Annotated in this window: 53 protein-coding genes, 2 tRNA genes and 2 riboswitches (1 of these 57 running past the window's edge); of the genes, 29 read left to right on the top strand and 26 right to left on the bottom strand. The window is 75.1% G+C overall.

What is annotated here, in order from left to right; all coding sequences use genetic code 11:
• Positions 1 to 157: 157 nt before the first annotated feature.
• Positions 158 to 1,771 (bottom strand): carboxyl transferase domain-containing protein, encoded by a 1,614-nt coding sequence (locus tag DQ239_RS16680; RefSeq protein WP_113835529.1) that lies wholly within the window; start codon positions 1,769 to 1,771, stop codon positions 158 to 160.
• An 88-nt stretch (positions 1,772 to 1,859) separates the two neighbouring features.
• Between DQ239_RS16680 and DQ239_RS16675 the strand changes: the two genes are divergently transcribed.
• Positions 1,860 to 2,471 carry a TetR/AcrR family transcriptional regulator gene (locus DQ239_RS16675; RefSeq protein WP_113835528.1) on the top strand — a complete coding sequence of 204 codons (612 nt, stop codon included), beginning with the start codon at positions 1,860 to 1,862 and terminating at the stop codon, positions 2,469 to 2,471.
• Here DQ239_RS16675 and DQ239_RS16670 read toward each other — a convergent pair.
• Positions 2,468 to 4,420, bottom strand: a complete 1,953-nt coding sequence (locus DQ239_RS16670) for a hypothetical protein (protein ID WP_113835527.1) — start codon at positions 4,418 to 4,420, stop codon at positions 2,468 to 2,470. The genes DQ239_RS16675 and DQ239_RS16670 overlap by 4 nt on opposite strands.
• A 208-nt stretch (positions 4,421 to 4,628) precedes the next feature.
• On the opposite strand from DQ239_RS16670, the gene orn reads away from it, so the two are divergent.
• Together orn and DQ239_RS16660 are read left to right on the top strand one after the other, a co-directional pair.
• Entirely contained in the window at positions 4,629 to 5,285 is a 657-nt protein-coding gene (orn, locus tag DQ239_RS16665; protein ID WP_113835526.1) for an oligoribonuclease, read from the top strand.
• A 92-nt stretch (positions 5,286 to 5,377) separates the two neighbouring features.
• Positions 5,378 to 5,450 (top strand) — tRNA-His (locus tag DQ239_RS16660).
• Positions 5,451 to 5,661: 211 nt separating this feature from the next.
• Here the strand turns inward: DQ239_RS16660 and DQ239_RS16655 are convergent.
• Positions 5,662 to 6,123: a MarR family transcriptional regulator gene (locus DQ239_RS16655; protein ID WP_113835525.1), complete on the bottom strand. Its 462-nt coding sequence runs from the start codon at positions 6,121 to 6,123 to the stop codon at positions 5,662 to 5,664.
• A 236-nt stretch (positions 6,124 to 6,359) separates the two neighbouring features.
• Here DQ239_RS16655 and DQ239_RS16650 point away from each other — a divergent pair, with 236 nt between their 5' ends.
• The 3 genes from DQ239_RS16650 (at position 6,360) to DQ239_RS20155 (ending at position 7,722) form a co-directional block, all read left to right on the top strand.
• Entirely contained in the window at positions 6,360 to 6,896 is a 537-nt protein-coding gene (locus DQ239_RS16650; protein WP_113835551.1) for a hypothetical protein, read from the top strand.
• Between the two features lie 28 nt (positions 6,897 to 6,924).
• Complete coding sequence (locus DQ239_RS16645; protein ID WP_113835524.1) at positions 6,925 to 7,395, top strand: hypothetical protein; 471 nt, start codon at positions 6,925 to 6,927, stop codon at positions 7,393 to 7,395.
• Positions 7,396 to 7,533: 138 nt separating this feature from the next.
• Positions 7,534 to 7,722, top strand: coding sequence for a hypothetical protein (locus tag DQ239_RS20155; protein WP_147252150.1), 189 nt, complete (start codon positions 7,534 to 7,536; stop codon positions 7,720 to 7,722).
• Between the two features lie 74 nt (positions 7,723 to 7,796).
• Here DQ239_RS20155 and DQ239_RS16635 read toward each other — a convergent pair whose 3' ends face one another.
• From DQ239_RS16635 to DQ239_RS16625, 3 genes are read right to left on the bottom strand one after another with little or no spacing between them, the layout of a single operon-like run.
• Positions 7,797 to 9,071, bottom strand: coding sequence for a cytochrome P450 (locus DQ239_RS16635; protein WP_113835522.1), 1,275 nt, complete (start codon positions 9,069 to 9,071; stop codon positions 7,797 to 7,799).
• Entirely contained in the window at positions 9,068 to 9,283 is a 216-nt protein-coding gene (locus DQ239_RS16630; RefSeq protein WP_113835521.1) for a ferredoxin, read from the bottom strand. The genes DQ239_RS16635 and DQ239_RS16630 overlap by 4 nt, the downstream gene beginning before the upstream one ends.
• Complete coding sequence (locus tag DQ239_RS16625; protein ID WP_113835520.1) at positions 9,280 to 9,897, bottom strand: TetR/AcrR family transcriptional regulator; 618 nt, start codon at positions 9,895 to 9,897, stop codon at positions 9,280 to 9,282. The genes DQ239_RS16630 and DQ239_RS16625 overlap by 4 nt, the downstream gene beginning before the upstream one ends.
• 90 nt (positions 9,898 to 9,987) lie before the next feature.
• On the opposite strand from DQ239_RS16625, the gene DQ239_RS16620 reads away from it, so the two are divergent.
• Positions 9,988 to 11,046 (top strand): alanine racemase, encoded by a 1,059-nt coding sequence (locus DQ239_RS16620; RefSeq protein ID WP_199583079.1) that lies wholly within the window; start codon positions 9,988 to 9,990, stop codon positions 11,044 to 11,046.
• 19 nt (positions 11,047 to 11,065) lie between these two features.
• Here the strand turns inward: DQ239_RS16620 and DQ239_RS16615 are convergent, their stop codons facing one another.
• Positions 11,066 to 12,340, bottom strand: a complete 1,275-nt coding sequence (locus tag DQ239_RS16615) for a cytochrome P450 (RefSeq protein ID WP_113835518.1) — start codon at positions 12,338 to 12,340, stop codon at positions 11,066 to 11,068.
• 195 nt (positions 12,341 to 12,535) lie between these two features.
• Here DQ239_RS16615 and DQ239_RS16610 point away from each other — a divergent pair, with 195 nt between their 5' ends.
• Positions 12,536 to 13,702, top strand: a complete 1,167-nt coding sequence (locus tag DQ239_RS16610) for a lactate 2-monooxygenase (protein ID WP_233489397.1) — start codon at positions 12,536 to 12,538, stop codon at positions 13,700 to 13,702.
• Positions 13,703 to 13,712: 10 nt separating this feature from the next.
• Here the strand turns inward: DQ239_RS16610 and cobN are convergent, their stop codons facing one another.
• Entirely contained in the window at positions 13,713 to 17,330 is a 3,618-nt protein-coding gene (gene cobN / locus DQ239_RS16605; RefSeq protein WP_113835517.1) for a cobaltochelatase subunit CobN, read from the bottom strand.
• Between the two features lie 52 nt (positions 17,331 to 17,382).
• Positions 17,383 to 17,452, bottom strand: a riboswitch (cobalamin riboswitch).
• Between the two features lie 84 nt (positions 17,453 to 17,536).
• Here cobN and DQ239_RS16600 point away from each other — a divergent pair.
• A complete protein-coding gene (locus DQ239_RS16600) occupies positions 17,537 to 18,682 on the top strand; it encodes a nitrite/sulfite reductase (RefSeq protein WP_113835516.1) in 1,146 nt (381 codons plus the stop codon).
• A 4-nt stretch (positions 18,683 to 18,686) separates the two neighbouring features.
• Here the strand turns inward: DQ239_RS16600 and DQ239_RS16595 are convergent, their stop codons facing one another.
• Positions 18,687 to 19,331, bottom strand: a complete 645-nt coding sequence (locus tag DQ239_RS16595; RefSeq protein ID WP_113835515.1) for a dihydrofolate reductase family protein — start codon at positions 19,329 to 19,331, stop codon at positions 18,687 to 18,689.
• A 239-nt stretch (positions 19,332 to 19,570) separates the two neighbouring features.
• On the opposite strand from DQ239_RS16595, the gene DQ239_RS16590 reads away from it, so the two are divergent.
• Positions 19,571 to 20,086: a hypothetical protein gene (locus DQ239_RS16590; RefSeq protein WP_147252149.1), complete on the top strand. Its 516-nt coding sequence runs from the start codon at positions 19,571 to 19,573 to the stop codon at positions 20,084 to 20,086.
• 108 nt (positions 20,087 to 20,194) lie between these two features.
• The gene (locus tag DQ239_RS16585) at positions 20,195 to 21,436 is read left to right on the top strand and encodes an HNH endonuclease signature motif containing protein (protein ID WP_113835513.1); all 1,242 of its coding nucleotides are present in this window, start codon (positions 20,195 to 20,197) and stop codon (positions 21,434 to 21,436) included.
• Between the two features lie 327 nt (positions 21,437 to 21,763).
• Here the strand turns inward: DQ239_RS16585 and DQ239_RS21025 are convergent, their stop codons facing one another.
• Entirely contained in the window at positions 21,764 to 22,126 is a 363-nt protein-coding gene (locus DQ239_RS21025; protein ID WP_113835512.1) for a hypothetical protein, read from the bottom strand.
• Between the two features lie 167 nt (positions 22,127 to 22,293).
• Between DQ239_RS21025 and DQ239_RS16575 the strand changes: the two genes are divergently transcribed.
• Positions 22,294 to 22,914, top strand: coding sequence for a precorrin-8X methylmutase (locus DQ239_RS16575; protein WP_113835549.1), 621 nt, complete (start codon positions 22,294 to 22,296; stop codon positions 22,912 to 22,914).
• Positions 22,911 to 24,410, top strand: coding sequence for a precorrin-2 C(20)-methyltransferase (locus tag DQ239_RS16570; RefSeq protein ID WP_113835511.1), 1,500 nt, complete (start codon positions 22,911 to 22,913; stop codon positions 24,408 to 24,410). The genes DQ239_RS16575 and DQ239_RS16570 overlap by 4 nt, the downstream gene beginning before the upstream one ends.
• On the opposite strand, the gene DQ239_RS16565 is transcribed toward DQ239_RS16570, so the two are convergent.
• Positions 24,398 to 25,144 carry a cobalt-precorrin-6A reductase gene (locus DQ239_RS16565; RefSeq protein WP_233489392.1) on the bottom strand — a complete coding sequence of 249 codons (747 nt, stop codon included), beginning with the start codon at positions 25,142 to 25,144 and terminating at the stop codon, positions 24,398 to 24,400. The genes DQ239_RS16570 and DQ239_RS16565 overlap by 13 nt on opposite strands.
• Before the next feature lie 17 nt (positions 25,145 to 25,161).
• Here DQ239_RS16565 and DQ239_RS16560 point away from each other — a divergent pair, with 17 nt between their 5' ends.
• Positions 25,162 to 26,253, top strand: coding sequence for a cobalt-precorrin-5B (C(1))-methyltransferase (locus tag DQ239_RS16560; RefSeq protein WP_113835510.1), 1,092 nt, complete (start codon positions 25,162 to 25,164; stop codon positions 26,251 to 26,253).
• Here DQ239_RS16560 and cobM read toward each other — a convergent pair.
• Together cobM and cbiE are read right to left on the bottom strand one after the other, a co-directional pair.
• Complete coding sequence (gene cobM / locus DQ239_RS16555; RefSeq protein WP_113835509.1) at positions 26,250 to 26,993, bottom strand: precorrin-4 C(11)-methyltransferase; 744 nt, start codon at positions 26,991 to 26,993, stop codon at positions 26,250 to 26,252. The two genes, DQ239_RS16560 and cobM, sit on opposite strands and share 4 nt — an antisense overlap.
• Positions 26,990 to 28,222, bottom strand: coding sequence for a precorrin-6y C5,15-methyltransferase (decarboxylating) subunit CbiE (gene cbiE, locus DQ239_RS16550; protein WP_233489389.1), 1,233 nt, complete (start codon positions 28,220 to 28,222; stop codon positions 26,990 to 26,992). The genes cobM and cbiE overlap by 4 nt, the downstream gene beginning before the upstream one ends.
• Before the next feature lie 40 nt (positions 28,223 to 28,262).
• Here cbiE and DQ239_RS16545 point away from each other — a divergent pair, with 40 nt between their 5' ends.
• The 10 genes from DQ239_RS16545 to cobA all read left to right on the top strand — a co-directional run bounded on the left by DQ239_RS16545 (position 28,263) and on the right by cobA (position 38,356).
• Positions 28,263 to 29,033 (top strand): SDR family oxidoreductase, encoded by a 771-nt coding sequence (locus tag DQ239_RS16545; RefSeq protein ID WP_113835546.1) that lies wholly within the window; start codon positions 28,263 to 28,265, stop codon positions 29,031 to 29,033.
• A 100-nt stretch (positions 29,034 to 29,133) separates the two neighbouring features.
• A riboswitch (cobalamin riboswitch) is annotated at positions 29,134 to 29,206 on the top strand.
• A gap of 52 nt (positions 29,207 to 29,258) precedes the next feature.
• On the top strand, positions 29,259 to 31,322 hold the full coding sequence (locus tag DQ239_RS16540; RefSeq protein WP_233489386.1) for a putative cobaltochelatase: 2,064 nt from the start codon (positions 29,259 to 29,261) through the stop codon (positions 31,320 to 31,322).
• A gap of 1 nt (position 31,323) precedes the next feature.
• Positions 31,324 to 31,938 (top strand): cob(I)yrinic acid a,c-diamide adenosyltransferase, encoded by a 615-nt coding sequence (gene cobO, locus DQ239_RS16535; protein WP_113835507.1) that lies wholly within the window; start codon positions 31,324 to 31,326, stop codon positions 31,936 to 31,938.
• Positions 31,935 to 33,323: a cobyrinate a,c-diamide synthase gene (locus DQ239_RS16530; protein WP_233489383.1), complete on the top strand. Its 1,389-nt coding sequence runs from the start codon at positions 31,935 to 31,937 to the stop codon at positions 33,321 to 33,323. The genes cobO and DQ239_RS16530 overlap by 4 nt, the downstream gene beginning before the upstream one ends.
• Positions 33,310 to 33,999 carry an energy-coupling factor ABC transporter permease gene (locus tag DQ239_RS16525; RefSeq protein WP_113835505.1) on the top strand — a complete coding sequence of 230 codons (690 nt, stop codon included), beginning with the start codon at positions 33,310 to 33,312 and terminating at the stop codon, positions 33,997 to 33,999. Before DQ239_RS16530 ends, DQ239_RS16525 begins: the two co-directional genes overlap by 14 nt.
• A complete protein-coding gene (locus DQ239_RS16520) occupies positions 33,996 to 34,292 on the top strand; it encodes an energy-coupling factor ABC transporter substrate-binding protein (RefSeq protein ID WP_113835504.1) in 297 nt (98 codons plus the stop codon). Before DQ239_RS16525 ends, DQ239_RS16520 begins: the two co-directional genes overlap by 4 nt.
• Complete coding sequence (cbiQ, locus tag DQ239_RS16515; protein ID WP_113835503.1) at positions 34,289 to 35,026, top strand: cobalt ECF transporter T component CbiQ; 738 nt, start codon at positions 34,289 to 34,291, stop codon at positions 35,024 to 35,026. Before DQ239_RS16520 ends, cbiQ begins: the two co-directional genes overlap by 4 nt.
• Positions 35,023 to 35,862 carry an ATP-binding cassette domain-containing protein gene (locus DQ239_RS16510; RefSeq protein ID WP_113835502.1) on the top strand — a complete coding sequence of 280 codons (840 nt, stop codon included), beginning with the start codon at positions 35,023 to 35,025 and terminating at the stop codon, positions 35,860 to 35,862. The genes cbiQ and DQ239_RS16510 overlap by 4 nt, the downstream gene beginning before the upstream one ends.
• Positions 35,859 to 37,244 (top strand): Rv2231c family pyridoxal phosphate-dependent protein CobC, encoded by a 1,386-nt coding sequence (cobC, locus tag DQ239_RS20700; RefSeq protein WP_233489381.1) that lies wholly within the window; start codon positions 35,859 to 35,861, stop codon positions 37,242 to 37,244. The genes DQ239_RS16510 and cobC overlap by 4 nt, the downstream gene beginning before the upstream one ends.
• Positions 37,241 to 38,356, top strand: a complete 1,116-nt coding sequence (gene cobA, locus DQ239_RS20695; protein WP_199583077.1) for a uroporphyrinogen-III C-methyltransferase — start codon at positions 37,241 to 37,243, stop codon at positions 38,354 to 38,356. The genes cobC and cobA overlap by 4 nt, the downstream gene beginning before the upstream one ends.
• A 5-nt stretch (positions 38,357 to 38,361) precedes the next feature.
• Here the strand turns inward: cobA and DQ239_RS16500 are convergent, their stop codons facing one another.
• Complete coding sequence (locus DQ239_RS16500; protein ID WP_113835501.1) at positions 38,362 to 38,880, bottom strand: FKBP-type peptidyl-prolyl cis-trans isomerase; 519 nt, start codon at positions 38,878 to 38,880, stop codon at positions 38,362 to 38,364.
• An 87-nt stretch (positions 38,881 to 38,967) separates the two neighbouring features.
• Positions 38,968 to 40,083: a pectin acetylesterase-family hydrolase gene (locus DQ239_RS16495; RefSeq protein WP_158544864.1), complete on the bottom strand. Its 1,116-nt coding sequence runs from the start codon at positions 40,081 to 40,083 to the stop codon at positions 38,968 to 38,970.
• Positions 40,084 to 40,147: 64 nt separating this feature from the next.
• Between DQ239_RS16495 and DQ239_RS20435 the strand changes: the two genes are divergently transcribed.
• Positions 40,148 to 40,369 carry a hypothetical protein gene (locus DQ239_RS20435; protein WP_158544863.1) on the top strand — a complete coding sequence of 74 codons (222 nt, stop codon included), beginning with the start codon at positions 40,148 to 40,150 and terminating at the stop codon, positions 40,367 to 40,369.
• 4 nt (positions 40,370 to 40,373) lie between these two features.
• Here the strand turns inward: DQ239_RS20435 and DQ239_RS16490 are convergent, their stop codons facing one another.
• The 4 genes from DQ239_RS16490 to DQ239_RS16475 all read right to left on the bottom strand — a co-directional run bounded on the left by DQ239_RS16490 (position 40,374) and on the right by DQ239_RS16475 (position 45,667).
• The gene (locus tag DQ239_RS16490; protein ID WP_113835499.1) at positions 40,374 to 41,960 is read right to left on the bottom strand and encodes a GTPase; all 1,587 of its coding nucleotides are present in this window, start codon (positions 41,958 to 41,960) and stop codon (positions 40,374 to 40,376) included.
• On the bottom strand, positions 41,957 to 43,660 hold the full coding sequence (locus tag DQ239_RS16485) for an ABC transporter (RefSeq protein ID WP_113835498.1): 1,704 nt from the start codon (positions 43,658 to 43,660) through the stop codon (positions 41,957 to 41,959). Before DQ239_RS16485 ends, DQ239_RS16490 begins: the two co-directional genes overlap by 4 nt.
• A 61-nt stretch (positions 43,661 to 43,721) precedes the next feature.
• Positions 43,722 to 44,519, bottom strand: coding sequence for a crotonase/enoyl-CoA hydratase family protein (locus tag DQ239_RS16480; protein ID WP_113835497.1), 798 nt, complete (start codon positions 44,517 to 44,519; stop codon positions 43,722 to 43,724).
• 5 nt (positions 44,520 to 44,524) lie between these two features.
• A complete protein-coding gene (locus tag DQ239_RS16475; protein ID WP_113835544.1) occupies positions 44,525 to 45,667 on the bottom strand; it encodes an acyl-CoA dehydrogenase family protein in 1,143 nt (380 codons plus the stop codon).
• Between the two features lie 76 nt (positions 45,668 to 45,743).
• Here DQ239_RS16475 and dapA point away from each other — a divergent pair, with 76 nt between their 5' ends.
• Both dapA and DQ239_RS16465 read left to right on the top strand, forming a co-directional pair.
• Positions 45,744 to 46,646 (top strand): 4-hydroxy-tetrahydrodipicolinate synthase, encoded by a 903-nt coding sequence (gene dapA, locus DQ239_RS16470; protein WP_113835496.1) that lies wholly within the window; start codon positions 45,744 to 45,746, stop codon positions 46,644 to 46,646.
• Positions 46,647 to 46,770: 124 nt separating this feature from the next.
• Positions 46,771 to 47,013: a hypothetical protein gene (locus tag DQ239_RS16465; RefSeq protein WP_113835543.1), complete on the top strand. Its 243-nt coding sequence runs from the start codon at positions 46,771 to 46,773 to the stop codon at positions 47,011 to 47,013.
• Positions 47,014 to 47,016: 3 nt separating this feature from the next.
• On the opposite strand, the gene DQ239_RS16460 is transcribed toward DQ239_RS16465, so the two are convergent.
• The 7 genes from DQ239_RS16460 to DQ239_RS16430 form a co-directional block, all read right to left on the bottom strand.
• Positions 47,017 to 47,427, bottom strand: coding sequence for a hypothetical protein (locus DQ239_RS16460; protein ID WP_113835495.1), 411 nt, complete (start codon positions 47,425 to 47,427; stop codon positions 47,017 to 47,019).
• Positions 47,424 to 48,176, bottom strand: a complete 753-nt coding sequence (locus tag DQ239_RS16455; protein ID WP_113835494.1) for an SDR family oxidoreductase — start codon at positions 48,174 to 48,176, stop codon at positions 47,424 to 47,426. The genes DQ239_RS16460 and DQ239_RS16455 overlap by 4 nt, the downstream gene beginning before the upstream one ends.
• Positions 48,177 to 48,193: 17 nt before the next feature.
• Positions 48,194 to 49,111 carry an RNA polymerase sigma-70 factor gene (locus tag DQ239_RS16450; RefSeq protein ID WP_113835493.1) on the bottom strand — a complete coding sequence of 306 codons (918 nt, stop codon included), beginning with the start codon at positions 49,109 to 49,111 and terminating at the stop codon, positions 48,194 to 48,196.
• A gap of 54 nt (positions 49,112 to 49,165) precedes the next feature.
• The gene (locus DQ239_RS16445; RefSeq protein WP_113835492.1) at positions 49,166 to 49,447 is read right to left on the bottom strand and encodes a ubiquitin-like small modifier protein 1; all 282 of its coding nucleotides are present in this window, start codon (positions 49,445 to 49,447) and stop codon (positions 49,166 to 49,168) included.
• A 10-nt stretch (positions 49,448 to 49,457) separates the two neighbouring features.
• Complete coding sequence (locus tag DQ239_RS16440; protein WP_113835491.1) at positions 49,458 to 50,537, bottom strand: sialidase family protein; 1,080 nt, start codon at positions 50,535 to 50,537, stop codon at positions 49,458 to 49,460.
• Between the two features lie 54 nt (positions 50,538 to 50,591).
• Positions 50,592 to 51,062: a hypothetical protein gene (locus DQ239_RS16435; RefSeq protein WP_199583075.1), complete on the bottom strand. Its 471-nt coding sequence runs from the start codon at positions 51,060 to 51,062 to the stop codon at positions 50,592 to 50,594.
• An 80-nt stretch (positions 51,063 to 51,142) separates the two neighbouring features.
• Positions 51,143 to 52,312 carry an Ig-like domain-containing protein gene (locus tag DQ239_RS16430; RefSeq protein WP_113835490.1) on the bottom strand — a complete coding sequence of 390 codons (1,170 nt, stop codon included), beginning with the start codon at positions 52,310 to 52,312 and terminating at the stop codon, positions 51,143 to 51,145.
• A 208-nt stretch (positions 52,313 to 52,520) separates the two neighbouring features.
• Between DQ239_RS16430 and DQ239_RS16425 the strand changes: the two genes are divergently transcribed.
• Positions 52,521 to 52,596: transfer RNA gene (locus DQ239_RS16425), tRNA-Lys, on the top strand.
• Positions 52,597 to 53,033: 437 nt separating this feature from the next.
• On the top strand, positions 53,034 to 53,221 hold the 5' end (the start) of the coding sequence (locus DQ239_RS16420) for a DUF433 domain-containing protein (protein WP_158544862.1). It continues 499 nt past the right edge of the window; only the first 188 of its 687 coding nucleotides appear in the window; it begins with the start codon at positions 53,034 to 53,036; the stop codon falls past the right edge of the window.

The raw sequence follows: 53,221 nt of genomic DNA, 5'->3' as shown, positions 1-53,221 counted from the left end.
GCTCGGTCGACCAACCCTGGGCGATCAACCGCCAGAACCTGCGCTCGATCTCCCTCGGCATCCGCGGACGCCCCATCGACACCACCCCGATCTGCTGGGGTGTTGCATCGACCCCTTGAACCCGAGGTCTGCTTTTCCGCGGAAAAGCGGGAGAGGGTCACATGCGGAAGACGCCATAGCCGACCTCCTCGAGGGGCGCGTTGGCGCAGGCGGACAGGGCCAGGCCGAGCACGGTGCGGGTCTGCGTCGGGTCGATCACGCCGTCGTCCCAGAGGCGGGCGGTCGCGTAGTACGGGTGCCCCTGCTGCTCGTACTGCTCGCGGATCGGCGCCTTGAACGCCTCCTCGTCCTCGGCCGGCCACTCCTCGCCGCGGGCCTCCAGCCCGTCGCGGCGCACCTGCGCGAGCACCGAGGCCGCCTGCTCGCCGCCCATCACCGAGATGCGCGAGTTGGGCCACGTGAAGAGGAAGCGGGGCGAGTACGCCCGGCCGCACATCGAGTAGTTGCCGGCGCCGAACGAGCCGCCGATGACCACGGTCAGCTTCGGTACCCGGGCGCACGCCACCGCGGTCACCATCTTGGCGCCGTGCTTGGTGATGCCCCCGGCCTCGTAGTCCCGGCCGACCATGAACCCGGAGATGTTCTGCAGGAAGAGCAGCGGGATCTTCCGCCGGTCGCACAGCTCGATGAAGTGCGCGCCCTTGAGCGCCGACTCGCTGAAAAGGACGCCGTTGTTCGCGACGATGCCGACCGGGTGGCCGTGCAGGCGGGCGAAGCCGGTGACCAGCGTGGACCCGTACAGCGGCTTGAACTCGGCGAACCGGCTGCCGTCGACGAGCCGGGCGATCACGTCGCGGACGTCGTAGGGCGTGCGCGGGTCCGGCGGCACGACCTCGACCACCGACTCGGGCGGGTGCACCGGCTCCTCCACCGGCGCGACGTCCCAGGGGCGGGGCTCGCGCGGGCCGAGGGTGCCCACGATCTGGCGGACGATCTGCAACGCGTGCGCGTCGTCGTCGGCCAGGTGGTCGGTGACCCCGCTGACCCGGCTGTGCAGGTCTCCCCCGCCCAGGTCCTCGGCGGTGACCACCTCGCCGGTCGCGGCCTTCACCAGCGGCGGGCCGCCCAGGAAGATCGTGCCCTGGCCGCGGACGATGACCGCCTCGTCGCTCATGGCCGGCACGTAGGCGCCACCGGCGGTGCACGACCCGAGGACGGCGGCGATCTGCGGGATGCCCGCCTTGGACATCGTGGCCTGGTTGTAGAAGATCCGGCCGAAGTGCTCGCGGTCGGGGAAGACGTCGTCCTGCATCGGCAGGAACGCGCCACCCGAGTCGACCAGGTAGATGCAGGGCAGCCGGTTGTGCAGCGCCACCTCCTGGGCGCGCAGGTGCTTCTTCACCGTCATCGGGTAGTAGGTGCCACCCTTGACGGTGGCGTCGTTGGCCACCACCACGCACTCGCGGCCGGCGATCCGGCCGATGCCGGTGATGATCCCGGCGGCCGGGGCGTCCCCGCCGTACAACCCGTGCGCGGCCAGCGGCGAGAGCTCCAGGAACGGACTGCCCGGGTCGAGCAGCGCGTCGACCCGCTCCCGGGGCAGCAGCTTGCCGCGCTCGACGTGCCGCTGCCGCGCCCGCTCACCGCCGCCCTGGGCCACCCGGCCCAGCTGGTCGGCGAGGTCGGCGGCCAGCGCGGCGTGCGCCGCGGCGTTGCGGGCGGCGGTGCCGGCATCGGCCGGCGTCGTTCGGGCGAGCACCGGGGCGTCCACGGGTGCAGGTTAACCAGCGTTCACTCGGGAGGGCCAGAGCTGCGCGCGAGTCGGTGAACCCGAGTTCACCGCCGGTACGATCCCCGGCGTGACGACGACCGGCTCGGAGCGGGACACCGCACTGCACGCCGACGCCGACCGGCCCTCGCGGCGCGAGCAGATCCTGCAGGCCGCGGCCCAGCTGTTCGCCGAGCGCGGTTCGCGCGCCGTGGGCGTGGACGACGTCGGGGCGGCCGTCGGCGTGACCGGCCCGGCGATCTACCGACACTTCGTCGGCAAGGACGCGATGCTCGCCGAGATGCTGCTGCGGATCAGCGAGCGGCTACTGGTCGGCGGCACGGAGCGGGTCGCCGCGGCCGGCGCGGACCCGTTCGCGCAGCTGCGAGCGCTGGTCGAGTTCCAGGTCGACTTCGCCCTGGACAACCCCGCCCTGATCACCGTCCACGACCGGGACCTCGGCTCGCTGGCCGACGACGACGCCGCGCAGGTGCGCCGGTTGCAGCGCCGCTACGTGGAGGTGTGGGTCGCGGTGCTGGCCCGGGTGCACCCCACGGCCGAAGCCGCCGCCTGCCGGGCGCGGGCGCACGCCGTCTTCGGTCTGATCAACTCCACCCCGCACAGCGCCGGCCGGCTGGACCGCCCGGCGATGGCCGAGCTGCTCACGACGATGGCCGTGGCCGCGGCCGGCGCCGTCCGCTAGTCGAAGGCGGGAGTGGTCAGCGAGAGCCCGTCGGTGGCCACCTGGTCCACCTCGGCGTCGGTGCCGCCGGCCGACGGGTCGGCCCAGTCGCTCTCCACGATGGTGACCGTGGGACCCGAGACCGCGCTGGCGTACTCGGCGTCGGTCAGCTCCTCCGGGCCGCCGGGGTAGGTGATCCCCTCCCTCAGCAGGTCGTTGACGTTGCCACTGCCGCTGGTGTCGGCCAGGCTCCGCAGCTCGCGGGCGGCCACGGTGTCGGGCATCCGCACCCTCGAGACCGAGACGACCACCTCGCGGCCGCCGACCTGCCCCGAGTAGAGCGCCCGGGACAGCCCCGTGCAGTCCGCGGTCTCGAAGAAGGCCGCCGTGTCGCCGTAGGCGTTGCCCACGCAGGTGTCGTCCACCTCGGCGGCGCGGACGGTGTACGTCACGCCGGCGACCTGCTGCACGCTGCCCACCGCGGGGCCGCTGGGCTCGGTCTCCGACGGCGGCGCCGGGGCGGCCGTCCCGCCGTCGGCACCCCGGTCGGCCAGCACCACGGCCAGGCCCACGCCGACCAGCGCGAGGACCAGGACGGCGGCGAGCGCCAGCAGGACACGTCGGGTGCGCCCCGGGCGCTCCGGGCCCGGGTCGTCGTCCTCGGCGGTGCGGTCCCAGAAGTGCTGCTGGGCCGGGTCGGCGGCCGCCGGCACGGCGGGGGCGGGCTGCTGAGCGGGCAGGGTCGCGGTGCGCGGCGGCTCGGGGGCGGCGTCCGGCTCCCCACCGGCGAAGAGCCCGCCGATGCCGGGATCGCCCGGAGGCGGCGCGGGGGGCCCGTCCACCGTCACGGTGTCCCGGGCGGTCACCGGCGCGGTCGGCGGGGTCGCGGGAGCCGGAGCTGCTGGAGCCGGGGCCGCGGGAGCCGGGGCTGCCGGAGCAGCCGGGGCAGCGGTGTCCGCGGCGGCCGCGGCCGCGGCGACCGACGGTCCGTCGATGGCGACGGTGTCCCCCGCCGGCCGCTCGGCAGCAGCGGGCTCCGCCGGAGCGGCCGGCGCCTGAGCCGCAGCCGCGGCGGCGTGCGCGGCCGCGACCGAGGCGGCGACGGCCTGGTCGATGGACTCCCGGGTGGGCACGGGCGGCGCAGCCGGGGATTCCTGCGCCGCGGGCACCGGTGGCACCTGCTCCGGTGGGGCGGGCGGCGCGACAGGTGGGGCTGGCGGCGCGGCAGGCGGGGCGGGCGGCGCGGCAGGCGGGACGGTCGGCGCGGCGGCAGCGGGCGCGGCCATCGCCGCCGGCGTCAGCAGCTGCGACCGGCGCAGGACGTACGGCGAGTACGGGAAGCCCTCGCCGTTGAGCTCCTCGACCGTGGGACCGCGCCCCTGCAGCCCCAACGCCTCGAGGGCGGCACGCACGTCGGCCGTCGTCCACAGCCGCGGGTTGTCCACGCCGGCGTACCGGCTTGCCCGCGCGATCCCGAGCAGCAGGGAACGGGTCTCGAGCAGGGCGACCTGGTCGCCCTCGCCGAGGTCGCCGTCGGCGGGCAGCAGGCCGTCGATCTGCCCGACCACGACCGTGAGGCGGGCGATCCGGCCCGGCTCGAGGCCGGCCCGGCGCAGCCGCATGGCCGTCTCCATCCCGGCGCGCATGAGCCCGTCCAGCGGTGTGGACCCGCCGCCGGCAAGCTGCAGGACCGCTCCGCCGGTGCCGGCCGGGCCGATCGTCCAGGGCCCTTCCGGCGAGGCGTTGAGGACGCCGGACTGCCGCTCGACCTCGGCCACCCGCACCACGGCGATGCCTTCGGGCACGAAGAGGATCGCGTCGGAGAGCCGGCGCTGCAGGGGGCCGTCGGAGAACGGGATCCCCGCGACGACCGCACCCCGGATGGCGTTGCCGGTGTCCCAGCGCACCAGCTCGGAGAAGAAGGCACGCTCCCCGTCCGTCTGCGGCGGCAGCGGGGTGAGGGGCAGCACGTTCGTCCTCCGGGGAGTGGTGGCGGTCTCGGGCACCGGTCGCGGCCGGTGGTCGATCGACCCCCGACGATCGGTCCCGACGCTACGTCACGTGGCCGAGGCGTCCCGGGGACCGCGCCGGGCGTCCTGCGAATCACCAGCCCCGGACGGCGCGGCACGCCCGCCACCGACGGGACGACGTCGGTGGCGGTGCGTACTGTCGGGCGCCGTGGCTGACAGCGCAGGGCACCTGGTCTGGATCGACTGCGAGATGACCGGACTGGACCTCGTCAAGGACAAGCTCATCGAGGTCGCGGTGGTCGTGACCGACTCCGAGCTCAACGTCCTGGACCCCGGTCTGGACCTGATCATCGGCGCCGACGACGCCGATCTCGACGGCATGAACGAGGTCGTCCAGGAGATGCACCGCAAGTCGGGGCTCACCGAGGAGGTCCGCGCCTCCACCCTCACCGTGGCCGAGGCCGAGCAGCAGGTGCTGGCCTACATCAAGCGCTGGGTGCCCGAGCGCCGGACGGCGCCGCTGTGCGGCAACTCGATCGGCACCGACCGCGGCTTCCTCGCCCGCGACATGCCCGAGCTCGACGACCACCTGCACTACCGGATGATCGACGTCTCCTCGGTCAAGGAGCTCGCCCGCCGGTGGTTCCCCCGCGTCTACTTCGGGCAGCCGGCCAAGGGCCTGGCGCACCGGGCGCTGGCCGACATCATCGAGTCGGTCCGCGAGCTGGCCTACTACCGGCGCACGGTGTTCGTCGGGCAGCCGGGCCCCAGCAGCTCGGAGGCCAAGAAGGCGGCCGAGGAGGTCGTCGGCGGGTTCGCGGCACTGCTCGGTGACGACGACGGGAAGCCCGCCACCGGAGCGTGAGGCACGCCGCTCCCCGGGCCTCGTCGGGCGGGCGTGCGGCTCCGGTATCGTTGCCCCGGTTCCTCCCCCGCCCGCGCGCGGGGACGGACATGGTGGGTGTAGCTCAGCTGGTAGAGCACCAGGTTGTGATCCTGGGTGTCGCGGGTTCGAGCCCCGTCACTCACCCCGGCGGAGGCCCTGGTCAGGTGACTGACCAGGGCCTTCGCATGCCGGCGGCTCTCGGGTGTCGGCGTCCGTCCAGGGCGCTCAGTCGACCAGCTCGTGACGGGAGCAGCCGTCGAGCTGCCGCAGCGACGTGATCCCGACGCCCTCGAGCGCACGGGTGGCGGGCTTCCCGATCGGCGGCCGCGGTTCCGGCGAGGACACGAGTCGGATGTCAGGCGGCGCTCGTGGACATCGGGCGCCCCATGCGCTCGGCGATGTTCTCCAGGACGGTCTTCAGCTGGGCGAACTCGGCGACGGTCATGCCGAGCTCGTCGATCATCATCTGCGAGAGCGCGCACGAGGGGTTCTCGAGGGCCCGGCCGGCGTCGGTGAGCCGGACGATGACCTGCCGCTCGTCCTCGGTGGAGCGGTGCCGGGTGATGAGGTCGAGCGCCTCGAGCCGCTTCACCAGCGGCGACATCGTGCCCGAGTCCAGACCCAGCCGTGCGCCCAGGCGGTTCACGGTCAATCCGTCGGTCTCCCACAGCGCCATGAGCGCCAACCACTGCGGATACGTGATCCCCAGGTCGTCGAGCATCGGCCGGTAGCGGGCGGTGACGGCTCTCGATGCGGAGTACAGCGCGAAGCAGATCTGGTCGTCGAGGAGCGTGCTCGGCTGCGGGACGGTGTCCATGGGACCAGTGAAAGCCATGGAGGTCATGCGCCCCGCCAGGAGCGCGACGTACGGCGGTGCCCCTGGGACGGGTGGGCCACACGAGCCTGGAGGGGGATCTCCCTCCGACGGGTGAGGGCGCGATGTGACCTCCGTCAAGCAACTTCCTTGCGCGCCGATGTCTTGCACACAAGGAACCGCACCGGTTCGACACGAGGCCGCCACGGATGGTGGCCGACCGAGGAATGGAGACCACCATGTGCGCCTGCACCCACACCCACGCCACGCCCGCCCGCCGCAACCGCCGGCGCGCGCTCGTGATCTTCTCCACCAGCCTCCTGCTCGTCGGCGGCGGCGTCGCCTGGGCCGCGTGGTCGACCAGCGGCACCGGCGCCGCCACCGCGAAGGCCACCACCGCCGACAGCCTCGTCGTCGGCCCCGGCACCCCGGTGGGGACGCTGTACCCCAAGCCCGCCGGGGGCTACGGCAGCGGCACCGTCGGCGCCGTGCACACCACCGTGTCCAACCCGAACGCCTACCCGGTGCGGATCACCCAGGCGACCGTGGGCGCGATCACCATCACCCCCGCTCTGGGCAAGACCTGCGCCCCCGGGAGCGTCGTGGCCTCGACCGCCGGCCCGATGACCCTGACCTCGCCGATCGCCCTCGCGGCGAACGCTGCTCCCGCGGCCGTCGAGATCCCCGGGGCGATCGAGATGATCTCCTCGGCCGAGGACGGCTGCCAGGGCGCCTCGATCGGCCTGACCCTGACCCTCACCGCCGCGTCGGCCTGATCGCCGCGCCGACCGAGAGGACCGTCCCGTGCCGGCCCGTCTCGCGAGCCTGCTGCTCGCCGCCTCCGCCGTGCTGGTGCTCGGCGCTCCGCCCTCGGCGGAGGCGGCCTGGGCGTCGACCGGCATCGGGCTGGCCGTGCAGAAGGCCATGGCCATGCCGACCGGGACGACACCGACCTCCGTGACGGGTATGAGCCTCGGCGCGGTGGGGCGGGCCTACACGATCACCTGGCCGACCACCTGGCTGCAGACCGGACGGCCCGCCACCGGCTACGTCATCAGCCGCAGCTCCAGCACCCTCGGCTCGGCCCTGATCTCCGGTGGCAGCTGCGCCGGCATGGGCACCGGCGGCCGCTACGTCCCCGCCAACACCATGACGACGAACCAGAGCTGCACCGACGACTCCACGGTCGCCCTCGGCAACGTCAGGTACTCCGTGACCCCGGTCTACGGCAACTGGCGAGGCCCGGCATCCCCGTGGACGCAGACGTACAACTGACCAGGAGCACGCCCGCGCCGTCCTGCCGCCGCACGTCCGAAGCCGGTGCCCCTGTTGGGCGGCCTGCCGGTGGTTCCGACCGCAGATTTCAGCGGCTCGAGCGCTTACGACGTAAACGGATCGGCTACCGTCGTCCCCGTGCCATTGATCTACCACTGGGGCGGTCCCCGCCATGGACATGTCGACCACGTGCCGGATGAGCAGATCGTCTCGGCGCTGCTGGTCTACGACGGCCCGAAGTGGATCGGCGTCTACGAGCCCCTCGACCCCCCGCAGGTCCGTGACACCCCGCAGGGGCCGGCTGCGGTGTGGATCGTCCGCGAATAGCTCCGGAGACGCTGCCGCACGCACGACACCGTGCCGGGCAGCGAGCGTCACGTCGTCGCCGGCGAAACCCTGCCTCAGCCGATGCGCATCGGCAGCGCCCGCGGGCCGCGGATCTGGCCGGCCGACCACCGCACGGCGTCGGGGTCCGCGAGGCTGAACTCCGGGATGCGGTCCAGCCACACGTCCAGCGCCACGGTCAGCTCCATGCGCGCCAGGTGCGAGCCGACGCAGCGGTGGATGCCCAGCCCGAACGCGGCGTGCCGGTTGACCTCGCGGTCGATGACGACCTCGCCGGCCCGCTCGAAACGCTCGGGGTCGCGGTTGGCCGCCGGGAAGGGCAGCAGGACCCAGTCCTCCTTCTTCATCCGGACCCCGCCGAGCTCGACGTCCTCCTTGACCAGCCGCGCCATGGTGACCGGGGCGTAGGCGCGGAGGAACTCCTCGACCGCCCGGGGCCGCAGCGAGCGGTCCTCGACCAGGCGCTCCCGGTCCTCGGGGTGCTGCGCCAGGTGCCACAGCGACGAGCCGATCGCGCTCCAGGTGGTGTCGATGCCGGCGATCAGCAGCAGCGTCATGGTGCCGACGACGTGCTGCGGGGTCAGCTTCTGCCCGTACAGCTCGGCGTTGAGCAAGTAGGTCGTCAGGTCGTCGCGCGGGTTGTCCAGGTGGTCCTTCACCTGCTCGAACAGGTAGTCCGAGAGCGCCATCCCCCGGGCCTGGCGCTCCTCGACCGGACCGTTGGCCCCCTCGAGCGCGTTCTCGACGAAGTGCGCGAACTTCTCGGTGTCCTCCTGCGGGAAGCCGAGCATGTCGGCGATCACCCGCATCGGGATGTACATCCCGTAGTCGGTCGCGGCGTCCACGACGTCCCGGCCCTCGAAGGCGTCGATCAGCGAGTGGCAGAACGCCTCGGTGGTCACCGCCTGCTTGGCGACGTTGGTCTTGGTGAAGGCCGGCAGCAGGAGCTTGCGGGCGTCGTGGTGGAACGGCGGGTCCGACGAGATCGGCGGGGCCAGGCCCACCGGGGCCACGTCCAGCGGCGGCCGGACGTTGCTCACGATGATCGCCCGGGACGTGAAGTGCTCGGTGTCGTAGGCGATCGCGGCGACGTCCTCGTACCGCGTGGGCAGCCACGCGCCACCGAACCGCTTGGTGTGCGCCACCGGGCACCGCTCCCGCAGGTCGTCCCACACCTCGATCGCGTTCTCGGCGTACTCGGGTTCCAGGTGCGAGAAGTCGGTGGTCCAGTCGGTGACCGGCCCGCTGACGATCTCGTTGTAGGTGCCGAGCTGGGCCCGCGCGATGCGCTCCTGCCGGGCCTCCTCGGTGAACCTCTCGTCGACGGTCATGCGTGGGCCTCCTCGTGCACCAGGACGGCGGACTCGGGACAGTTGGCCGCGGCCAGCCGGGCGTCGCCCTCGCGGTCCTCGGGGACGTCGCGGTCGGCGGTGAGGTCGGTCAGGGTCGCGTAGCCCTCCTCGTCCTCGCCGAACAGGTCCGGGGCGAGGTCGTAGCAGCGGCCGTGGCCCTGGCACTTCGTGGTGTCGATGCTCACTCTCATGCGTGCGTTCCGATCTCTCGAGGGGCACGGGCAGGTTCGAGGCTGGCGATGACCCGGATGAGCAGGTCGATCCAGTCCTGGTCGTCGACGTCGTGCAGGTCGGGGCTGATGAGCGTCGTCCCGGCGGCCAGCGCCAGGCAGAAGTGCGCGACCGCCTGCGGCGACAGCGCGGGGTCGAGCTCCCCGCTCCGCTGGCCCTCCCGGACCAGGTCCGCCAGCCAGCCGGCGCGCTCCCCGAGGTAGTCGTGCAGCGCCGGGACCACGTCGCCGTGGTGCCGGGCGGCGATCAGCGCCTCGACGGCCAGGAAGCTCTCCGGCCCCTGCTGACGCCGCAGCGCCGCGCCGGTCTGCAGCAGCAGGTCGGCCACCGAGCGGGTCGGGAACCGCGCCACCAGCTCCTCGAGGGGGCGCCGGCCGTGTGCCCGCAGGGCGCCGATCAGCAGCTCGGCCCGGGAGGTGAAGTAGCAGTACAACGCGCTGTTGCTCAGCCCGGCGGCCTTCGCGATGTCGGCGACCCGGGTGCCGTCGTAACCTCGCGCGGCGAAGACGTCGGCCGCGGCGCGCAGCAGGCGCCGACGCGTCCCCTCGGCGGTGGCTCCGACCGTGCGCCCCATGGCGAAATGAAATGTGATTCAGTTCACTCCGTCAAGGCCTTCGAGCGCGTCGCGCCGGTCCCGCGGGCACCTGGGCGGTGCGCCGTTCCCGTGCCAGACTCCGGCCATGGCCCTGATCACGCCGCCCGCGACGTCGTGATGCGGATCGACGAGCTCCCCACCCCCGCGCTCGTCGTCGACCGGGAGGTGCTCGAGCGCAACCTCGCGACCATGGCCCGGGCCTGGCCGGGGCGCCGGCTGCGCCCGCACGTCAAGGCGCACAAGACGAGCGGCCTGGCCCGGCTGCAGGCCGACCGGGGGCACCGGGGCTTCACCTGCGCCACCGTCCGCGAGGTCGAGGTCATGGCGGCAGCCGGGCTGGGCGAGGACCTGCTGCTGGCCAACGAGGTCCTCGACATGCGCCGGCTGGGAGCGGTCGTGGAGTCCGGCGCCCGGGTGACCGTCGCCGTCGACTCCGACGCAGTGCTCGCGGCGGCCGTGGCCGGCGGCGTCCGCGAGGTGCTCGTCGACGTGAACGTCGGGCTGCCGCGGTGCGGCTGCGACCCGGCCGACGCCGGCCGGCTGGCCGACGCAGCGCGGGCCGCGGGCCTCGAGGTCCGCGGCGTCATGGGCTACGAGGGCCACCTGATGATGGTCGCCGACCCGGTGGAGCGGGCCGAGCGGACGGCCGGCGCCATGGCCCTGCTGCAGAAGGCGCACGCGGACGTCGGCGGCGACGTCGTCTCCGGCGGCGGCACCGGGACCTGGCGGGCCAACACGGTCGTCACCGAGCTGCAGGCCGGCTCCTACGCGCTCATGGACTCCGCGTACGCCGCGCAGGACGACGTCCCCTTCGGGCAGGCGCTCACCGTGCTCGCGACCGTGGTCTCGGTGAACCGCAGCCAGGGCTACGCCGTCGCCGACGCCGGCCTCAAGGCGTTCGGCATGGACCACGGCAACCCGACCCTGCCGGGCGCGGCCGTCTGGTACTGCTCCGACGAGCACACGGTCTTCTCGGCGAAGGACGGCGCCGCGCTGCCCGCCGTCGGCGACCGGGTGCGGCTGGTGCCGGCGCACGTCGACCCGACCTGCGCGCTGCACGAGCGCATGTGGGTGGTCGACGGCGACGACGTCGTCGACAGCTGGCCGGTCGACATGCGGGGCTGGTGACCGCCGGCGGCGCGGCCCCTCAGCCGATGCGCAGCGGCAGCGCCCGCGGACCGCGGATCTGACCGGTCGACCACCGCACGGCGTCCGGGTCGGCCAGCGAGAACTCCGGGATGCGGTCCAGCCAGACGTCCAGCGCCACGCGCAGCTCCATCCGGGCCAGGTGCGAACCGACGCAGCGGTGGATGCCCAGGCCGAACGCGGCGTGCCGGTTCACCTCGCGGTCGATGACCACCTCGTCGGCCCGCTCGAACCGCTCGGGGTCGCGGTTGGCGGCCGGGAAGGGCAGCAGCACCCAGTCCTCGGCCTTCATCTCCACCCCGCCGAAGCTGATGTCCTCCTTGACCAGCCGGGCCATGGTGACCGGCGCGTAGGCGCGGAGGAACTCCTCGACCGCCGTCGTCCGCAGGGAGGGGTCGGCCACGAGTCGGCGCCGGTCCTCCGGGTGCTGGGCCAGGTGCCACAGCGAGGCGCCGATCGCGCTCCAGGTGGTGTCGATGCCGGCGATGAGCAGCAGCGCCATCGTGCCGGCGACGTGCTGGGGCTCGAGCTTCTGGCCGTACAGCTCTGCGTTGACCAGGTAGGTCGTGAGGTCGTCCCGCGGGTTGTCGACGTGGTCGCGGATCTGCGCCAGGAGGTAGTCGAACAGCTGGTTGCCGCGCTCCTCCCGCTCCTCCATCGGGTCGTTGACCCCCTCCAGGGCGTTCTCCACGAAGGCCTTGAACTGCGGGCCGTCCTCGGCGGGGAAGCCCAGCATGTCGGCGACCACGCGGATGGGGATGTGCATGCCGTACTCGGTCGCCGCGTCCACGACGTCCCGGCCGGCGAGTCCGTCGATCAGCGAGTGGCAGAACGCCTCGGTCGTCACCGCCTGCTTCGCGACGTTCGCCTTGGTGAACGCCGGGAGCAGCAGCTTGCGCGCGTCGTGGTGGAACGGCGGATCCGACGAGATCGGCGGCTCACCGCCGACCGGCGCCAGGTCCAGCGGGGGCCGGTAGTTGTTCACGATGATCGCGCGCGAGCTGAAGTGGTCGGTGTCGTAGGCGATCGCTTGCACGTCCTCGTACCGGGTCGGCAGCCAGGCGCCGCCGAACCGCCCGGTGTGCGCGATCGGGCACCGCTGCCGCAGGTCCGCCCAGATCTCGGGGGCGTGCTTCGCGTACTGCTCGTCGATGTGCGAGAAGTCGGTGGCCCAGTCCCCCACCGGACCGGTCACCGGCTCGCTCCACGTCCCGAGCTCCTCCTCGGCGGGCTCGCGCCGGTGGAAGTCCTCGGTGAACCTGTCGTCGACGGTCATCGTCGCCCTCCTCGCAGCGGAACCGGCGTCGTGCGCGATCGGGCAATTGAAATGTGATTCAGTTCACGCCGTCAAGGACTTCGGCGGCGGGCGCCTCGATCGCCGGGCCCGCGGAGCCGGCGGCCCGGGGTGCGTGCCAGGATCCGCTTCGGTCGGCAGGCCCGGCCCCCGCCGACGAGAACACGAGGAGTGCGCGTGGCCAACCACGGCGACTGGCAGTTCGGGATCTACTTCAACGGGCTGGTCGGGCAGAGGCCGACGCTGCCCATGCACTACGACGCCCTCGCGCGGGCGGCCGAGCAGGCCATGTCCGAGGAGGTGTGGTCCTACGTCGCCGGCGGCGCGGGCAACGAGCACACGCAGCGGATCAACGTCACCGCCTTCGAGCGCTGGGGCCTCATGCCGCGGATGCTCGCCGGCGCCGCGCAGCGCGAGCTCGGCGTCGAGCTGTTCGGCCGGCAGCTGCCGACGCCGCTGATGCTGGCGCCGGTCGGCGTCATCGGCATCTGCGAGAAGGAGGGGCACGGCGATCTGACGACCGCCCGCGCCGCAGCGGCCACCGGCGTCCCGATGATCGCCTCGACCCTGATGCAGGACCCGCTCGAGGACGTCGCCGCCGCCCTGGGCGACACCCCCGGCTGGTTCCAGCTCTACCCGCCGAACGACCGCGAGCTCACCGAGAGCCTGGTCCGGCGGGCCGAGGCGGCGGGCTACGAGGCCATCGTGATCACCCTGGACACGCTGACGCTGGGCTGGCGCCCGCGGGACCTGACGATCGCGAGCTTCCCGCAGCTCACCGGCCTGTGCCTGGCCAACTACACCTCCGACCCGGTGTTCCGCTCCCGGCTGGCCGCGTCCCCGGAGGAGGACCCGCAGGCCGCCGTCGGGCACTGGGCGTCGATCTTCGGCAACCAGAGCCTGAGCTGGGACGACCTGGCCTGGTTCCGCTCGCTCACCTCGCTGCCGATCCTGCTCAAGGGCATCTGCTCCCCCGACGACGCCCGCCGCGCCGTCGACGCCGGCATGGACGGCATCTACTGCTCCAACCACGGCGGCCGCCAGGCCAACGGCGGGATACCGGCCATCGACTGCCTCCCCGACGTCGTGGACGCCGTGGGCGACGCGCCGGTGATCTTCGACAGCGGGATCCGCGGCGGCCCGGACGTGGTCAAGGCCCTCGCCATGGGGGCCCGCGCCGTCGCCGTCGGCCGCCCCTACGCCTATGGCCTCGCGGTCGGCGGGCAGGAAGGGATCGAGCACGTGCTCCGCTGCCTGCTCGCCGAGACCGACCTGACCATGGCGGTCGACGGCTATCCCTCGATCGCCTCCCTGACGCGGGACGCGCTGCGCCCGGTCCGCTGAGGACGGCGGGTCACCGGCCGACCTGCGCCGGTGACTCACCACCCTCGAGGTCGCCCTCGGTGTCGAGGTAGGCCTGCTGCAGCTCGGCGAGCAGCGCCGGATCGGGCTCGGCCCACATCGTCCGGTCGACGGCCTCGAGCAGCCGCTCGGCGATGCCGTGCAGCGCCCACGGGTTGGACCTCTCCATGAACTCGCGGTTCTCCGGGTCCAGCACGTAGGTCTGCGCGAGCTTCTCGTACATCCAGTCGGCGACGACGCCGGTGGTGGCGTCGTAGCCGAACAGGTAGTCCACGGTGGCGGCCATCTCGAACGCGCCCTTGTAGCCGTGCCGGCGCATCGCGGCCATCCACTTCGGGTTGACCACCCGCGCCCGGAACACCCGCGCGGTCTCCTCGGTGAGCGACCGGGTGCGCACCTGCTCGGGCCGGGTGGAGTCGCCGATGTAGGCAGCCGGCGCCTGCCCGGTCAGCGCGCGGACGGTCGCCACCATCCCGCCGTGGTACTGGAAGTAGTCGTCGGAGTCGGCGATGTCGTGCTCGCGGGTGTCCACGTTCTTCGCCGCGACCGCGATCCGCTTGTACGCCGCCTCCATGTCCGGGCGGGCCTGGACGCCGTCGAGGTCCCGGCCGTACGCGTAGCCGCCCCACACGGCGTACACCTCGGCGAGGTCGGCGTCCCCGCGCCAGTTGCGGCTGTCGATCAGCGACAGCAGCCCGGCCCCGTAGGCGCCGGGCTTGGAGCCGAACACCCGGGTGGTGGCCCGGCGCCGGTCGCCGTGCGTGGCGACGTCGGCGTCCACGTGGGCGCGCACGAAGTTCTGCGCCGGGTCCTCGTCGAGGCCGGCGGCCAGGGTCACCGCGTCGTCCAGCATGGTGACCACGTGCGGGAACGCGTCCCGGAAGAAGCCGCTGATCCGCACCGTGACGTCGATCCGCGGCCGGCCCAGCTCGTCGAGCGGGATCGGCTCGAGACCCGTGATCCGCCGGGAGGCCTCGTCCCAGACGGGGCGGACGCCGAGCAGCGCCAGCACCTCCGCGATGTCGTCGCCGGAGGTGCGCATCGCCGAGGTGCCCCACACCGACAGCCCCACCGAGCGCGGGTACTCCCCCGTGTCGGTGCGGTACCGGTCCACCAGTGACTCGGCCATCGCCTGCCCGGTCTCCCAGGCCAGCCGCGAGGGCACCGCGCGCGGGTCCACGGAGTAGAAGTTGCGCCCGGTCGGCAGCACGTTGATCAGCCCCCGCAGCGGCGAGCCCGAGGGCCCGGCCGGCACGTAGCCGCCCTCGAGGGCGTGCAACGTGGCGTCCAGCTCGTCGGTGGTGCGCTCCAGCCGGGGCACGACCTCGTCGGCGGCGAAGCGGAGGACGGCGGCGACCCCGTCGTCGTCCCGGCCGAGGACCGCGCGGACGACGTCGTGCACGCCGGCGGCGGTCCAGCCGCGCGCCTCCATCCCCTCGACGAGGGCGACGGCGAGCGCCTCGACGCGGTCGGTCTCCGCGAGCCCCGCCGTCCCGTCCTCGGTCAGGCCGAGCGCCTCGCGCAGGCCCGGGAGCGCGACCGAGCCGCCCCAGATCTGCCGGGCCCGCAGCATGGCGAGCACCAGGTCCATGCGGTTCTGCCCGACCGGCGGGGCGCCCAGCACGTGCAGGCCGTCGCGGATCTGGGAGTCCTTGATCTCGCAGAGCCACCCGTCGACGTGCAGGATCATCTCGTCGAAGTGCTCGTCCGCGGGGCGCTCGTCGAGCCCCAGGTCGGCGTCGAGCTTGGCCGCCTGCAGCAGCGTCCAGATCTGCGCCCGGACGGCGGGCAGCTTCGCCGGGTCCATGGCCGCGACGTTGGCGTGCTCGTCGAGCAGCTGCTCCAGGCGGGCGATGTCGCCGTAGGTCTCCGCGCGGGCCATCGGCGGCACCATGTGGTCGACCAGGGTGGCGTGCGCCCGACGCTTGGCCTGGCTGCCCTCCCCCGGGTCGTTGACCAGGAACGGGTAGACCAGCGGCAGGTCGCCGACCGCGGCGTCCGGACCGCAGCTCGCCGACAACCCGACGGTCTTGCCCGGCAGCCACTCCATGTTCCCGTGTTTGCCGACGTGCACCAGCGCGTGCGCGCCGAAGACCGACCGCAGCCACCAGTAGGCGGCCAGGTAGTGGTGCGAGGGCGGCAGGTCGGGGTCGTGGTAGATCGCGATCGGGTTCTCGCCGAAGCCGCGGGGCGGCTGCACCATGACGACGAGGTTGCCGGCCCGAAGTGCGGCGAAGACGATGTCGTCCCCGTCCACGTACAGCGAGCCGGGCGCCTCGCCCCAGTGCTCGACCATCGCCTCGCGCAGGTCGGCCGGGAGGCTGTCGAAGTGCTTCCGGTACTCGGCGGCGGGGATGCGCACCGGGTTGCCGGACAGCTGCTCCTCAGTCAGCCAGTTCTCGTCCTGCCCGCCGGCCGCGATCAGCGCGTGGACCAGCGCGTCGCCGTCGAGGTCGGCGACGCCGGGCAGCGCGTCCGGGCCGTCGAAGGGGCCGATGTCGTAGCCCTGCCCGGCCATCGCGGCGAGCAGCCGGACGACCGACGCGGGGGTGTCCAGGCCGACGGCGTTGCCGATGCGGGCGTGCTTGGTCGGGTAGGCCGACAGCATCACCACGATCCGCCGCTCGGCCGGCGGGGTGTGCCGCAGCCGAGCGTGGGCGACGGCGGTGCCGGCCACCCGCGCCGCCCGTTCCGGGTCGGCGACGTAGGAGGTCAGCCCGTCGTCGTCGGTCTCCTTGAACGAGAACGGCACGCTGATCAGCCGCCCATCGAACTCCGGGATGGCGACCTGGTTGCCGACGTCGAGCGGGGAGAGCCCGTCGTCGTCGGCCAGCCACTCCTCGCGCGACCGGGTCAGGCACAGCCCCTGGATGACCGGGACGTCGAGCGCGGCGAGCTCGCCGACGTCCCAGGCGCCGTCGTCCCCACCGGCCTGCGCGGTCGCCGGCCGTGCGCCGCCGGCCGCGAGCACCGTCACGACCATCGCGTCGGCGGTGCGCAGGGTGTCCAGGAGTTCGGGGTGCACCGAGCGCAGCGAGGAGGTGAAGACCGGCAGCGCGCGGCCACCGGCGTCCTCCACGGCGCGGCACAGCGACTCGACGAAGCCGGTGTTCCCCGCCAGGTGGTGCGCCCGGTAGTAGAGGACGGCGACGGCCGGGCCGTCCCCGGTGCTCTCCCGGTCGAGGACGCCCCAGTCCGGCGCGACCGACGGCGGCTCGAACCCCTCGCCGGTCAGCAGCACGGTGTCGGAGAGGAAGCGGTGCAGCTGGACCAGGTTGTCCGGCCCGCCCTGCGCCAGGTAGCCGTGCGCCTCGGTCGCGACGCCCATCGGGACGGTCGACAGCTCCATCAGCTCGGCGTCGGGCACCTGCTCCCCACCGAGGACGACGACCGGCGCGGGCCCGGCCAGCAGCGGCGCGAGCATCTCCTCGTACTGCCGCCGGACGCCCAGGATGCGGACGACGACGAGCGGGCTGCCCTCGACGGCGGCGGCGAGGCCCTCGGCGTCCAGCCGCGACGGGTTGCCCAGCCGCCAGCCGGCACCCGAGGCGCGGGCGGACAGCAGGTCGGTGTCGCTGGTGGACAGCAGCACGAAGGCGGGGTCGCTCACGGCGCATTCCTCACTCGGGGTCCGCGCCCCGGGTCGTCGGGCACGGCAGCCGGAGTGTCTGGCTCCCCTGGTCGCCCGGGGTCACAGTGGCGGGACCGCGCCGGGATCGCACCGGCTTCCTCGCTGCACTGCCGTGATGGAGCGAACCTACTACCGCGCCCGTCCCGGACCCCGCGGCGGAGCAGCGACGTAGCCTCGCGGGCGCCATGACCGTTCCCCCCGCCCGGCTGCGCGCCGATGCCTGCCCCGGAGCGCTGCAGACCCACGCCGCGGCCGACGGCGCCCTCGCCCGCGTCCGAGTGCCCGGGGGTGCGCTGACCTCGATCCAGCTGCGCGACCTGGCCGCGGCCGCCCGCGAGCTCGGGGACGGCGCCCTGGAGCTGACCAGCCGGGGGAACGTGCAGCTGCGCGGCCTGCAGGCGGGGTCGGAGGCGGAGCTCGGCGACCGGCTCGCCGCGACCGGCCTGCTGCCCAGCGCCACCCACGAGACGGCACGCAACGTGCTGGCCAGCGTGCTGAGCGGTCGGGCCGGCGGGCTGCTCGACGTGCGGCCGTGGGTGCCGGCGTTCGACGCCGGCCTGTGCGCCGATCCCGCGCTGGCCGCCCTGCCGGGCCGGTTCCTGGCGGCCTTCGACGACGGCCGGGCCGACGTGATCGGGCTGGGCGCCGACGTGGGGCTGCTGGCCCTGGACTCCGCGGTGGCGCTGGTGCTGGCCGGCGTCGACAGCGGGCTGCGCACCGGGCCGGACGGCGCGGTCGAGCTGGCGCTGGCGGCGACCCGCGCCTTCCTCGCCGTCCGCGCGGAGCAGGGCGGCACCGCGTGGCGGATCGCCGACCTGACCGACGGGCCGGCTCGCGTCGCTGCCCTTCTCGGCGGCGCCACCGATGCGCCGCGGGCCGTTCCTGCGGCACCGCTGGGCGGACCGGCCGGGGCGGTGCGGCAAACCGATGGCCGGACGGCGCTGGGCGCCGTCGTCCCCCTCGGCCGGCTGACCGCCGACCAGGCGGAGCTGCTCGCGGAGACCTCGAGCGGCGAGCTGCAGCTGACGCCGTGGCGCAGCGTCGTCGTCCCCGACCTGGCCGATGCCGGAGCGCTGCCGCTGCTGGCCGCCGCCGGGCTGGAGCTCGACGACGGCAGCCCGTGGCTGCGGGTGACCGCCTGCGCCGGGCGGCCCGGGTGCGCCAAGTCGCTGGCCGACGTGCGGTCCGACGTCGTCCGGGCGGTGGCGGCGGGCGAGCTGCCGGCCGGCGGCGCCCGGCAGCACTGGGTGGGCTGCGAGCGCCGCTGCGGCCGGCCGGCCGGCGAGGTCGTGGACGTCGTGGCGACCGGGGGCGGCTACCGCGTCGGCTGAGCGGTCACTTCCGCCAGAACAGGTGGTGGGTGACCCCGCTCGGGCTCGGCACGACGTCGCAGTGGAAGCGGTCGAGCAGCTCGTCGGGCGAGGTCCAGAGGCGGGTGCCGCGGCCCAGCTCGACCGGCGCCACGGCGACGTGCAGCGTGTCGACGAGGTCGGCGTCGAGGAACTCGCGGACGACCGTCGCTCCCCCGCCGAGGCGGACGTCCTTGCCCTGCGCGGCCTCCCGCGCCTGCTCGAGCACCTCGGCCGGCTTCCCGTCGACGAAGTGGAACGTGGTGTCGCCCAGGGTGAACGACGGGCGCAGGTGGTGGGTCAGGACGAACACCGGCGTGTGGAACGGCGGCTCGTCGCCCCACCACCCCTGCCACTCGTGGTTCTGCCACGGGCCGCGGTGCGGGCTGAACTTGTTCGCGCCCATGATCTCGGCGCCGATGTTGTGCGAGAAGTCGCGGGTGAAGTAGTCGTCCAGGCCGCGGCTGCCGCCCGGATCGGTGCGGTTGGGCCAGCTCGCCGTGGCTCCGGCCCAGGACATCAGGTCCATGGGGTTGGCGTGCCCGAACGGTCGCTCCAGGCTCTGGCCCTCGCCGGCGCCGAAGCCGTCGCTCGAGACGCCGAAGTTCTGCACTCTGAGCAGCTGGGTCACGGGACTCCTCCTCGGTGGTGGACGACGATCAGACCACCGCCGCGCGCCGATCTCATCGGCGGAACCGTGCACCACCCGGTGGGCGGTGGCCGAGGCGTGCCACGCATCCTCGTATCGCTCCGAGTGGGGGCGGCCGGGGCCCGTCCACCTGCTGGCCAGGCCCCTCGCCACCGCCACGGTCGAGCAGCGCCCTGCCACTCGACCGACAGGAGGCTGCCGTGCGGCCCCAGCGCCGGCCCGTGTCCGCGCCCGTCCCCGGGGACGACGTCGCGGCGGCGACCGCCCGCCTCGCCGCCCGGCGAACCCCGATCGTCAGTACGACCGGCCCGTGGCGGGACCTCGTGTTCCGGCTAGGCGCCGCCGGGCAGGTGCAGGTGAGCCGGTTGGCCAGCGGCGGGCCGGGGCGCGCCCCGTACGGCTACCCGGTGGTCCGCGGCCGGCTGCAGCCCGCACCCAGCGGCGGGGTGCTGCTCGTCGGCACCGCGCGGGAGTCGCGGATCAACGTGGCCGTCAGCGTGATGAACTGGGTCCTCACGCTGGGCATGCTCGCGCTGGGCCTGTCGGCGCTCCCGCCCGACGCCTACGGGCCAGAACGCGCCGCGGTGCTGGGCACCGGGTTCGGCGCCGCCGCGGTGTTCGCACTCATCGGCCTGCTCATCGGGTGGGCGCGGCGGAGGTTCTCCCGGGACGTCGACGACCTGCTGGCCGACCTGGCGCAGCTACCGCCCGCCGACGGCTCCCCCGCCGCCTCCTGACCTGCACCACGAACCCCACTCGGCGCGATACGACCTCGCATCTGTGGACAGGCTTCTGACCTGGGGATTCAGGTGGTGCGCAGCTGCTCGATTCGGTAGTATTCGTACATGTGTTCGACCGGCTGCGTGACTCCGACGGCGTGCCTCGCCGGTGCGCTGTCGGCGCTGGCCGGTCAGGACCTGAAGGGATCGTTCGGGCCGGCGGTGATCGAACGCACCGGCGCCCTGGTGATCGCGAAGAACCGGCTGGACGCCGAGCTGGCCCGCACGGTGCGCGAGGGTGAGCTGACCCAGGCCGCCGAGCACGACGGCAAGGCCACGATGGCCTCCTGGCTGCGCGGGCACCACCGGTTGTCCAAGGCCGAGGCGGCCCGGCTGGTGCGCAACGGCCGCACGCTCGAGCAGCTGCCGGTGCTGGCCGCCGCGGCCGCCGCCGGTGCGGTGACCGCGGAAGCGGTCGGTGTCATCGCGCCGGTGGTGTCGGAGGTGAACCTGGCCCGCGCCGCCGCCCAGGGCGTGGACATGGGCGAGATCGACGCCGCGCTGACCGAGGCCGCCTGCACCGCCTCCCACGCCGACCTGCGCGAGGCCGTCGGTCACTACCTGGCCCGGCTGGACCCTGACGGCACCGAACCGGACCCCACCGAACAGCGGTCGCTGCACATCACCAAGAACGGCGACGGGACGGTGTCCTTCCACGGCACCCTCGACGCCGTGGGCGGCGAGAAGTTCCAAGCCGCCGTCGAGTCCCACGTGCAAGCCGACCGGCCCGCCGGTGACCGGCGCACCCGCTCCCAGCGGCAGGGTGATGCGCTGGTGCAGCTCTGCGACAACGCCCTGGCGGCAGGGAACCTGCCCACGCTGCGCGGGCACAAGCCGCACGTGGTCGTGACGATCGACCTCGACGACCTGATGGACACCTCGACCGGCGCCGGGGCCGGCCGCACCGGGTTCGGCGGGATCATCTCCGCCGCCCGGGCCCGCTGGCTGGCCTGCGACGGCAACGTCACCCGCGTCGTGATGGGCCCCGAAGGCCAGCCCCTGGACTTCGGCCGCACCAAGCGAATCGTCCCACCGCACCTGCGCCGCGCCGTCGAGGTACGCGACCGGTCCTGCGTGTTCGCCGGCTGCGACGCGCCCACCCACTGGTGCGACGTCCACCATGTCGCCGAATGGCTCCTGGACGACGGGCCGACCAACCTGGAGAACTCCGCACTGCTGTGCGAACGACACCACACCAAGGTCCACCACGGCTTCCGGGTCGAACGACAACCCGACGGCCGATGGCGCACCTGGCGGCCCGACGGCACCGAGATCGTCCTCCCCGAACCGTTCCTCCTCAGCGCCTGACCGGCCCGATCAGGCCCGGCGTGCCCCCGGTGATCCTCACCGCGGGGCCCGCCGTGCTGCCCGGATACCCGCCCGGCACGAATGAGCAGGAGCGGAGCTCAACGGAACCCGACCCGTGCGGCCACGGCGGCCGACGAGGTGTGGCGAGGTCGACACCGCAGTGTGCCGGCGCCGCCCGTCCAGCGGAGGTGGCGGCGTACGGCCACGGCGGCCGACGAGGTGTGGCGAGGTCGACACCGCAGTGTGCCGGCGCCGCCCGTCCAGCGGAGGTGGCGCCCACGGAATGCCGGACATCGTGCGGCGGTAGCGCGCTCCCGCATCGTCGCGCTACTGGCCCAGGGAGTAGCGCAGGTCGGCGTTGATGAGCTCGTTGATCCGCCGGCGCAGGTGGCCCAGCAGCGAGGCGTCCGGCTGCGGCTCGTCGACCAGCAGCACCCAGCGCAGGTCGGTTCCGTAGCCGCTGCGGTCACCGGGCAGCTCGAAGCGGATCTGCGCCTCGGGCCTGCGGTTCCACAGCGAGGACCACACCACCAGGTCGGGCGCCACCGCCTCGATGACACGAGGACACCGCTCGTCATCGAGCAACCTGAGCCACGGCCGGGCCGGATCGCGGTCGGGCGCAGTCAGCGCCTCGAAGAGCACATGAGGCGGCGCCGGCTGGTTGCGCCGCCGCGACCCGACCTCGAGCACGGCAGTCACCGTAGGCGGCGCCGAGCTCTTCCCGAGCGAGGTCGTCGGGGCGAGCACCCCTGGCCTCCCGGGGCGCCCGGGTGTCCACACGCGAGCGAGCCGTAGCCTCGCCCCCGCACGGGCGCTCAGCCGCGCCCGCACCGAGTGCGATGGAGACCCCGCAGCGCATGTACGAGTACGAGAAGGACGGCGCCGAGATCTACCGGCAGTCGTTCGCGACCATCCGCGCCGAGGCGGATCTGCGCGGCATGCCCGAGGACATCGCCCGGGTCGCCGTCCGCATGATCCACGCCTGCGGGCAGGTCGACCTGGTCGAGGACGTCGCGTACTCCCCCGCCGTCGTCCAGCGCGCCCGGGCCGCCCTGGACACCGGCGCGCCCGTGCTCTGCGACGTCCAGATGGTCGCCTCGGGGGTCACCCGCCGCCGGCTGCCGAAGGACAACGACGTCGTCTGCACGCTGAACGACCCGCGCACGCCCGCCCTCGCCGCGGAGCTCGGCACCACCCGCACCGCCGCCGCGCTGGAGCTCTGGCGCGACCGCCTGGAGGGCGCCGTGGTGGCCATCGGCAACGCGCCCACCGCGCTGTTCCACCTGCTGGAGATGGTCGCCGCAGGGGGGCCGCGGCCGGCCGCCGTCCTGGGCATCCCGGTCGGGTTCATCGGTGCGGCCGAGTCCAAGGACGCCCTGGCCGCCTCGGACCTCGACTTCCTCGTCGTCCGCGGGCGGCGCGGGGGCAGCGCCCTCACCGCCGCCGCGGTCAACGCGATCGCGAGCGACGTCGAATGAGCACCGGACGCCTCTACGGGGTCGGGCTGGGGCCCGGCGACCCGGAGCTGCTCACCGTCAAGGCCGCCCGGCTGATCGGTGCCGCCGACGTCGTCGCCTTCCACGCCGCGCGGCACGGCCGGTCGGTCGCCCGCGGGATCGCCGCGCCGTACCTGCGCGAGGGCCAGATCGAGGAGCTGCTCGTCTACCCGGTCACCACCGAGACCACCGACCACCCCGGCGGCTACCAGGGCGCGATCGACGAGTTCTACGAGGCGGCGGCCGCCCGGCTGGCCGCGCACCTGGAGGCCGGCCGCGACGTCGTCGTGCTGGCCGAGGGCGACCCGTTCTTCTACGGCTCCTACATGCACATGCACAAGCGGCTCGCGCACCGGTTCCCGACCGAGGTCGTCCCCGGCGTCACCAGCGTCAGCGGTTCCGCGGCGGCCGTCGGCCGGCCCCTGGTCGAGCGGGACGAGGTGCTCACGGTCCTGCCCGGCACGCTGCCCGCCGAGGAGCTCGCCGAGTGGCTGTCGACCACCGACTCGGCCGCGGTGATGAAGCTCGGCCGCACGTTCCCGCAGGTCTGCGAGGCGTTCGACCGCGCCGGGGTCCTCGACCGGGCGCTGTACGTCGAGCGCGCCACCACCGAGGGCCAGCGCACGCTGCCGCTGGCCGACGTCGACCCGTCGAGCGTCCCCTACTTCTCCCTCGCCCTGCTGCCGAGCCCGCTCACCGGCGAGCTGCCGGTCGAGGAGCACGCCGCCCACGAGGACGCCACCGCCGGCGAGGTCGTCGTGGTCGGGCTGGGTCCCGGCGCCCGGCACTGGACGACGCCCGAGGCGGCGGACGCCCTCGCCGGCGCCGACGTCCTGATCGGGTACGGCCCCTACCTGGACCGGGTGGCGGTCAACCCGCGCCAGGAGCGGTACCCCAGCGACAACCGGGTGGAGGCCGAGCGCGCCGCCCATGCCCTCGAACTGGCCCGCTCCGGACGGCGCGTCGCCGTCGTCTCCAGCGGTGACCCCGGCGTCTTCGCGATGGCTGCGGCGGTCCTCGAGGTCGCCGGCCGGCCGGAGTTCGCCGACGTGCCGGTGCGGATCGTCCCCGGGCTCACCGCGGCCCAGGCGGTCGCGTCGAAGGCCGGCGCCCCGCTCGGGCACGACTTCTGCGTGATGTCGCTGTCCGACGTCCTCAAGCCGTGGGACGTCGTCGTCGACCGGCTGCGGCACGCGGCGGCCGCCGACCTGGTGATCGCGCTCTACAACCCGCGGTCCAAGCACCGCCCGCACCAGCTCGGCGAGGCGCAGCAGGTGTTGCTGGAGAACCGTTCCGCTGACACCGTGGTGGTCGTCGGCCGGGACGTCGGCGGCCCCGAGGAGCAGCTGACCGTCACCACGCTGGGCGAGCTCGACCCCGCGACGATCGACATGCGGTGCCTGCTGATCATCGGCTCCTCGCAGACGCGGGTCGGCCCGTCCGGTCAGGTCTGGACCTCGCGGACCTACCCCGGCTGACCGCGCAGCCAGGCCAGCGCCTCGTCGACGGTCGCCACCGTCGGCACGCCGGGCGGCAGGGGCGGCCGGCGGACGAGCACGACCGGCACCCCGAGTTCCCGGGCGGCGACGAGCTTGGCCTCGGTCATGTGGCCGCCGCTGTCCTTGGTGACGACGACCTGCACCGCGTGCTCGCGCAAGAGCGCCCGCTCGTCGTCGAGGCTGAACGGGCCGCGTTCGAGGACGACGGTGGTGCGGGCCGGCAGCGGCGGCTCCGGCGGGTCGACCGACCGCACGATGCAGTGCGCGGCCAGCCCGGCGAAGGCGGCAAGCCCCCGCCGGCCGGTCGTGAGGAAGACCCGGTCGAACCCGGCGACGGCCGCCGCGGCGTCCTCCAGCGAGTCGACCCACCGCCAGTCGTCGCCCGGCTGCGCCGTCCACCCCGGCCGCTGCAGCCGCAGCAGCGGCACCCCGGCGACCTCCGCTGCCACCGCCGCGGAGGCGGTCATGGTCGCCGCGAAGGGGTGCGTCGCGTCCACCACGGCCGCCACCGGGTGCGCGGCCAGCCAGGCGGCCAGCCCCTCCGCCCCGCCGAAGCCGCCGATCCGCACCTCGCCGGCCGGCAGCACCGGATCGGCGACCCGCCCGGCCAGCGAGCTGGTCACCTCGACGCCCTCGGCGACCAGCGCCTCGGCCAGCCGCCGCGCCTCTCCCGTGCCGCCGAGCACCAGCACCCGGCCGGGCCGGCTCACCACCCGTGCATCCTGAGCACGTGACCAGCGCGGGCAAGGAGGGCGGCAGCGGGCTGCGCTACGGCTGGACCACCGGCGCCTGCGCGACCGCGGCCACCGCCGCCGCCTACACCGCGCTGCTCACCGGCGAGTTCCCCGATCCGGTGCCGATCGACCTGCCGAAGGACAACCACCCGTCCTTCGCGCTGGCCAGGGAGGACCTCGTGCCCGGCGCCGCGACGGCCGGCGTCGTCAAGGACGCCGGCGACGACCCCGACGTCACCCACGGCGCGCTGGTCTCGGCGCGGGTGACCCACGGCGAGCCCGGCACCGGCGTGACGTTCCGGGCCGGCGAGGGCGTCGGCACGGTGACCAAGCCCGGCCTGCCCCTGGCCGTGGGCGAGCCGGCGATCAACCCCATGCCGCGGCAGTTCATCCGCGAGCACGTCGCGGCGGTCGCGGCCCGGCACGGGGGCACCGGCGACGTCGTCGTCGAGATCTCCGTCGAGCACGGAGAGGAGCTCGCCCGCAAGACCTGGAACCCGCGCCTGGGCATCCTCGGCGGGCTGTCGATCCTGGGCACCACCGGCGTCGTCGTCCCGTACTCCTGCTCGGCGTGGATCGACTCGATCCGCCGCGGCATCGACGTCGCCCGGGCCGCGGGTCACCAGCACGTAGCCGGGTGCACCGGCTCGACCAGCGAGCGGGTGGCCGCCCGGCTGCACGACCTGCCCGAGGACGCGCTGCTCGACATGGGCGACTTCGCCGGCGCCGTCCTCAAGTACCTGCGCCGGCACCCGGTTCCGCGGCTGACCGTCGCCGGCGGCATCGGCAAGCTGGCCAAGCTCGCCGACGGCCACCTCGACCTGCACTCCGGCCGCTCGCAGGTCTCGACGGAGTCGCTCGCCGCCCGCGTGCGGGAGGCCGGCGGCTCCCCCGACCTGGTGGAGCGCGTGCGCGCGGCCAACACCGCGCTCGACGCGCTGCAGCAGTGCGCGGCCGCCGGGGTCCCGCTCGGCGACCTGGTCGCGGCCGGCGCCCGGGAGACCGCGCTCGGCGTGCTGCGCGGCGCACCGGTCGAGGTCGACGTCGTGGTGATCGACCGCGGCGGCACGATCGTCGGCCGCGCCTAGCTGCGGCATCTCGCGGTCGAGTAGAGGTGGCTGTCGGGGAACTCCCCCGCCGTCAGCACCGCACCGACCACCACCACCGCGGTCCGCTTCACCCCGGCAGTCTCGACCTGCTCCGCGATGTCGTCGAGGGTCCCCCGCAGGATCAGCTCGTCCTCCCGGCTGGCCCGCGCCACCACCGCCACCGGGCAGTCCGCGCCGTAGTGCGGGACCAGCTCCGGGACGAGCTCGGCGATCCGCTGCACGGCCAGGTGCAGCACCAGCGTGGCCCGCGAGGCGCCGAGCGTGGCCAGGTCCTCGCCCGGGGGCATCGGCGTGGAGCGGGCCGAGGTGCGGGTCAGGATCACCGTCTGCCCCACACCCGGCACGGTCAGCTCGCGTTTGAGCGAGGCAGCGGCCGCGGCGAACGCCGGCACCCCGGGGACGACGTCGTAGGGCACGCCGGCCGCGTCGAGGCGGCGCATCTGCTCGGCCATCGCGCTGTAGACCGACGGGTCGCCGGAGTGCAGCCGGGCGACGTCGTGGCCCGCCTCGTGCGCGGCGACCAGCTCCGCGGTGATCCGGTCGAGGTCCAGATCGGCGGTGTCGACCAGCCGCGCACCGGGCGGGGCCGTGTCGAGCAGCGCGCGCGGCACCAGCGCGCCGGCGTACAGGCAGACGGGCGCGGCGGCGATGATCCGCGCCGCCCGCAGCGTGATCAGGTCGGCGGCACCCGGCCCCGCCCCGATGAAGTGCACCGTCATGGCTTGACTCCCGACCAGATCGTCACGGGCAGCGCGGGCCGGAGCGCGGTGAAGCCGCCGACCGGACTCGCGTGCGACACCTGCAGGCGGATCAGCTCGCCCCCGACCTCCGCCTGCCAGCGGGCCACCCAGGCCTCGCTCTCGAGAGTGACGGCGTTGGCCACCAGCCGGCCACCAGGCACCAGCGCCGCCCAGCACGCCGCCAGCAGGCCGGGGACGGTGACGCCCCCACCCACGAAGACGGCGTCCGGGGCCGCGAGCCCGGCCAGCGCCTGCGGTGCGCGGCCCTCCACCACCCGCAGGCCGGGGACGCCGAGCCGGCCGGCGTTGCGGACGATCCGCTCGGCCCGGTCCGGGGCGCTCTCCACCGCGACCGCCCGGCACGACGGGTGCGTGCGCATCCACTCGATGCCGATCGACCCGGCGCCGGCGCCGACGTCCCAGAGCAGCTGCCCGGGCAGCGGACCGAGCCGGGCGAGGGTGACGGCCCGGACGTCGCGCTTGGTCAGCTGGCCGTCGTGCTCGTAGGCGTCGTCGGGCAGCCCGGGCGACGTCGGCAGCGGCACGGTGCCCGGGTCGGCGACCACCTCGACGACGGTCACGACCAGCGGATCGGTCTCCGCGTGCGGCCAGGCGCCCGCAGTGCCGGTGAAGCTCCGCTCGCCGGGGCCACCCAGCTGGGCCAGCGCGGTGACCCGGCTGGCGCCGTAGCCGAGCCGCGCGCACAGGGCTGCGACCGCCGCAGGCGAGGTGCCGTCCGAGCCGAGGACCAGCAGCCGGCGGCCGGGGGTGACGTGTGGGGCCACCAGTTCGACCGGCCGCCCGACCACGGGCACGACGGTGCTCCCCTCCACCGACCAGCCCATCCGGGCGCAGGCCAGCGTCACCGACGAGGGGTGCGGGACGACCTCCACGGCCTCCGGTCCGAGCGCGCGGACCAGCGACGTCCCGATGCCGGAGGACATGGGGTCACCGCTGGCCAGGACGACGACGCGGCAGCCGGGATGCGACTCGCGGAGGCCGGGGAGCGCCGGGGCGAGCGGCCGCGGCCACGGCACCCGCTCCGCCCCGACGGACGACGGCACCAGCGCCAGCTGCCGCTCGCTGCCGCGCAGCACGTCGGCGGCTTCGATCGACCGGCGGGCCGCCGGTGAGAGCCCGTCCCAGCCGTCGGCGCCGATGCCGACGACGGTCACCCGCTCGGAGGCTCCCCGCTCATCGGCACGCACGACGGGCGATCCTAGGCACCCCGCGGCTAGCGTCGGCCGGATGACCGAGGACTTCCGGGCACCCGGCACCCGCGTGCTCATCACCGGTGGCACCAGCGGCCTGGGCGCCGCGATGGCCGCGGCCCTGCTCGACGCGGGCGCGGCGGTCGCCATCACCGGCCGGGACCGCGACCGCACGGAGGCGGCCGCCCGCGACCTCGGCGCCGGCTGCACCGGCGTCGCGATGGACGTGCGCGACGAGGACGACGTCGAGCGCGGGGTGGACCGGGTCGTCGAGGCGCTGGGCGGGCTCGACGTCCTGGTGAACAACGCGGGCCTCGGCATGCGGACGGTCAACCCGCGCTTCCTCACCGACCCGCAGCCGTTCTGGACGGTGCCTCCGGGCGGCTTCCGGGACCTCGTGGACACGAACCTGACCGGCTACTTCCTGGTGGCGCGCAGCGTCGTCCCGCGCCTGCTGGCCGCGGGCGGCGGGCGGGTGGTCAACGTCTCGATGAACCACTCGACGATGAACCGCAGGGGCTTCGTCCCCTACGGGCCGGTCCGCGCCGGCGCCGAGGCGCTGTCGCGGATCATGGCCGCCGACCTCGAGGGCAGCGGCGTCACGGTCAACATCCTGCTGCCCGGCGGGGCGACGGCGACCGGCATGATCCCCGACGACTTCCCGCCGGAGCAGCGCGACCGGCTGCTGGCCCCGGCGATCATGGGGCCACCGATCCGCTTCCTCGCCTCGCCCGCGGCCGCCGACGTCCACGACGAGCGCATCGTCGCGACCGAGTTCGACGACTGGCTGGCCGCCCGCTCCAGCTGAGCGGGACCCGGGGCGCGGCACCTCGTCGCCGGCCGACCCCCGTGGCTGTCGCCCGCCGGGTGGCTGTGGTTGCATGACGCCGCCACACGCGACGGCAGTGGAGGAAGCCCGGTGCAATTCCGGCGCGGTCCCGCCACTGTGAGCCGGCCCCCGGGTCGGTGAGTCAGGAACTCCCGCCGTCGCGCTCCTGCCACCTCCGGGCGTGGACACCCGGGGAGAGGACGCGTGACCCGTGCGCCGTACCCGCGCATGACGTACCCCTTCAGCGCCGTCGTCGGCATGGACGACATGCGCCTGGCCCTGCTGCTCAACGCCGTCTCCCCGGCGGTCGGCGGCGTGCTCGTGCGCGGCGAGAAGGGCACCGCGAAGTCGACGACGGTCCGCGCCCTGGCCGCCGTGCTGCCGCCGGTCGCGGTCGTCGCCGGGTGCCGGTTCGCGTGCGACCCCGCCGCCCCGGACCCGGCCTGCCCCGACGGGCCGCACGAGCCGACCGCCGCCGGCCCCGTCCGCCCGGCCCGGCTGGTCGAGCTGCCGGTGGGCGCGTCCGAGGACCGCGTCGTCGGCTCGCTGGACCTCGAGCGCGCGCTCACCGAGGGCGTGAAGGCCTTCGAGCCCGGCCTGCTGGCCGCCGCCCACCGCGGTGTGCTCTACGTCGACGAGGTCAACCTGCTGCACGACCACCTGGTCGACCTGCTGCTGGACGCCGCGGCGATGGGCACCGCCTACGTCGAGCGGGAGGGCGTCTCGGTGCGGCACGCGGCCCGCTTCCTCCTGGTCGGCACCATGAACCCGGAGGAGGGCGAGCTCCGCCCGCAGCTGCTCGACCGCTTCGGCCTCACCGTCGAGGTGGCCGCACCGCGCGACCCCGCCGAACGGGCCGAGGTCGTGCGCCGGCGGTTCGCCTCCGACGCCGACCCGGCCGGGTTCGCTGCCGCGTGGGCGGCCGAGGAGACCGGGCTGGCCATCCGCATCGCCGACGCCCGCGCCCGGCTGCCCCGCGTCGTCCTCTCCGACGCCGCCCTGCAGCAGGTGACGGCGGTCTGCGCCGCCTTCGACGTCGACGGCCTGCGCGCCGACCTGGTCACCGCCCGCGCCGCGATCGCCCACGCCGCGTGGTCCGGCCGCGACGAGGTGACCGAGGACGACGTCCGGGTGGCCGCCCGCCTCGCGCTCCCCCACCGCCGCCGCCGCAACCCCTTCGACGCCCCCGGCCTGGACGAGGAGACGCTCGAGCAGGCGCTGTCCGACAGCCGCCCGGAGGACGACGACCCGGACGGCGGCCCCGACGACGGCGGACCCGACGACGGCCCGGGCGATCCAGGCAGAGGAAGCAATGCCTACGGATCGGGCGCCGAAACGCAGGCAGAGCCTCCTATGCCTGGAGGGGACCACGGGCAGGAGCCGACGACGGCACCGCGCGGCGAAGGCGGCGGCTCCGCGGACGCCTCCCCCGCACCCGAGCGGGCCGCGGTCGCGCCGTCCGACCCGTTCCGCACGCGGCGGCTCGAGGTGCCCGGCATCGGCGCCGGCGCACCCGGCCGGCGCTCGCGCGCCCGATCCGAGCGGGGGCGGGTCGTCGGCTCCGCGTCGCCCGGGGGCACGGTCACGAAGCTGCACCTGGTCGACACGGTGCTCGCCGCCGCGCCGCACCAGAAGGCCCGTGGCCGCACCGGGCCCGGCCTGCGGATCGCCCGCGAGGACCTGCGCCAGGCCGTGCTCGAGGGGCGCGAAGGCAACCTCGTCCTGTTCGTCGTCGACGCCAGCGGGTCGATGGCGGCGCGGGCCAGGATGGGCGCGGTCAAGGGCGCGGTCCTGTCCCTGCTGCTGGACGCCTACCAGCGCCGCGACAAGGTCGGCCTGGTCACCTTCCGCGGCAGCTCCGCCGAGCTCGCCCTCCCGCCGACCTGGTCGGTGGAGGCGGCGGCCGCCCGGCTGACCGACCTGCCCACCGGCGGCCGCACCCCGCTGGCCGCGGGGCTGCTCGAGGCCCATGCCGTCCTCCGGGTCGAGCGGATCCGCGATCCGCAGCGACGCCCGCTGCTCGTCGTCGTCACCGACGGCCGGGCCACCGGTGCCCGGGGTGGCAACGCGCTCGCCGAGGCCCGGGCGGCGGCGGAGCTGCTGGCGTCCACGGGCACCGCCGCCGTCGTCGTCGACTGCGAGTCCGGCCCGGTCCGGCTCGGCCTAGCGGGGGCGCTCGGGACGGCGCTGGGTGCGGAGACCCTGCGGCTGGAGGAGCTGGCCGCCGACGCCCTGGCCGCCACCGTCCGCAGCGCCCGGGCGGCCTGACGTGCCGCAGGGACGGATCGCCGTCGATCCGCAGGACGGGCTGACCACGCGGCAGCGCCGCAACCGGCCGCTACTCGTGGTGCACACCGGTGCCATGAAGGGGAAGTCCACCGCCGCGTTCGGGATGGCGATGCGCGCCTGGAACCAGGGCTGGTCGATCGCGGTCTACCAGTTCGTCAAGAGCGCGAAGTGGAAGGTCGGCGAGGAGACCGCCCTCACCGCGCTGGGCGAGGTGCACGCCACGACCGGCCAGGGCGGGCCCGTCGTCTGGCACAAGATGGGCTCGGGCTGGAGCTGGTCGCGCCGGCAGGGCACCGAGGTCGACCACGCCGCGGACGCCGCCGAGGGCTGGGCCCAGATCAAGCGCGACCTGGCCGCCGAGGCGCACCGCTTCTACGTGCTCGACGAGTTCACCTATCCCCTGAAGTGGGGCTGGGTCGACGTCGACGACGTCGTGGAGACGCTGACCAACCGCCCCGGCGCCCAGCACGTGGTGATCACCGGCCGCGACGCGCACCCCGCGCTGGTCGAGGCCGCCGACCTGGTCGTGGAGATGACCAAGGTCAAGCACCCCATGGACGCCGGGCAGAAGGGCCAGCGGGGGATCGAGTGGTGACCGCGATTCCGCGGCTGGTCATCGCCGCGCCGTCGTCGAACGCGGGCAAGACGTCGGTGGCCACGGGGCTCGTCGCCGCGCTCACCGCCCGCGGGCTCACCGTCTCCCCGCACAAGGTCGGCCCCGACTACATCGACCCCGGCTACCACGCCCTGGCGGCGGGCCGCCCCGGCCGCAACCTCGACCCGTGGCTGGTGGGCGAGGAGCGGATCGCCCCGCTGTTCCTGCGCGGCGCCCTGCACCCGCGGCCGGCCGACGTCGCCGTCGTCGAGGGGGTCATGGGCCTGTTCGACGGCGCCAGCCACCCCTCGGTCGAACCGGGGTTCTCCTCCACCGCGCACGTGGCCCGGCTGCTGCAGGCTCCCGTCGTGCTGGTCGTGGACGGCTCCGCGCAGGCGCGGTCGGTGGCGGCGCTGGTGCACGGGTTCGCGACGTTCGACCCGGAGGTCCGGCTCGGCGGCGTCGTCCTCAACCGGGTCGGCAGCGACCGGCACGAGGCGATCCTGCGCGAGGCGCTGGCCGCCGCCGGGGTGCCGGTGCTCGGTGCGGTCCGCCGGCTGGAGCAGCTGGCCACGCCGTCCCGGCACCTCGGGCTGATCCCGGCGGCCGAGCGGTCCGGCGAGGCGCTGGCGACCGTCCGCGGGCTCGGCGAGGTGGTGGGCGCCGCCGTCGACCTGGACGCCGTGCTGGCCCTGGCCCGCTCCGCTCCCCCGCTGGACGCCGCGCCGTGGGACCCCGCCGCGGAGGTCGCCCCGGCACCGGGCCGGCCGCGGATCGCCGTCGCCGGCGGGCCGGCCTTCACCTTCGGCTACGCGGAGACCACCGAGCTGCTCGAGGCCGCGGGGGCCGAGGTCGTCGTCGTCGACCCCCTGCGCGACGGGCTGCTGCCGCCGGGCACCGCGGGGCTGGTCGTCGGCGGCGGCTTCCCCGAGGTGCATGCCGCGGCGCTGTCGGCCAACGCGTCGCTGCGCGCCGACGTCGCCGCGCTCGCCGCCCGCGGCGCACCGGTGGCCGCCGAGTGCGCGGGGCTGCTGTACCTGGGCCGCGAGCTCGACGGCCTCCCGATGTGCGGCGTCCTCGACGTGGCGACGGCGATGTCGCCCCGGTTGACCCTGGGCTACCGGGCCGCGGTGGCGGTCACCGACTCCGTGCTCGCGCCGGCCGGCACCCGGGTGCGCGGGCACGAGTTCCACCGCACGCACGCCGACCCGCCGGCCGGTGCCGCGGGCGCGTGGCAGTGGTCGGCGGCCGGCGCCGAGGGCTTCGTGGCCGGCAGCGTGCACGCCTCCTACCTGCACCTGCACTGGGCCGGCAGCCCCCAGCTCGCCGCCCGCTTCGTCGCCGAGTGCGCACGTCGATCGGAGGCCGTCCGTGCACATCGCTGAGGGGTTCCTCCCCGCCGGTCACGCGGCCGCCTGGACCGTCGCCGCGGCCCCGTTCGTCGTGCACGGCGCCCGCGCCGTGGTGAAAGAAGTGCGGGAGAACCCGGACTCGACGCTGCTGCTCGGCGCGGCCGGCGCGTTCACCTTCGTGCTGAGCGCCATCAAGCTGCCGAGCGTCACCGGCAGCTCCAGCCACCCGACCGGCACCGGTCCCGGGGCGGTGCTGTTCCGGCCACCGGTGATGGCGCTGCTGGGCACCGTCGTGCTGCTGTTCCAGGCGCTGCTCCTGGCGCACGGCGGGCTGACCACCCTCGGCGCGAACGCCTTCGCCTTCGCCGTGGTCGGGCCCTGGGCGGGGTACGGCGCCTACCGGCTGGCGCGCGGGGCCGGCGCCGGCCTGCTGCCCGCGGTGTTCGCCGCCGTCGCGCTGGCCGACCTCGCCACCTACGTCACCACGTCGGTCCAGCTCGCCCTGGCCTTCCCCGACGCGGAGAGCGGCGTGGCCGGTGCGCTGCTGAAGTTCCTCGGCGTCTTCGCGCTCACCCAGATCCCGCTGGCGATCGGCGAGGGCCTGCTCGGCGTGCTGCTCTTCCGCGCGCTCACCACCAACGCCCGGCCGGAGCTCGAGCGGCTCGGGATCCTGGCCCCCGCCCCCACCCCGACCGGAGGCAGCGCATGACCCGCCGCCGGATCGTGACCGCGCTGCTCGTCCTCGCCGTCGTCGCCCTGTTCGTCCTGCCGCTGCTGCTCGACGGCGGCACGTCGGAGTACGGCGGCACCGACGCCGCCGTCACCGAGGAGCTGGAGGCCGACGGCTACGCCCCGTGGTTCGACTCGCTGTTCAGCCCGTCCGGCGAGGTGGAGTCCGGCCTGTTCGCGCTGCAGGCGGCACTCGGCGGCGGCGTGCTCGGGTACGTGCTCGGCCGGCTGCGCGGCCGGCGGGCGGCGGCCCCGGGAGCCGGCGAGCAGTGAGCGGGCTGGCCGTCGACGACGCGGCGTGGGCCAGCGCCTGGCGCCGGCGCGCGCCCGGCGACAAGGTGCTGCTCTGCGGCGGCCTGGTCGTCACCGCCCTCGTGCTGCCCGCGTGGCCGGGCAGCGTGCTGGTCGCCGTCGTCGCGGTCGTGCTGGCCCTCGGCCCCGCCCGGGTGCCGGCCGCCACCTTCGCCCGCGCGGTCCGCTGGCCGCTGGCCTTCGTCGCGGTCGGTGCGCTGACCGCCGTCGTCGAGGTGGGGAGCGGCGGGATCGGCTGGGCGCCGGACGCCGCCGCGCGCGCCGGCTCGCTGGTCGGGCACGCCCTGGCCGGTGGCGCCGCGGTGCTGCTCCTGGCCACGACGACGCCGATGTCGGACCTGCTGCCCGCGCTGCGCCGCGCCCGGGTGCCGGCGGCGGTCGTGGAGGTCTCCTCCGTCGTCTACCGCCTGCTGTTCGTGCTGCTGGACAGCCTGCGCGCGGTCCGCGAGGCGCAGGCCGCCCGGATGGGCTACTCGTCCCTGCGCCGCTCCCACCGCTCCTCGGGCGCGCTGGCCGCCGCGGTGCTCACCCGCTCCTGGGACCGCGCCCGCCGCATGCAGGCCGGGCTGGCCGGTCGCGGCATGGAGACGGGTCTGCGGGTGCTGCCCGAGGTGCTGCCCTCCTCCCGGCTCTTCCTCGCCGCCACCGCCGCCGGGCTGGCCGCCATCGTCACGACGTCCGCGGTGCTGACGTGAGCCACCGGACGCTGTCCGCCACCGGTCTGGTGGCCGGGTACGAGCGCGGCCGGCCGGTGCTGGACGGCGCCGCGCTCACCGTCGCGGCCGGCCGGAGGCTCGCCGTGCTGGGCGCCAACGGCTCGGGGAAGACGACGCTGCTGCGCTGCCTGTCCGGGGCCCTCGAGCCCTCGGCCGGCGAGGTGGCCGTCGACGGCGCCCGCCTGGGATACGGCCGCCGGGCGCTGCGGGCGCACCGGCAGGAGGTCCAGCTGGTGCTGCAGGACCCCGACGACCAGCTGTTCAGCGCGTCGGTCGCCCAGGACGTCTCGTTCGGCCCGCTCAACCTGGGCCTGCCCGAGGACGAGGTGCGCGCCCGGGTCGCCGAGGCGCTGGCGCTGCTCGCCGTCGACGGCCTCGCCGCGCGCCCCACCCACCAGCTCTCCTACGGCGAGCGCAAGCGGGTGGCGATCGCCGGGGCGGTGGCGATGCGCCCGTGCGTGCTTCTGCTCGACGAGCCGACGGCGGGCCTGGACCCCTCCGCCGTCGCCGAGACGCTGGCCGCGCTGGCCCGCCTGCAGGAGCACGACGCCACGGTGGTCATGAGCACCCACGACGTCGACCTGGCCCTGCGCTGGGCCGACGAGGTGGCGGTGGTGGTCGACCGGCGGGTCGTGCAGGGCGAGCCGCAGGCCCTGCTCGGCGACGACGACCTGCTCCGGCGGGCCCGGCTCGACCGGCCCTGGGCGCTGACCGTGGGCGCCCGGCTGCGCGACCTCGGCCTGCTCGGCGACGGCCCTCTCCCCCGGGACGCCGCCGGGTTGCTCGCCGTGCTTCCTTCCGGGGTGCCGACGTGACCACCGTCGGGCTGGGCGCCGTCTCCGGCGTCGACGCGGACGAGGTGCTCGCCGCGGTCGACGCGGTGCTGCCCGCCGGCACCGCCGAGGTGCGGCTGGCGACCCTCGACGTCCGCGCCGCCGAGCCCGGGATCCGGGAGGCGGCCGCCCGGCGCGGATGGACGCTGGTGGGTCACCCAGCCGCGGCCCTGGCCCGCGTGCCGGTGCCCACGTCGTCGGCCCGGGTCGCGGCCGCCGTCGGGACCGGCTCGGTGGCCGAGGCCGCCGCGCTCATGGACGGCGGCTCGCTCACCGTCGCCAAGACGGTGCACGGCCGGGTCACCGTGGCCGTGGCCGTCGCGGAGCCCGACCTCTCCCACCACGGCGACGCCGAGCTCGCGCCGGGCCTGGTCGACCTGGCCGTCAACGTCCGCGCCGACGCACCGCCGCCGTGGCTGCGCACGGTGCTGCACGCGTCGATCGACGCCGCGGCGGCCTATCCGGACCCCGGCCCGGCCCGGGCCGCGGTAGCCGCCGCCCACGGACGCCCCGAGGACGAGGTGCTGCTCACCGCGGGCGCGGCCGAGGTCTTCGTCCTCGTCGCCCGGGCGCTGCGGCCGCACCTCGCCGCCGTCGTCCACCCCTCGTTCACCGAGCCCGAGGCGGCGCTGCGGGCCGCCGGGCACCCGGTCACCCGGGTCCTGCTGCGTGCCGACGACGGCTGGCGGCTCGATCCGGCCGCCGTGCCCGGGGACGCCGACCTGGTGGTGCTCGGCAACCCGACGAACCCGACGTCGGTGCTCCATCCCGCGGAGACCGTCGCCGCCCTGGCCCGCCCGGGCCGGGTGCTGCTGGTGGACGAGGCCTTCGCCGACACGGTGGCCGGGGAGCCGGAGTCGCTGGCGACGCAGCGCGACCTCCCCGGGCTGCTGGTCGTGCGCAGCCTGACCAAGACGTGGGGACTGGCCGGGCTCCGCGTCGGCTACGCGCTCGGGCCGGCCGACCTGATCGCCCGGCTGGCCGCGCAGCAGCCGCGGTGGCCGGTCTCCACCCCGGCGCTGGCCGCGCTGACCGCGTGCACCACCCCCGCGGCGCGCGCCGAGGCCGACGCCGCCGCGCGGGACCTCGCGGACTGGCGCACCGCCCTCGTGGACGCCCTCCCGCCGTCGGTGGTCGTCGAGGGCGATCCGCGCTCGTCGTTCGTGCTGCTGCGCGTGGCGGACGGGCTCGCCGTGCGCGAGGAGCTGCGCCGGCGGGGCTGGGCCGTGCGCCGCGGCGACACCTTCCCCGGGCTGACCGGCGACCACCTGCGCGTGGCGGTGCGCCGGCCCGAGGTCTCCCGCGCCTTCGCCGCCGTCCTCGCCGACGTGCTCGGCGCTCCGATCTCCGAGGAGGTGCCGTGAGCACCCCGCCGCTGCTCCCCGTCGGCCTGGACCTGTCCGACAAGGAGGTCGTGGTCGTCGGGGGCGGCCCGGCCGCCACGCGTGCGACGGCCGGGCTGCTGGACGCCGGTGCGCGGGTCACCGTCGTCGCGCCGGGGGTGGTCCCCGAGCTCGGGGCGCTTGCGAGCGCGCGGGCGCTGACCTGGCTCCCCCGGCCCTACGCGACCGGTGACCTGGCGGCCGCCTGGTACGCCGTCGCCGCCACCGGCCACGCCGCGGTGGACGATGCGGTCGAAGCCGAGGCCGAGCGCGAGCGCGTCTTCTGCACCCGGGCCACCCGGCCCGCCGACGCCTCGGTCGGCGGGCCCGGTCGGGTCGTGCTCGTCGGCGGCGGGCCGGGCGACCCCGAGCTGATCACCGTCCGGGGACGGACCGCGCTGGAGCAGGCCGACGTGGTGGTCGTCGACAACCTGGGCCCGCGCTCGCTCCTGGCCGGGCTGCGGCCCGACGTCGAGATCGTGGACGCCTCGAAGCTGCCCCGCGGGCGCGCCATGCCGCAGGAGGACATCAACGCCGTGCTGGTCTCCCGCGCGCTCGCCGGCCGCCGGGTGGTCCGGCTCAAGGGTGGGGACCCGTTCGTCTTCGGCCGCGGCATGGAGGAGCTGCTCGCCTGCGCGGCCGCCGGCGTCCCCGTCGAGGTCGTGCCCGGGGTCACCAGCGCGGTCGGGGTGCCCGGTCTGGCCGGCGTCCCGGTGACCCACCGCGGGCTGACCCACGAGTTCGTCGTCGTCTCCGGGCACCTCCCGCCGGGCCATCCGCAGTCGCTGGTCGACTGGTCCGCGATCGGCCGGCTCCGGGGCACGGTGGTGGTGCTCATGGGCGTGGAGACGGCGCCGGCGATCGCCGCGGCGCTGATCGGGCACGGCCGCGCGCCGGACACCCCGGTCGCCGTCGTCGTGGAGGGCTCGACGGGCCGGGAGCGCACGCTCCGGACGACGCTCGCCGACCTCGGGGCGACGATGGCCGCGGAGTCCGTGCGGCCGCCGGCGGTGTGGGTGGTCGGTGACGTCGTCGCGCTGGCCGGCCCGGTGCCGGTCCCGGTCTCAGCGGGCGGCCGGTCCTCCGGCGAGTAGCCGCGTCAGGGGGTGACCTCGACCAGATCCATCACGAAGACCAGGGTGGCGTTCCCAGGGATCACCGGTGGGTAACCGTCCGGCCCGTAGCCGAGGTCGCTGGGGATGGTGATCGTCCGTCGCCCGCCGACCTTCATCCCCTCGATGCCCTGCTCGAAGCCCGGGATGACCCGCCCCGCACCGAGCGGGACCGGGATCGTGTAGTCCGGCGAATTGGACCAGGAGGAGTCGAACTCCTCCCCGGACTCGTAGAACGCGCCCACGTACTTCACGTCGGCGGTGCTGCCCTCGACGGCCTCCGCCCCGTCCCCGACGACGACGTCGTCCATGACCAGCTCGTCCGGCACCGGCTCGTCCGACGCGGGGACCTCGGGCTTCTGCGTGAGGTCGGCGGAGACCTCACCGGCTGCCGCGCTCGAGCTGCCGGCGTCCGGCGAGGCGGCGTCGTCGTCGGAACCGCAGGCGGCCAGGGAGACGGACAGGGCGACGGCGATCAGCGCCCGGGAGGCGGTACGGCGGGACATCGGGGAACTCCTGGCGAGCAGCGCTCGGGTCGGGCTCGCGGACGAGCCGGCGGTCGGTCGGGGCGGTGGACCCATCGTCCCAGAGGGTCAGTCGCAGTCCTCGCAGCGGACGTCGGGGACGTGCTCCCCGGCGAGGAGGTCCGCGATCCAGTCGACAAGCCGGGTGCCCTCGACCTCGCTGCCGTAGAGGACGTCGTCCTCGGCGGTGCTGACGTGCTGCGTGCCCGGGCCGACCCACGAGCTGACCTCGACGCCGCCGGCCTCGACGAACCGCGCGTTGCGGTCGATCAGCTCGGGCAGCGGCGTGTCGGCGAACCCGATCCGGTCGGTGAAGCGGCGCTGCGTCTCGTCCTCGGCGGTGTCGATCGTGGCCAGGGTGATGCCGGGCACGTGCCGGCCGGCCTGCACGAGCAGGCCGGGCAGCGACCACGCCGTCGCCGGCTGACCGGCCGCCTCGGGCCACGCGGGAAGCGCGCCGGCGATGCCCCACAGCGCGCCGATGGCCCCGGTGATGGCCTCGTCCCCGGGGTAGGCGCCGGAGGCGTCGGCGAGGACGGTGATGTCCGCGTCGGGCAGCAGGTCGTGGGCGAGCCCGCCGTAGAGGGGCGCACCGGCGGAGCCGGCGCTGAAGCCCAGGACGACGACCTGCTCGGCGTCGGGGAACTCCCGGGCCATGCCCTCGAGCGCGGTGGTGGCGTTGACCCGGCCCTTGTGCTGGACCACGACGCCGTCGCCGTAGTCGTGCGTCGTGTCGCCCAGGTGCAGGTCGCCGGTGCAGTAGGGGACGTAGACGACGCTGTAGCCGGCCAGCGGGTTGTCGGGGTCGGCCACGTCGACGAGCCCGTCGGTGGCCGGCACCGGGGTACCGCCGCGGGAGACGAAGCCGGGCTCGTCGGCCAGGTCGCGCGCCAGGTTCTGCTTCGACGTGCTGTCCTCCGTGCCGCAGGTCTCGGCGCTGAAGCACGCGCCGCCGCCCTCGAGGACGAAGGCCACCTTGGTCGGGTCGCCCTCGTGCAGCCAGTAGTGGAACTCGCTGCCGTCGCTGCACGCGCACTCGTCGGTGCCGGCCACCTTCTCCCAGCCGACCGGCTGCGCCTCGGCGGTCACGCCCTCGTCGGCCGCAGTGGAGTCCGCGGAGCAGGCCGCGAGACCGGCCAGCGTGACGAGGGCGACGAGCGAGGGCAGCAGCGTGCGACGGATCACGGGCGGACAGTAGTGCGGGCTCCCGGCGGTGCATCCGCCAGGACGTTTCGGACGAACACCTGGGGTGGACCCGCGCCAGTGGATCCTGCAGCCCCTCGTGGATGCCGGACTGCCCTCAGAGACCATCACCGATCTGCTGCTCCGGCTGAGCGTCGAGGCGGTGGCCGGCACGGGCGACCTCGACGGCGGCGCGCACGCCGTCGTCGACGGCCGGCCGTCCGACGTGCGGGCGGCCTGGGTGGAGACGCTGAGCCGCATGATCGCCGCGGCGGAGCTCACCGCCTGACCGGTCAGCTGCCGGCGCGGCGGACGGCGGCGCAGAAGACGCGCGCGTCCTCGACCGTCCCCTCCAACGGCGCGAGCACCGACCCGTGCGCCACCTCCGCGACGCGGGCGGTGAGCCGCTGCTCGGCCCGCCGTCGTCGGCGGCGGGCCCCGGCGCGCACGAACGGTCGGGCCAGCACCGCGAGCAGCGCGCCGGCGAGCAGCCCGAGCACGAGCAGCAGGGTCGGCAGCGGGATGCCCTCGACCTCCGGCAGCGGCAGCACGTCGTCCAGCTGCAGCCAGCCCAGGACGCCGAGGCCCAGCAGCCACAGCGCTCCGACCAACGCGCACGCCAGCAGCGCCCACTGCAGCGCACCGACCGCCCGCTGCCACAGCGGCACCCGCGCCGGTCCGAGGTCGGCCCCGGTGACGGCGCGGTCCAGCCGGTCGGCCAGGTCCACCCCGGCGGAGTCGGCGGTCCGCCGCAGCTCGTCCCGCCAGGCCTGCGGCAGCCCCTCGCCGGCGGCGGTGCGCACCTGGCGCAGCGCGGCGGTCATCCCGGCCTGCTGCACCGCCCCGGCGGTGGGCAGCGACGACCGCGCCCGCTCGTCGCCCAGGTGCAGGCGTTCCAGCGGGTCGGGTCGCAGCTTGCGCACCCACCGCACGACGGGCCATCCCGTGCGCGCCGTCCCCTCGCGGACGGCGGAGCGCTCGACCGCCGCGACGACCACCGGCACACCGGCGGCAGCGGCCAGCGCCCCGGTCAGCTCGGCCTCGGCCGCCCGGGCCGGCCCGGCACCGGGATCGCCGTCCGGGCAGTACGCGGACAGCGCCTCCGCGGTGGCCCGGACGTCGGCGGTCAGCCGCTCGGTCGCCGCACGGCGGGCGCTGACGCGTCGGCCCAGCTCGCCGCGCAGCTCCATCAGTCCCGCACCGGTGCGCGCCGAGGTGGCGACGATCGGGGTGTCCCCCAGGCCCTCGGAGTCCAGCAGCCGGCGCAGGTCGGCCAGGCACGCGGCCGCGGCCTGCTCGTCGAGCCGATCGATCTGGTTGAGCACCACGACCAGCACCCCGGCGTGGCCGGCCATGGGCGCCAGGTACCGGCCGTGCACCGCGGCGTCGGCGTACTTCTGCGGGTCGAGCACCCAGACCAGCACGTCGACCAGCTCCACCAGCCGGTCCACCTCCAGCCGGTGCTCGAGCCGGACGCTGTCGTGGTCGGGCAGGTCGAGCAGCACGAGGCCGTCGAGCGCCGGCGCGGCGTCGGCCACGCGGTGCCGCCGCGGGACCTCCAGCCAGTCCAGCAGCCGGTCGGCGCCGGCCTCGCCCCAGACCGAGGCGTGCGCCACGCCGGTGGTCGGCCGGCGCACGCCCGGTGTGCTCACCTCGGCGCCCGAGAGCGCGTTGAACAGCGTGGACTTGCCGCTGCCGGTGGCCCCGGCGAGCGCGACGACGGTGGCGTCGCCGAGCGCCTCCCGCGCCCCGGCCTTGGCCAGCAGCGTGCGGGCGCGGCCCACCTCGGGGACGTCGAGCCGACCCTCGGCCACCTCGACCGCCTCGCGCAGCGCGGCCAGCCGGTCGGTCAGCGCGGGACCGGCCTCCCTGCGCCTCATCGCCGGGCCTGCCGCGCCGCGGTGAGCTCGGCGGCAGCCGCGCGCAGCCGCGCGACGGCGTCCGGCGGTGGTGCGGCCTGTGCGACCAGCTCGTCGAAGCGGGCGCGCTCGTCGGTGAGCAGCCGGTCCGCCCGCCGCTCCAGGTCCGCCCGGGCCCGGGCGGCCAGCGACCGCACCGCGGAGTCGCCGAAGACCGCCTCCAGCACCCGCTGGCCCACCGCCGTCGTCCCGCCGGCGACGGCCACCTCCCCGCCGGTCAGTCCCCCGGTGGAGGCGAAGACGGCGACCATGACCACGGCGCCGACCCCGTTGACGCCCCACGAGTAGGCCCGCGCGCGGGTGCGCTTGTCGGCCCCCTCGGTGCGCACGAGGTCCAGCACGGCGCCCTGCCAGTCGCGCACCTGCGCCGCGGCCGCCGCCGCGTAGTCCGGCGAGGCGGTGTCCAGGTCGGGCGGACCGGCGGCCAGCAGGCCCGGTCCGCCCGGCGTCCCCCGCCAGGCCGTCACGGTCCGCTCGGCGGCCTCCTCCGCGGCGTCCCGCAGGAGCACCTCCACCCCCGATTCGAGGGCCTGCTGCAACCCCGTCCCGGCCGCGGGCCGGCCGGTGAGCGACGCGGTGATCCGGTCGCGCAGCCGGCCCACCTGCCCCTGCAGGGCGCGCATCCACTCCCCGGTACCGACGAACTCCTGCCAGCGCGCCAGCACCTCGCCGCGCAGCAGAGCCCCGCTGGCGACGCCCTCGGACACCGACGTGCAGGCGCGGGCGTAGGCGGCCTCCGCGGCCTGGCGCAGCGCCTCGGCCGCGGCCTCCTGCCGGACGACGCCCTCGGCCACCAGGTCCACCCGCCCACCCAGGCTCTCCAGCGCTCCGGCCAGGGTCTGGCGGACGACGGCGGCGCGCTGCTCCTGGTCGGCGGCCAGCCCGTGCAGCCAGGAGCGCAGCGGCGCCACCTGGTCCTCGGGCAGGAGTCCACCGGAGAGCGGGCGCTCCTCGATGACGAACAGCCGTGCCGCGTCCAGCCCGGCGGTGCGCAGCATCCCGCCGAGGTCGGCCGCGATCTCGCCGGCCGCCTCCGGCGGCACCCGGTCGAGCACCACGGCCAGCGCGGTGCCCCGCTCCTGGGCGGTGCGCAGCACCTCCCACGGGACGGCGTCGGCGTAGCGGGCCGCGGTGGTCACGAACACCCAGAGGTCGGCGGCGGCCAGCAGCTGCCCGGCCAGCTCCCGGTTGGTCTCCACCACCGAGTCGACGTCCGGGGCGTCCAGCACCGCGAGCCCGGCCGGCAGCGCGTCGCTGACCACCAGCCGCAGCCCCCCGGTGACCTCCCCCTCGCCGGTGCTGCGGGCCAGGCCCGGCAGCACGCGGTCACCGGCGAACGCGGCGCGGTCGGCCGGCGCGCAGACCAGCACGGGGGCACGGGTGGTCGGCCGCAGCACACCGGCGGTGGTGACCGGCGTGCCGAGCAGGCTGTTGACCAGGGTGGACTTGCCGGCGCCCGTCGAGCCCCCGACCACGGCCAGGAGCGGGGCGTCGAGGTCGCGCAGCCGGGGCAGCAGGTAGTCGTCGACCTGGTCGACGACGGCGCGCGCCGAGCGGCTCGCCTCGTCGCGGCCGGGCACGTCCAGGTGCAGGGGGACCTCGGCCAGGAGGTCGCGGAGCGCCTGCAGGGCGTCGGGGAGTCGCGGCGCAGCGGTGCTCATGACCGGCATACCTGCCCCCGACGGAGCCGGCTCACCCGTGGCGCGCGCCGGAGTTCCCCGGTCAGCGGGCTGTCCAGCGCGGCGGCCGCTTCTCCGCGAACGCCCGGATGCCCTCGGCCGCGTCGGCGGAGGCGAGCAGCCGGCCCATCTCCTCGCCGGAGCGGTCCCAGAGAGCGGTCTCGGCGGGCCGCTCGCCGTCGACGATCCCGAGCGCGAGCCGCTTGCTGGCCTGCACGGCCAGCGGTGCGTTGGCGGCGACGACCCCGGCCAGCCGCAGCGCCGTCGGCACCACGTCGGCGGCGGGGACGACCTCGTTGACCAGGCCCCAGCGCAGCGCCTCCGCCGCGCTCATCGGCTGCCCGGTGAGCACCAGCCGCATCGCGACCTTGCGGGGCAGCTGCTCGGGCAGCCGGAACACCCCGCCTGCAGCGGCGAGCAGCCCGCGCGTCACCTCCGGGACGCCGAAGGTGGCGTGCTCCGCGGCGACCACGAGGTCCGCGGCGAGCGCCAGCTCGGTGCCGCCGCCCAGCGCCGCGCCGTTCACCGCCGCGATCACCGGCGTGCTCGTCGGGTGCCGCACGACACCGGCGAAGCCGTAGTGCTCCCGGCCCGGCACGATCGCGCGCTCGCCGCGGGCCAGGGCCTTGAGGTCGGCCCCGGCGGAGAAGGCCCGGTCGCCAGCGCCGGTGAGCACGAGGCAGCGGATCTCCGGCTCGGCCTCGGCGGCGTCGAAGGCGTCGGCCAGCCGGGTGGCGACGTCCAGGTCGAGAGCGTTGCGCGCCTGCGGCCGGTTGATCGTGACCAGCAGGACGTGACCGGTGCGCTCGGTCAGGACCGTGGGCTGCTCGGGGGCGGTCACGGCGCTCAGACGCCCAGCGAGCGGCCGACGATCTCCTTCATGATCTCGGTCGTCCCGCCGTAGATGGTCTGGATGCGCGAGTCGACGAACGCCTTGGCGACCGGGTACTCGAGCATGTAGCCGTAGCCGCCGTGCAGCTGCACGCACCGGTCGACGACGCGCTTCTGCAGCTCCGTCGTCCACCACTTGGCCATGGCGGCGTCCTCGGCGGTGAACCGGCCGGCGTTGTGCTCGAGGATCGCCTTCTCCAGGTAGGTCTCGGCGATCGAGACCTCGGTGTGCATCTCGGCGAGCTCGAACCGGGTGTTCTGGAACGTCCCGATCGGCTTGCCGAACGCCGTGCGCCCCTTGCAGTACTCCACGGTGAGGTCGAGGACGTTCCGGGCCGAGGCGACGGCGCCGGCCGCGATCGACAGCCGCTCCTGGGGCAGGTTCTCCATGAGGTGGAAGAACCCGTGGCCCTCGGTGCCGAGCAGATTGGCCGCCGGCACGCGCACGTCCGAGAAGAACAGCTCGGCGGTGTCCTGCGCCTTGAGGCCGACCTTGTCGAGGTTCCGGCCCCGCTCGAAGCCCGGCATCCCCCGCTCGACCACGAGCAGCGAGAAACCGCGGGCGCCGGCCTCGGGGTCGGTGCGGGCCACGACGATCACCAGGTCGGCGTTGATGCCGTTGGTGATGAACGTCTTGGAGCCGTTGAGCACCCACTCGTCGCCGTCCCGGCGGGCCGTGGTGGTGAGGCCCTGGAGGTCCGAGCCGGCACCGGGCTCGGTCATGGCGATCGCGGTGATGATCGCGCCGCTGACGACGCCGGGCAGCCAGCGCTGCTTCTGCTCGTCGGTGGTGAGCCCGGTGAGGTACGGCGCGACGACGTCGTTCTGCAGCGTGAAGCCCAGGCCGCTCGCGCCGACGCGGCCGATCTCGGCGGTGAGGATCGCGTTGTAGCGGAAGTCCGTCACCCCGGCCCCGCCGTACTGCTCCGGCACGTCCATGCCGAGCAGCCCCTGCGCGCCGGCCTTGAGCCAGACCGACCGGTCGACGACCCCGGCCTCCTCCCAGGCCGCGTGGTGCGGGACGACCTCCTTGGCCAGGAAGTCGCGCAGCATGGCGCGGAACGCTTCGTGCTCGGCTTCGTAGAGCGCGGACTGCACGGCCACCCCCGGGGTCGGGACATCGCCTCCGGGCCGGAGGCTCCCGGACGATATCCGGCGGCTAGATTCCCCACCCATGCCCGCCCCTTCCCCGGTACGGCCCTTCGGCGCGCTCCTGACGGCGATGGTCACGCCGATGACCGACGACGGCGCCCTCGACCTGGAGGCCGCCGAACGCCTCGCCGTCGAACTGGTGGACGCCGGCCATGACGGCCTCGTCCTCAACGGCACCACCGGCGAGGCGCCGACGACGTCGGACCGCGAGAAGGCCGACCTCGTCCGCGTCGTCGTCCGGGCGCTGGGCGGTCGCGCGCTGGTCCTCGCGGGCGCCGGCTCGAACGACACGCGGCACGCGGTCGCGATGGCGCGGCACGCGGCCGAGGCCGGCGCCGACGGGCTGCTGGCGGTGACGCCCTACTACTCCCGCCCCTCGCAGGACGGCGTGGTCGCGCACCTGTCCGCCGTCGCGGACGCCGGCGACCTGCCCGTGATGCTCTACGACGTCCCCGCCCGCACGGGGCTGCGGCTCAGCGCCGACTCGCTGCGCCGGCTGGCCGAGCACCCGCGCATCACCGCGATCAAGGACGCCACGCAGGACCCGGCCGCCGCGTTCCGGCTGATCCACGAGACGGGGATGGCCTGGTACTGCGGCGACGACGACCTCCTGCTGCCCTACCTGTCGGTCGGCGCCGTCGGCCTGGTCAGCATGGCCGGGCACCTGGTCGGCGAAGAGCTCGCGCGGGTCATCGCGCTGGCCGAGGCCGGTGAGCCGGAGCAGGCGCGGGAGGTGTTCCGCTCGGTGCTGCCGGTGATCGACCTGATCTCCGGCTCCGGCAACGGCGCGCTGCGGTCGAAGCTGGCGCTGACGCTCACCGGCCGCATCCCCGGCCCGGCGATGCGGCTGCCGCAGCTGCCCGCGGGCGAGGACGAGACCGCGGCCGTCGGTGCGGCGCTCGCGGCGGCGCTGGGCACCCCTTAGCGCTGGGCACCTCCTAGCGGGAACCACCCCGCCGCGTGCGACGCGAGGGACGCGAGTGACGGCTGCGCCGAACACGCACCCGGCGGTGCTGGTCCGGGGACGCCGCGGCTCGGACCCTGGCTCCATGACCAGCGTCTACGCGTACGGCACAGCACACGCGGTCGTGATGGTCGGCTCCTTCGGCGTGGGCGGACTCCAGCCGCGCCAGATCGGCCCGGCCCACGCCACCATCGGCCGGGTCAGCGGACAGAGCCGGAAGGCGCTGTGCGGCGCCTACGTCTCCCTCGACGAGCAGCAGCCGTGGCCGCCGGCGGGCTACGACGACCAGCAGCTCTGCGCCTCCTGCGCCGAGCTCGCCGCCCTCTGACCCTCATCGGCCGGGAAGCACCGGTCGCCCGCTGAAGCCCAGTGTGACGGCCAGCAGCGCCAGGGGCAGCGCCACCGAACCGGCCAGGAGGACGACGAGGACGGCGGCCGTCGGCCCACCCGCCCCCTGCAGGTGCCCCAGGTGGAAGATCAGGTGCGGAACCGAGAACGCCAGGTAGGCCAGCAGCGCCACCGCGATCAGCCGCCGCTCCGTCCAGACGGCCGCGGCGATCAGGACGACGGCCAGCCCGAGCGTGGCACCGCCGAGATCCCGGAAGGCGTGCTCGCTGAACGGCGGGGTGAGGTCGACGGTCGGCACGTCGTCGTAGAAGCTCGCCGGGGAAAGCAGCGTCCAGCCCCCGAGGACGAGCTGCACGGCGGCGAGCAGCGCCAGGCCCGACCGCAGCGCGGTCACCGGCGCGACCCGACGGAGCCGGCCAGGTGGTCGGCGAAGGACAGCCGGCCGTACGCCGGCCCCGGAACCATCGCCGAGCCCGCCCGGTAGCCGGCGAACACCTTCCCCGGTAGGGACAGCGGCACGACGGGGCGCCGGGAGCCGGTGGCCCTCGTCCACAGCCGGGCGAGGTCGGCGACGTCCCGCTGCTCCGGGCCGCCAATGTCCGGGACCCGGCCGGCCGCGGGACCGCCGGCCAGCGCGACCAGCCTGTCGGCGACCTCCTCGACGGAGATCGGCTGGAGCCGGAACGCCGGCGCGGCGACGACGGGCAGAGCCCGCTGAGTGGTGAACAGCGCCTCGACGAAGGAGTGGAACTGGGTGGCCCGCAGGATGCTGAACGGCAGCCCCGACTCCCGGACCAGGCGCTCGATGACGACCTTGTCGCGGTAGTAGCCCAGCGGGATGTCGTCGATCCCGACGATGGAGATGAGCACGAGGTGCCGCACCCCGGCGTCGGTGGCCGCCTCGAGCAGCGCGCGGGCCGCCTCGACGTCGCCCTTTCCTCGGCGGCCGGTGGCCAGGTGCAGCACCGTGTCGACGTCGGTCAGCGCATCCCCGAGACCGCGACCGGTCAGCAGGTCGCCGGTGGTCAGGCCGGGGCCGCTGCCCCGGCTGAGGGCGCGGACGTCGTGCCCCGCAGCACGCAGGCGGATGACGGTGGGCTTGCCGAGCGTCCCGGTGGAACCGGTGACCAGGGTGGTCGTCATGGGTGGTTCTCCCTTCCTCACCCGCTCAGACCAGGCAGGCCTCCGATCCGTGACAGCTGGCGCTGGGCGTAGGCGAGCTTCTCGGGGTTGACCACCAGGTCGAGCGCGGTCAGCCGCGCGGACTCGACCTGCACGACGAGGACCCCGTGGAGGTTCGACCTGTCGGTGAAGGCGACCGCCGGGACGCCGTTGACCTCGACGAACGCAGGCACCAGCCCCTCCGAGAAGCGAGCGACGACCCCGGCGACGTAGCGAGCCACGTTTACGCGGCCTTCCACCGGGCGGCGCGCGGCGTTGATGACGCCGCCGCCGTCGGCGCGCGCCACCACGTCCGCAGTCAGCAGGGCCTCCAGCCCGGCCAGGTCCCCGTCGCGGGCGGCGGTCAGGAAGCGGGCGACCAGCTCCCGCCAGTGGGTCGGGTCGACCTCCCGCGACCGTTCGCCCGCGACGCGCCCCCGGGCCCGCGAGTGCAGCTGCCGGGCGTTGGCCTCGGAGGTGCCGATCAGCGCCGCGACCTCGCCGGCGCTGTAGGCGAAGGCCTCGCGCAGCACGTAGGCGGCCCGCTCGGGCGGCGACAACCGCTCGAGCAGCGCCAGCAGCGCGAACCCCACGCTCTCCCGCTGCAGCACGTCCTCCGACGGGTCGAGGTCCGTGGGCACGCCGCGGGTGGTGAGCACGGGCTCGGGCAGCCACGGGCCGACGTACACCTCGCGCCGGGCACGGGCCGAGGTCAGCGCGGTCAGGCACAGGTTGGTGACCGTGCGGGCGAGGAACGCCGCCGGGGCAGCCACCTGCGCCCGATCGACCCCCTGCCAGCGCAACCACGCGTCCTGGAGCACGTCCTCGGCGTCCGTCGCCGACCCCAGCATCCGGTAGGCGATGCCGAACAGACGCGCGCGCTGCTCCTCGAACTCGTCGGTCGCCGTCCCCGTCACCCGCACATCGTGGCAGCCGGATCCGGCGGCACCGCGTGCGTCGGCGATCGCCGCTCAGCCGCCGGCGACGGACGGCAGCACCTGGACGACGGCGCCGTCGCGCACCGCCGTCGTCAGCCCGCCCTGCCAGCGCACGTCCTCGCCGTCCACGTAGACGTTCACGAAGCGGCGCACCCGTCCCGTCTCGTCCCGGATCCGGCGGCCCAGGGTGGGGTGCTGCGCGGCCACCGCGTCGAGCAGATCGGCCAGCGTCGCGCCCCCGGGCTCGACGTCGAGGTGCTTGGCGCCGCCGGCCAGGTCGGCGAGCACGCCCGGGAGGACCACCTGCACGCTCACGGCGCCACCCTCACGGGAGCCGAGCGGCGCGGACCGCCAGGACGTCGGGTAGGTGGTCGGCGACCAGCGTGAAGGTGTCGCCCTCGTCCGCGCTGGCGTAGACGCAGCCGTCGCGGGTGCCCACGTAGACGCCGGTCGGTCGGCCGTCGTCCACGCAGAAGGCGTCCCGCAGCACCGACGTCCAGGCGGCGTCGGGCAGCCCCTTCCCCACCTCGGTCCAGGTCTCGCCGGCGTCCCGGGTGCGGTGCACGCGCAGCCGGCCGTCCGGGGGCACGCGCTGCATGTCGGCCACCAGCGGCACCACCCACGCCGTCCCCGGGACCGACGGCGAGGCGGCGATCGGGAACCCGAAGTCGGCGGGCAGGCCCTCGGCGATCGACGTCCAGGACCCGCCGCCGTCGTCGGTGCGGAACACCCCGAAGTGGTTCTGGGCGTACATCCGGGCGGGGTCCCCCGCGTCGACGGCCACCTTGTGCACGCACTGGCCGTACTCCGGCGGCTCGGGCAGGAAGCTGGCGCTGATGCCGCGGTTGCGCGGTTCCCAGCCGGTGGCGCCGTCCGGGCTGACGTAGACGCCGCCGGCGCTCATCGCGACCGTGACCCGGTCGGTCGCCGGGTCCGGGAGGATGGTGTGGACGGCGCCGCCGCCCCCGCCGGGCTCCCATGTGGGCCGGTGCGGGTGGTCCCACAGCCCGCGGACCAGCGAGAAGCTGCACCCGCCGTCGGTGCTGCGCCACAGCGAGTGCGGCTCGCAGCCCGCCCACACGACGTCGGGCCGCTCCGCGGTGTCGGGGCGCAGCTGCCACACGCGGGCCAGCGCGGCCCCGGTGTCCTCGGGGAAGTGGACCGCGCCGGAGTCGTTCTCCTCCCAGGTGCCGCCGAGGTCGTCGGACCACACGACCGACGGGCCCCAGTGGCCGTACTGGATGCCCGCCAGCACGCGCGGCCGCCGGCGGCGGGTGTCGATGCTGACCGCCGCGACCTCCTGGGCCAGCAGGTGCGGTCCCCCCACGGTCCAGGTGTGCCGGTCGTCCTCGCTGCGGGCCAGGAACAGCCCCTTGCGCGTGCCGATCGCGAGCAGATCGGTCATTGGTCCCTCCCGGGTCGACGGTCCTGCAGGTAGGACCGTCGACCGGGGCAGAAGTCACCGGCGGGTGGCGCCGCCCGTCCCGGGGTCGGTGGGCAGGGCCTCGGTGCGGCCGGGCGCGGCGTCGCCGCCCGTGGCGTGCCGGCCGGTCGGACCGCCCTCGCCGGCGCTCGCGCCGTCGCCGTGCACCAGGTCGGGAGCGGCCTTCCGGGCCCGCGCGCGGAGCTGCTCGGCGGCGGTGCGGTCCTCGTCGGCGCGGGCGGCCCGCTCCCGGGCCTCCTTCTCGGCGACCGCGGCGCGCTCCTGCGCCTCGGCCAGCTCGCGGCGGGCCGTGGCGGCCTGCTCCTCGGCCAGCGCCTGCTCCTTCTCGGCGCGGGCGCCGCGGATCTGCGCCTCGTGCAGGTGCTCGCGCGCCTGCTCGCGCTGGCGGGCACGGGCGATCCTCGAGCGCTTGGCCAGGGCCAGGGCCAGCATCGCGATCACGACCACGGCCAGGATGACGAGGACGACGATGAGCCAGGTGTCCATGGTGCCTCCCTCGGTAGACCGGGAGGATGCCCCCAGGTCAGGAGCAGGAAACGCCTGCCGGGGGCCCGGTGATCACCGGGTCACTTCAGCGCGCTGCCGGCCTGCCACTCGTCCCACGGGACCGTCCAGTCGGCGATGTCCGACCTCAGCGTCCCGGCTCCGGAGCCCTTGATCTCGACGACGTCGCCCGGCACCGAGAACTCGAAGAACCACTTCGCCCGCTCGGTCGAGAGGTTGATGCAGCCGTGCGAGACGTTGGTGTTGCCCTGCTGCGCCACCGACCAGGGGGCGGCGTGCACGAACTCGCCGCTGTCGGAGATGCGTACCGCGTACTCCACCGGCGTGCGGTAGCCGCCCGGGGCGTCGACCGGCACCCCGTAGGTGCTGGAGTCCATGATCCGGTCGCGGTTCATCTCGGTGACGACGTGCGCGCCGTTGTAGCTCGGGTTGTCGGGGCTGCCCGCGCTCATCGGGAAGGTCTGCACCAGGCGGTCGCCGTCGTAGACCTCCATCGTGTGGGTCGACGCGTCGGCGACGGAGACGTGCCGGTCGCCGATGGAGAACTCGACGGTGCGGTTCTTCTCGCCCCAGACGCCGTCGCCGAAGTCCACGCCGTAGAGGTTCGCGTCCAGCCGGACGTCGATGTTCGCCGGCCAGTACTGCGACGGCCGGAAGTGCACCTCGCTGTCGTCCACCCACGACCACACGCCGTCGGTCGGGGTGGAGCTGGTGACCACGAGGTTGCGCTCGACGGCGGCCTTGTCGGCGACCGGGTCGTCGAAGTAGACGCGGATCGGCATTCCGACGCCCACGGTCTGGCCGCCCAGCGGGCCGACCGAGGGCGTGGACACCGCGGCCGGGGTCACGGTGGAGAACGTCGAGGTCGTCTCGCTCTCCTCGTCGGCGGTGTTGGTCGCCGTCGCGGTGAGCGTGTAGGTGGTGCCGTAGGCCAGGGGCTCCTGCGGCGTCCAGACGTCGGGGCCGGAGTCGTCGGCGGCCTCGGTGAGCGCACCCGCGACCTCGGCGCCGACACCGTCGACCACGCTGACCTCGGTGAGCTCGCCCTCGGTCACGGAGAGCTCCACCGGGGCGATCGGCGAGACGTCGCCGGTCCCGTCGGCGGGCACCACGGTGACCTCGGCGGGAGCGGCTGCCGCGGTCGTGCCGCCGGACTCCTCGCCGTCGCTCCCGGTGCACCCGGCCAGGAAGACCAGGCTCCCCATCGCCAGCACGGCCGCTGCTCGGCGCATGTCGCGACTCCTCTCCCCCACCGGCACCGCTCGACGGGCGCCGGGACACCAGTGTCCACGCCCGGGGGCCACCTGCGCCGCGACGTGCGGCAACGCACGTCGGGAAAGGACTGCGACGAGGTGTGGCGAGGGACTCCCTGCCACCCCGCACCGGGCGGCACGAGCGCTGGTATCGTTCTCCCTCGTTGCCCGGCCCGCCGGGCGGCACGCGCCATTAGCTCAATTGGCAGAGCAGCTGACTCTTAATCAGCGGGTTCGGGGTTCGAGTCCCTGATGGCGCACCACGCAGATCGGCCCGGTCCTCCTGGACCGGGCCGTCGTCGTTCCGGGGCCACCCAGACCACTACGTCGCCTCGCTGCCCAGGTGCGCCCGACAACACGTCAATCCACGCCACGACCGGCCCCCTACTCGGCTTGAGCACCCAGCGCCCAACAGGATGGCTGGCTGTCCGGTGACGAAGGGCTGCAAGCCTCCACGATGCGGCAAGCCCGGCGCTTGGTCGATCACCGTCGACTGCGGTTGCGCTCCTCTCCGGGCGCAGAGTCGCCATCGGTAACGGCTGCGCCTGCGCAGGCGATGTCGACCGGTGCGCCATGCAGCCCTGGCCCTGTTGCCACTGCCGATCAGGGGGGTGTCATCACGTCTCGGTCTTGTTCCAACTGCTGGGGAGGTGCGCGAGTCGACGTCGCCGTCTCAGGGGCATGCCAAACTGGCCCTGCGATGATCACTACAGCTCTGGAACGCGAGATGTACACCGAAGCCGACGCTGCGCGTCTGCTTCAGGTCTCGCCATCCACGCTGCACTACTGGCTGGAAGGTGGACAGCGCCGCGGGCGCACCTACCAGCCGATCATTCGCCCAGAACCCAAGGGCGGCCACGCCGACGTGACATGGGCTGAATTCGTCGA

The sequence above is a fragment of the Blastococcus sp. TF02-09 genome (assembly GCF_003319105.1).
GTDB lineage: Bacteria > Actinomycetota > Actinomycetes > Mycobacteriales > Geodermatophilaceae > Blastococcus.
The sequence above is the reverse complement of the archived record's forward strand: the minus strand, read 5'-3'. Positions and strand labels throughout refer to the sequence as shown.

Bases quoted from the DNA above. Each gene is read 5' to 3' on its own strand.
- DQ239_RS16615 (WP_113835518.1), bottom strand. From the start codon at position 12,340: ATGACCGTCGACGACAGGTTCACCGAGGACTTCCACCGGCGCGAGCCC.
- DQ239_RS16430 (WP_113835490.1), bottom strand. From the start codon at position 52,312: ATGCGCCGAGCAGCGGCCGTGCTGGCGATGGGGAGCCTGGTCTTCCTG.
- DQ239_RS16545 (WP_113835546.1), top strand. From the start codon at position 28,263: ATGACCGAGGACTTCCGGGCACCCGGCACCCGCGTGCTCATCACCGGT.
- dapA (WP_113835496.1), top strand. From the start codon at position 45,744: ATGCCCGCCCCTTCCCCGGTACGGCCCTTCGGCGCGCTCCTGACGGCG.
- cobM (WP_113835509.1), bottom strand. From the start codon at position 26,993: ATGACGGTGCACTTCATCGGGGCGGGGCCGGGTGCCGCCGACCTGATC.
- DQ239_RS16600 (WP_113835516.1), top strand. From the start codon at position 17,537: ATGACCGTTCCCCCCGCCCGGCTGCGCGCCGATGCCTGCCCCGGAGCG.
- DQ239_RS16585 (WP_113835513.1), top strand. From the start codon at position 20,195: ATGTGTTCGACCGGCTGCGTGACTCCGACGGCGTGCCTCGCCGGTGCG.
- DQ239_RS16440 (WP_113835491.1), bottom strand. From the start codon at position 50,537: ATGACCGATCTGCTCGCGATCGGCACGCGCAAGGGGCTGTTCCTGGCC.
- DQ239_RS16465 (WP_113835543.1), top strand. From the start codon at position 46,771: ATGACCAGCGTCTACGCGTACGGCACAGCACACGCGGTCGTGATGGTC.
- DQ239_RS16570 (WP_113835511.1), top strand. From the start codon at position 22,911: ATGAGCACCGGACGCCTCTACGGGGTCGGGCTGGGGCCCGGCGACCCG.
- DQ239_RS16625 (WP_113835520.1), bottom strand. From the start codon at position 9,897: ATGGGGCGCACGGTCGGAGCCACCGCCGAGGGGACGCGTCGGCGCCTG.
- DQ239_RS16435 (WP_199583075.1), bottom strand. From the start codon at position 51,062: ATGGACACCTGGCTCATCGTCGTCCTCGTCATCCTGGCCGTGGTCGTG.
- DQ239_RS16520 (WP_113835504.1), top strand. From the start codon at position 33,996: ATGACCCGCCGCCGGATCGTGACCGCGCTGCTCGTCCTCGCCGTCGTC.
- DQ239_RS16485 (WP_113835498.1), bottom strand. From the start codon at position 43,660: ATGAGCACCGCTGCGCCGCGACTCCCCGACGCCCTGCAGGCGCTCCGC.
- DQ239_RS16500 (WP_113835501.1), bottom strand. From the start codon at position 38,880: ATGTCCCGCCGTACCGCCTCCCGGGCGCTGATCGCCGTCGCCCTGTCC.
- DQ239_RS16630 (WP_113835521.1), bottom strand. From the start codon at position 9,283: ATGAGAGTGAGCATCGACACCACGAAGTGCCAGGGCCACGGCCGCTGC.
- DQ239_RS16650 (WP_113835551.1), top strand. From the start codon at position 6,360: ATGTGCGCCTGCACCCACACCCACGCCACGCCCGCCCGCCGCAACCGC.
- DQ239_RS16490 (WP_113835499.1), bottom strand. From the start codon at position 41,960: ATGAGGCGCAGGGAGGCCGGTCCCGCGCTGACCGACCGGCTGGCCGCG.
- DQ239_RS16575 (WP_113835549.1), top strand. From the start codon at position 22,294: ATGTACGAGTACGAGAAGGACGGCGCCGAGATCTACCGGCAGTCGTTC.
- DQ239_RS16635 (WP_113835522.1), bottom strand. From the start codon at position 9,071: ATGACCGTCGACGAGAGGTTCACCGAGGAGGCCCGGCAGGAGCGCATC.
- DQ239_RS16655 (WP_113835525.1), bottom strand. From the start codon at position 6,123: ATGGACACCGTCCCGCAGCCGAGCACGCTCCTCGACGACCAGATCTGC.
- DQ239_RS16455 (WP_113835494.1), bottom strand. From the start codon at position 48,176: ATGACGACCACCCTGGTCACCGGTTCCACCGGGACGCTCGGCAAGCCC.